At 61.6% G+C, this 56,080-nt stretch carries 53 protein-coding genes, 1 tRNA gene and 1 pseudogene; 34 read left to right on the top strand and 21 right to left on the bottom strand.

Annotated elements, in window-relative coordinates; all coding sequences use genetic code 11:
- Positions 1-29: 29 nt before the first annotated feature.
- On the bottom strand, positions 30-920 hold the full coding sequence (locus MHY24_RS09760) for a metallophosphoesterase (RefSeq protein WP_204610443.1): 891 nt from the start codon (positions 918-920) through the stop codon (positions 30-32).
- 33 nt (positions 921-953) lie between these two features.
- Between MHY24_RS09760 and MHY24_RS09755 the strand changes: the two genes are divergently transcribed.
- A complete protein-coding gene (locus MHY24_RS09755; RefSeq protein ID WP_204610441.1) occupies positions 954-1,418 on the top strand; it encodes a GatB/YqeY domain-containing protein in 465 nt (154 codons plus the stop codon).
- A gap of 27 nt (positions 1,419-1,445) precedes the next feature.
- On the opposite strand, the gene MHY24_RS09750 is transcribed toward MHY24_RS09755, so the two are convergent.
- Positions 1,446-3,959 carry a transglycosylase domain-containing protein gene (locus MHY24_RS09750; RefSeq protein WP_239230272.1) on the bottom strand — a complete coding sequence of 838 codons (2,514 nt, stop codon included), beginning with the start codon at positions 3,957-3,959 and terminating at the stop codon, positions 1,446-1,448.
- A gap of 144 nt (positions 3,960-4,103) precedes the next feature.
- Between MHY24_RS09750 and MHY24_RS09745 the strand changes: the two genes are divergently transcribed.
- The 4 genes from MHY24_RS09745 to MHY24_RS09730 are packed head-to-tail and all read left to right on the top strand — an operon-like array spanning position 4,104 to position 5,924.
- Positions 4,104-4,427, top strand: a complete 324-nt coding sequence (locus MHY24_RS09745; RefSeq protein ID WP_005323132.1) for a WhiB family transcriptional regulator — start codon at positions 4,104-4,106, stop codon at positions 4,425-4,427.
- A 45-nt stretch (positions 4,428-4,472) separates the two neighbouring features.
- Entirely contained in the window at positions 4,473-4,631 is a 159-nt protein-coding gene (locus tag MHY24_RS09740; RefSeq protein ID WP_005323131.1) for a DUF4177 domain-containing protein, read from the top strand.
- Positions 4,632-5,090 carry a RidA family protein gene (locus MHY24_RS09735; protein WP_198492395.1) on the top strand — a complete coding sequence of 153 codons (459 nt, stop codon included), beginning with the start codon at positions 4,632-4,634 and terminating at the stop codon, positions 5,088-5,090.
- An 18-nt stretch (positions 5,091-5,108) separates the two neighbouring features.
- Complete coding sequence (locus MHY24_RS09730; protein ID WP_204610435.1) at positions 5,109-5,924, top strand: MBL fold metallo-hydrolase; 816 nt, start codon at positions 5,109-5,111, stop codon at positions 5,922-5,924.
- Between the two features lie 221 nt (positions 5,925-6,145).
- On the opposite strand, the gene glxR is transcribed toward MHY24_RS09730, so the two are convergent.
- Positions 6,146-6,829, bottom strand: coding sequence for a CRP-like cAMP-activated global transcriptional regulator GlxR (gene glxR, locus MHY24_RS09725; protein WP_005323128.1), 684 nt, complete (start codon positions 6,827-6,829; stop codon positions 6,146-6,148).
- Between the two features lie 340 nt (positions 6,830-7,169).
- Between glxR and nth the strand changes: the two genes are divergently transcribed.
- Genes nth through MHY24_RS09705 form a run of 4 tightly spaced genes read left to right on the top strand, consistent with a single transcriptional unit; the run spans position 7,170 to position 10,351 of the window.
- Entirely contained in the window at positions 7,170-7,826 is a 657-nt protein-coding gene (gene nth / locus MHY24_RS09720) for an endonuclease III (RefSeq protein WP_239230271.1), read from the top strand.
- 9 nt (positions 7,827-7,835) lie between these two features.
- Positions 7,836-8,399, top strand: a complete 564-nt coding sequence (locus MHY24_RS09715; protein ID WP_204610432.1) for a TlpA disulfide reductase family protein — start codon at positions 7,836-7,838, stop codon at positions 8,397-8,399.
- Positions 8,396-9,097 carry a CoA pyrophosphatase gene (locus tag MHY24_RS09710; protein ID WP_239230270.1) on the top strand — a complete coding sequence of 234 codons (702 nt, stop codon included), beginning with the start codon at positions 8,396-8,398 and terminating at the stop codon, positions 9,095-9,097. The genes MHY24_RS09715 and MHY24_RS09710 overlap by 4 nt, the downstream gene beginning before the upstream one ends.
- A 57-nt stretch (positions 9,098-9,154) precedes the next feature.
- Positions 9,155-10,351 (top strand): MarP family serine protease, encoded by a 1,197-nt coding sequence (locus MHY24_RS09705; RefSeq protein ID WP_204610430.1) that lies wholly within the window; start codon positions 9,155-9,157, stop codon positions 10,349-10,351.
- Here the strand turns inward: MHY24_RS09705 and MHY24_RS09700 are convergent.
- Both MHY24_RS09700 and MHY24_RS09695 read right to left on the bottom strand, forming a co-directional pair.
- Complete coding sequence (locus tag MHY24_RS09700) at positions 10,348-11,262, bottom strand: alpha/beta fold hydrolase (protein WP_239230269.1); 915 nt, start codon at positions 11,260-11,262, stop codon at positions 10,348-10,350. The two genes, MHY24_RS09705 and MHY24_RS09700, sit on opposite strands and share 4 nt — an antisense overlap.
- 121 nt (positions 11,263-11,383) lie before the next feature.
- Positions 11,384-11,890, bottom strand: a complete 507-nt coding sequence (locus MHY24_RS09695; protein WP_204611380.1) for a phage holin family protein — start codon at positions 11,888-11,890, stop codon at positions 11,384-11,386.
- Between the two features lie 105 nt (positions 11,891-11,995).
- On the opposite strand from MHY24_RS09695, the gene MHY24_RS09690 reads away from it, so the two are divergent.
- Positions 11,996-12,712 carry an oxidoreductase gene (locus tag MHY24_RS09690; RefSeq protein WP_204610428.1) on the top strand — a complete coding sequence of 239 codons (717 nt, stop codon included), beginning with the start codon at positions 11,996-11,998 and terminating at the stop codon, positions 12,710-12,712.
- Here the strand turns inward: MHY24_RS09690 and MHY24_RS09685 are convergent.
- Positions 12,709-13,590, bottom strand: a complete 882-nt coding sequence (locus tag MHY24_RS09685; protein WP_239230267.1) for an HAD family phosphatase — start codon at positions 13,588-13,590, stop codon at positions 12,709-12,711. The two genes, MHY24_RS09690 and MHY24_RS09685, sit on opposite strands and share 4 nt — an antisense overlap.
- Positions 13,591-14,050: 460 nt before the next feature.
- On the opposite strand from MHY24_RS09685, the gene ssd reads away from it, so the two are divergent.
- Genes ssd through MHY24_RS09645 form a run of 8 tightly spaced genes read left to right on the top strand, consistent with a single transcriptional unit; the run spans position 14,051 to position 18,919 of the window.
- Positions 14,051-15,118, top strand: a complete 1,068-nt coding sequence (ssd, locus tag MHY24_RS09680; protein WP_239230256.1) for a septum site-determining protein Ssd — start codon at positions 14,051-14,053, stop codon at positions 15,116-15,118.
- Positions 15,115-16,293, top strand: a complete 1,179-nt coding sequence (locus MHY24_RS09675) for a TadA family conjugal transfer-associated ATPase (protein WP_239230254.1) — start codon at positions 15,115-15,117, stop codon at positions 16,291-16,293. Before ssd ends, MHY24_RS09675 begins: the two co-directional genes overlap by 4 nt.
- A complete protein-coding gene (locus tag MHY24_RS09670; RefSeq protein WP_239230242.1) occupies positions 16,286-17,074 on the top strand; it encodes a type II secretion system F family protein in 789 nt (262 codons plus the stop codon). The genes MHY24_RS09675 and MHY24_RS09670 overlap by 8 nt, the downstream gene beginning before the upstream one ends.
- Entirely contained in the window at positions 17,071-17,667 is a 597-nt protein-coding gene (locus MHY24_RS09665; protein ID WP_204610422.1) for a type II secretion system F family protein, read from the top strand. The genes MHY24_RS09670 and MHY24_RS09665 overlap by 4 nt, the downstream gene beginning before the upstream one ends.
- A 24-nt stretch (positions 17,668-17,691) precedes the next feature.
- On the top strand, positions 17,692-17,880 hold the full coding sequence (locus MHY24_RS09660) for a DUF4244 domain-containing protein (RefSeq protein WP_005327144.1): 189 nt from the start codon (positions 17,692-17,694) through the stop codon (positions 17,878-17,880).
- 55 nt (positions 17,881-17,935) lie between these two features.
- Positions 17,936-18,250, top strand: coding sequence for a hypothetical protein (locus MHY24_RS09655; protein ID WP_239230276.1), 315 nt, complete (start codon positions 17,936-17,938; stop codon positions 18,248-18,250).
- On the top strand, positions 18,243-18,569 hold the full coding sequence (locus tag MHY24_RS09650) for an Rv3654c family TadE-like protein (RefSeq protein WP_005323100.1): 327 nt from the start codon (positions 18,243-18,245) through the stop codon (positions 18,567-18,569). Before MHY24_RS09655 ends, MHY24_RS09650 begins: the two co-directional genes overlap by 8 nt.
- A complete protein-coding gene (locus MHY24_RS09645) occupies positions 18,566-18,919 on the top strand; it encodes a hypothetical protein (RefSeq protein WP_239230240.1) in 354 nt (117 codons plus the stop codon). The genes MHY24_RS09650 and MHY24_RS09645 overlap by 4 nt, the downstream gene beginning before the upstream one ends.
- 201 nt (positions 18,920-19,120) lie before the next feature.
- Here MHY24_RS09645 and MHY24_RS09640 read toward each other — a convergent pair whose 3' ends face one another.
- Positions 19,121-21,484, bottom strand: coding sequence for a DEAD/DEAH box helicase (locus MHY24_RS09640; RefSeq protein ID WP_239230238.1), 2,364 nt, complete (start codon positions 21,482-21,484; stop codon positions 19,121-19,123).
- A 175-nt stretch (positions 21,485-21,659) separates the two neighbouring features.
- Here MHY24_RS09640 and MHY24_RS09635 point away from each other — a divergent pair, with 175 nt between their 5' ends.
- Entirely contained in the window at positions 21,660-21,863 is a 204-nt protein-coding gene (locus MHY24_RS09635; RefSeq protein WP_204610420.1) for a cold-shock protein, read from the top strand.
- Between the two features lie 30 nt (positions 21,864-21,893).
- Here MHY24_RS09635 and MHY24_RS09630 read toward each other — a convergent pair whose 3' ends face one another.
- Positions 21,894-22,523: a DedA family protein gene (locus tag MHY24_RS09630; RefSeq protein WP_239230236.1), complete on the bottom strand. Its 630-nt coding sequence runs from the start codon at positions 22,521-22,523 to the stop codon at positions 21,894-21,896.
- Positions 22,524-22,771: 248 nt separating this feature from the next.
- On the opposite strand from MHY24_RS09630, the gene topA reads away from it, so the two are divergent.
- Entirely contained in the window at positions 22,772-25,747 is a 2,976-nt protein-coding gene (topA, locus tag MHY24_RS09625; protein WP_239230234.1) for a type I DNA topoisomerase, read from the top strand.
- 18 nt (positions 25,748-25,765) lie between these two features.
- Positions 25,766-26,353 carry a hypothetical protein gene (locus MHY24_RS09620; protein ID WP_239230232.1) on the top strand — a complete coding sequence of 196 codons (588 nt, stop codon included), beginning with the start codon at positions 25,766-25,768 and terminating at the stop codon, positions 26,351-26,353.
- On the opposite strand, the gene MHY24_RS09615 is transcribed toward MHY24_RS09620, so the two are convergent.
- Positions 26,297-27,541, bottom strand: coding sequence for a DUF418 domain-containing protein (locus tag MHY24_RS09615; RefSeq protein ID WP_239230220.1), 1,245 nt, complete (start codon positions 27,539-27,541; stop codon positions 26,297-26,299). The genes MHY24_RS09620 and MHY24_RS09615 overlap by 57 nt on opposite strands.
- A 12-nt stretch (positions 27,542-27,553) precedes the next feature.
- Positions 27,554-29,086, bottom strand: a complete 1,533-nt coding sequence (locus MHY24_RS09610; protein WP_239230209.1) for an adenylate/guanylate cyclase domain-containing protein — start codon at positions 29,084-29,086, stop codon at positions 27,554-27,556.
- On the opposite strand from MHY24_RS09610, the gene MHY24_RS09605 reads away from it, so the two are divergent.
- Entirely contained in the window at positions 29,085-30,323 is a 1,239-nt protein-coding gene (locus MHY24_RS09605; RefSeq protein ID WP_239230207.1) for a DNA polymerase III subunit delta', read from the top strand. The genes MHY24_RS09610 and MHY24_RS09605 overlap by 2 nt on opposite strands.
- Before the next feature lie 76 nt (positions 30,324-30,399).
- Positions 30,400-30,475 (top strand) — tRNA-Thr (locus MHY24_RS09600).
- A 69-nt stretch (positions 30,476-30,544) separates the two neighbouring features.
- Here MHY24_RS09600 and MHY24_RS09595 read toward each other — a convergent pair.
- Positions 30,545-32,167 (bottom strand): AMP-binding protein, encoded by a 1,623-nt coding sequence (locus MHY24_RS09595; protein ID WP_239230205.1) that lies wholly within the window; start codon positions 32,165-32,167, stop codon positions 30,545-30,547.
- Positions 32,168-32,318: 151 nt separating this feature from the next.
- On the opposite strand from MHY24_RS09595, the gene MHY24_RS09590 reads away from it, so the two are divergent.
- The 3 genes from MHY24_RS09590 to MHY24_RS09580 are packed head-to-tail and all read left to right on the top strand — an operon-like array spanning position 32,319 to position 34,886.
- On the top strand, positions 32,319-33,134 hold the full coding sequence (locus MHY24_RS09590; protein WP_239230203.1) for a GDSL-type esterase/lipase family protein: 816 nt from the start codon (positions 32,319-32,321) through the stop codon (positions 33,132-33,134).
- Positions 33,135-33,186: 52 nt separating this feature from the next.
- Positions 33,187-34,272, top strand: a complete 1,086-nt coding sequence (locus MHY24_RS09585) for an S-(hydroxymethyl)mycothiol dehydrogenase (RefSeq protein WP_200435940.1) — start codon at positions 33,187-33,189, stop codon at positions 34,270-34,272.
- The gene (locus tag MHY24_RS09580) at positions 34,272-34,886 is read left to right on the top strand and encodes an MBL fold metallo-hydrolase (protein WP_239230201.1); all 615 of its coding nucleotides are present in this window, start codon (positions 34,272-34,274) and stop codon (positions 34,884-34,886) included. Before MHY24_RS09585 ends, MHY24_RS09580 begins: the two co-directional genes overlap by 1 nt.
- Before the next feature lie 21 nt (positions 34,887-34,907).
- On the opposite strand, the gene rfbA is transcribed toward MHY24_RS09580, so the two are convergent.
- The 7 genes from rfbA to MHY24_RS09545 all read right to left on the bottom strand — a co-directional run bounded on the left by rfbA (position 34,908) and on the right by MHY24_RS09545 (position 43,691).
- A complete protein-coding gene (gene rfbA / locus MHY24_RS09575; RefSeq protein ID WP_239230199.1) occupies positions 34,908-35,756 on the bottom strand; it encodes a glucose-1-phosphate thymidylyltransferase RfbA in 849 nt (282 codons plus the stop codon).
- The gene (gene rfbD, locus MHY24_RS09570; protein ID WP_239230197.1) at positions 35,757-37,112 is read right to left on the bottom strand and encodes a dTDP-4-dehydrorhamnose reductase; all 1,356 of its coding nucleotides are present in this window, start codon (positions 37,110-37,112) and stop codon (positions 35,757-35,759) included.
- Positions 37,113-37,114: 2 nt separating this feature from the next.
- On the bottom strand, positions 37,115-38,119 hold the full coding sequence (gene rfbB, locus MHY24_RS09565; RefSeq protein ID WP_239230195.1) for a dTDP-glucose 4,6-dehydratase: 1,005 nt from the start codon (positions 38,117-38,119) through the stop codon (positions 37,115-37,117).
- 55 nt (positions 38,120-38,174) lie between these two features.
- Positions 38,175-39,653 carry an HNH endonuclease signature motif containing protein gene (locus MHY24_RS09560; protein WP_239230193.1) on the bottom strand — a complete coding sequence of 493 codons (1,479 nt, stop codon included), beginning with the start codon at positions 39,651-39,653 and terminating at the stop codon, positions 38,175-38,177.
- Positions 39,654-39,794: 141 nt separating this feature from the next.
- Positions 39,795-41,120: a M1 family metallopeptidase gene (locus MHY24_RS09555; protein WP_239230191.1), complete on the bottom strand. Its 1,326-nt coding sequence runs from the start codon at positions 41,118-41,120 to the stop codon at positions 39,795-39,797.
- Between the two features lie 45 nt (positions 41,121-41,165).
- Positions 41,166-42,245 carry an alpha/beta hydrolase family protein gene (locus MHY24_RS09550; protein ID WP_239193781.1) on the bottom strand — a complete coding sequence of 360 codons (1,080 nt, stop codon included), beginning with the start codon at positions 42,243-42,245 and terminating at the stop codon, positions 41,166-41,168.
- A 33-nt stretch (positions 42,246-42,278) separates the two neighbouring features.
- The gene (locus MHY24_RS09545) at positions 42,279-43,691 is read right to left on the bottom strand and encodes an alpha/beta hydrolase family protein (RefSeq protein ID WP_239230189.1); all 1,413 of its coding nucleotides are present in this window, start codon (positions 43,689-43,691) and stop codon (positions 42,279-42,281) included.
- Positions 43,692-44,224: 533 nt separating this feature from the next.
- Between MHY24_RS09545 and lpdA the strand changes: the two genes are divergently transcribed.
- On the top strand, positions 44,225-45,637 hold the full coding sequence (lpdA, locus tag MHY24_RS09540) for a dihydrolipoyl dehydrogenase (RefSeq protein ID WP_005327177.1): 1,413 nt from the start codon (positions 44,225-44,227) through the stop codon (positions 45,635-45,637).
- A 128-nt stretch (positions 45,638-45,765) separates the two neighbouring features.
- On the opposite strand, the gene ramB is transcribed toward lpdA, so the two are convergent.
- Positions 45,766-47,175, bottom strand: coding sequence for an acetate metabolism transcriptional regulator RamB (gene ramB / locus MHY24_RS09535; protein ID WP_239230187.1), 1,410 nt, complete (start codon positions 47,173-47,175; stop codon positions 45,766-45,768).
- A 369-nt stretch (positions 47,176-47,544) separates the two neighbouring features.
- On the opposite strand from ramB, the gene MHY24_RS09530 reads away from it, so the two are divergent.
- The 4 genes from MHY24_RS09530 to MHY24_RS09515 are packed head-to-tail and all read left to right on the top strand — an operon-like array spanning position 47,545 to position 51,511.
- On the top strand, positions 47,545-48,300 hold the full coding sequence (locus tag MHY24_RS09530) for a succinate dehydrogenase cytochrome b subunit (RefSeq protein WP_179387314.1): 756 nt from the start codon (positions 47,545-47,547) through the stop codon (positions 48,298-48,300).
- 15 nt (positions 48,301-48,315) lie between these two features.
- Positions 48,316-50,331, top strand: a complete 2,016-nt coding sequence (locus MHY24_RS09525; protein WP_239230185.1) for a fumarate reductase/succinate dehydrogenase flavoprotein subunit — start codon at positions 48,316-48,318, stop codon at positions 50,329-50,331.
- Entirely contained in the window at positions 50,331-51,080 is a 750-nt protein-coding gene (locus MHY24_RS09520) for a succinate dehydrogenase/fumarate reductase iron-sulfur subunit (protein ID WP_239230183.1), read from the top strand. Before MHY24_RS09525 ends, MHY24_RS09520 begins: the two co-directional genes overlap by 1 nt.
- A gap of 56 nt (positions 51,081-51,136) precedes the next feature.
- Positions 51,137-51,511, top strand: a complete 375-nt coding sequence (locus MHY24_RS09515; protein ID WP_239230181.1) for a hypothetical protein — start codon at positions 51,137-51,139, stop codon at positions 51,509-51,511.
- A gap of 1,156 nt (positions 51,512-52,667) precedes the next feature.
- Here MHY24_RS09515 and MHY24_RS09510 read toward each other — a convergent pair.
- Positions 52,668-53,582 (bottom strand): hypothetical protein, encoded by a 915-nt coding sequence (locus tag MHY24_RS09510; RefSeq protein ID WP_239230179.1) that lies wholly within the window; start codon positions 53,580-53,582, stop codon positions 52,668-52,670.
- A gap of 265 nt (positions 53,583-53,847) precedes the next feature.
- Here MHY24_RS09510 and MHY24_RS09505 point away from each other — a divergent pair, with 265 nt between their 5' ends.
- The 3 genes and pseudogenes from MHY24_RS09505 to MHY24_RS09495 form a co-directional block, all read left to right on the top strand.
- On the top strand, positions 53,848-54,291 hold the full coding sequence (locus tag MHY24_RS09505) for a hypothetical protein (RefSeq protein ID WP_204610393.1): 444 nt from the start codon (positions 53,848-53,850) through the stop codon (positions 54,289-54,291).
- A gap of 107 nt (positions 54,292-54,398) precedes the next feature.
- Entirely contained in the window at positions 54,399-54,695 is a 297-nt protein-coding gene (locus tag MHY24_RS09500) for a hypothetical protein (RefSeq protein WP_005531125.1), read from the top strand.
- 526 nt (positions 54,696-55,221) lie between these two features.
- Positions 55,222-55,305, top strand: a pseudogene (locus tag MHY24_RS09495) (IS6 family transposase); the annotation flags it as partial.
- Positions 55,306-55,598: 293 nt separating this feature from the next.
- On the opposite strand, the gene MHY24_RS09490 reads toward MHY24_RS09495, so the two are convergent.
- Complete coding sequence (locus MHY24_RS09490) at positions 55,599-56,003, bottom strand: MerR family transcriptional regulator (protein ID WP_005531126.1); 405 nt, start codon at positions 56,001-56,003, stop codon at positions 55,599-55,601.
- Positions 56,004-56,080: the final 77 nt, after the last annotated feature.

Genomic DNA, 56,080 nt, shown 5'->3' with positions numbered 1-56,080 from the left:
GCAATCAACAAAACGGCAGGTGGCCGGGTTTAGTCCACCTCGGTGATTTTCAGCAGAGTGGCGGAAGGGCGGCAGAAAAGGCGTACCGGGGCGAATTTGGAGGTGCCCAGACCATTGGAAACATGCATCTTCATCGGGCCGAAGTCGTGGAGGCCCTGCACGCGGTCGCGGTCGATGCCGCAATTGGTTACCAGTGCGCGGGAGCCGGGCAGGCAGATTTGGCCGCCGTGAGTGTGTCCAGACAGCGAGAGTTGGTAGCCGTCGGCCGCGAACTTTTCCAGCACGCGGGGCTCGGGGGCATGGAGGAGCGCCAGGGACAAGTCGGCGTCCTCGTTGGGCGGGCCGGCGATTTCGGAGTAGTCATCTAGATCATGGTGGGGATCGTCCACGCCGGCGACGGCAAGGCGGACATTGCCCACCTTGAATTCATGGCGGGCCTGGTTGGCATCGCGCCAGCCGTGCTCCAAGAAGGCGGCGCGCATACCGCGCCACGGCAAGTCCACATAGGAGGGCTCGCGCTTTTTGCCCAGCAGGTACTTGAAGGGATTGACCGGCTGCGGTGCCCAGTAATCATTGGTGCCGAAGACGAAGAGGCCGGGGCGAGCCAGCAAAGGACCGAGAGCGCGCAACGTATCGGGAACGGCCTGCTGGTCGGAGAGATTATCGCCAGTGTTGACCACGAGGTCCGGCTCTAGGGCGTCGAGGGCAGAAACCCAGGCAATCTTGGTCTCCTGGCCGGGGATCATATGCAGATCGGACAGATGCAGCAGCCGAAATTCCGACTTACCGCGCAGCGTGCCCTTGGGCAGGAGGGGGAGCGTATATTCCTTGAGCTCGAATTTGGTCAGTTCGCTATAGCCCCATGCCGCGGCGCCCAGGCCGGCAGCGGTGAGGCCGCCAAGAATACGTAAAAGTTTCACGGCTACCACACTACCTGGCGTACATTGATAGGCATGAGCGAGCTAAAGCAAACCATCCGTGCAGATCTGAAAACCGCAATGAAGGCCAAGGAGAAGCAGCGCACCAGCGCCATCCGCGCCTTGCTGGCCGCCATCCAGGCCGAGGAGACCAATGGCTCCCGGCATGAGCTGGAGGACGCCGATATCCTCAAGGTGATTGCGCGCGAGATTAAAAAGCGCCGCGAGTCCGCCGAGGTCTATGAGGAAAACGGCCGTCCGGAGCTGGCGGAAGCCGAGCTTGCCGACGTCCCCTTCTTCGAGGCCTACCAACCCCGCCAGCTGGACGAGTCCGAGCTTAAGGCCCTAGTGAAGGACTCTATCGCGGAGGTAGAGGCCGAAAACGGCGAAGCACCCACCATGAAGCAGATGGGTGCAGTAATGAAGGTGGCCAATGCCAAGGCCGCCGGCCAGGCAGATGGCAAGCGCCTGTCCGCTGAGGTCAAGTCCCAGCTGAGCTAAAGCGGACGAGACCGCAACGGGCGAGGCTTAGCGGCCAAGGAGGCTGCGGACATCGTTAGCAAAGCTATCGATGTCCTCTTGGCGGATGCCAAAGTCTTCCGGCGAGAACCCGCCGCCGGTATCGGTACCGCCACCGTCGTTGCCCGTTCCGCCGCCTGTGTCGCCAGTCGAGCGGCCCGGGCTCGTAGCACCGTCGGCATTACCGCCGCCGGTGCTATTTTGTGCGCCGGTGGAGTTGGCGTCGGCCACGCCGGAGGAGGGGGATTGGGATGCCCCGGCGCCGTCGGAAAGCTGCAGCGTAATCTCCGCGCCCTTCTTCTTGCCATCCTTGCCGGTAATCGCGCGAACCACGCGGCCATAAGGAACATTGCCGCCGATAACCCGGGAGGTCTTGACCACGTAGCCCTTGGACTCCAAGGTCTGGCGGGCCTCGGCCTCGGACTTGCCGCGCAGGCTATCAAGGGTCTTATCGGCCGTGGTGCCGTTGTCGTACTTCTTGTTGTAGTTTGGCAGGCCGGCCTTGGTAGCTATCGGCAGCTGCGTAGCCATGCTGAAGAAGGTCTGCGCCGGCTCCAAGCCGCCGTAGAGGTTGCCCCAACCCGCGCACTGGCGCACCGGGCCGGTACACAGCGGGACGGTGGAGGTGCCATCGTTATAGATATACGGCGCGGCGGAAATGCCCTCGTTGAATCCCAAAAATGCGGAGGACTGGTTGGACTCGGTGGTACCGGTCTTGGCCGCGATAGGGCTGGAGTAACCGGCCGCCTGGGCGGCATTCTTGGCCGTGCCTTGCTTGGCGTCCTCGGACAGGGCGTTGCTCATCGCGCGGGCTACGTCCTTATCAACGGCCTGCTCACACGGGGTTTCCTTGAGATAGACCTCGTTGCCTTCCTTATCCGTGACTTGGGAGATGGGGTTGGGCTCGCACCACTTGCCATCCGCGGCCAGTGTGGCGCCGACATTGGAAAGCTCCAGCGGGTTGACCTGGTCCGGGCCCAAGGTGAAGGAGCCGGAGTTGGCCTCCTTGGTGTGCTGGGCAATCGAGGTGTCTTTATCAAAGCTGCCCTTGTCATCGTAGGAGCGCAGGCCCAAACGCACGGCCATATCGACGATGGGTGCCACGCCTACCTGCTCCGTGAGCTTGATAAACGGCGTATTGGGGGAGTGCGCCAGCGCTTCCTGTAGCGTCATCGTGGCCTTATAGGCACCAGCGTTTTCCACGCAGTAGCGGTCCGCTGGGCAGCCGGCGGCGCCACCATGGCCTAGGCCCTCCGCTTCGTAGCGGGTCGGCACATCCACGGTGTTTTTGATGCCATAGCCCGCTTCGAGCGCGGCCGCGGCGGTAAAGACCTTGAAGACGGAACCTGCACCGTTGCCCACCAAGGAGTAGGGCTGCGGCAGGATGGTCTCATTTTTATCCAGGTCCAGGCCGTAATCGCGCGAGGAGACCATGGCTAGCACCTTGCGGTCCGACCTGCCGGGCTTGATGACGTTCATGACTTCAGCCACGCCTTGGGCATCCGGGTTGGTATGGTTTTGGACGGACTCGAGGGCCTTATCCTGCACCGTTGGGTCCAGCGTGGTTTTGATGGTGTAGCCGCCGCGCGCTAGCTGCTCCTCGCTAATGCCCTTCTTATCCAGGTATTTCAGTACATAATCACAGAAGAAACCGCGGTCGCCGGCGCCGATGCAGCCATTGGCCAGCGTTTTGGGCTTCTTGCCGACGCCCAGCTTCTCCCCCTTATATTTATCCGCTTCCTGTTGCTTGATATGGCCGTTATCCGCCATGGATTGCAGGACTAGGTTGCGCCGCTCGGTTACTTCCTCGGCGTTGGTATAGGGATTGAGGCGCTCAGAGGATTGGACCATGCCAGCCAGCATCGCTGCCTGCGGCACCGTGAGGTCAGAAGCGTGCGTGCCGAAGTAAGTGCGGGCCGCCGCCTCGACGCCATAGGCATGGTTACCAAAAGATACCAGGTTGAGGTAGTTGGTGAGGATGTCATCCTTATCCAATTCCGCATCCATCTTGGTGGCCATGCGCATCTCGCGCAGCTTGCGGGCCACGGATTGCTCGGTGGCCGCGGCGCGCTCTTCATCGGTGGTGGCAGAGACCAGCAACAGGTAGTTCTTGACGTACTGCTGATCGATGGTGGAAGCGCCCTGGGAGACGCCGCCCGAGGTTAGGTTGGTCCACAGTGCGCGGAAGTTTCCCTGGAAGTCCACGCCTTCGTGATCATAAAAGCGCTCGTCCTCAATGGAGACGATGGCGTTTTTCATGGCCTTAGAAATCTTCTTGCTCTCCACCGGGTGGCGGCGCTGGCTGAAAACATAAGCCATGTCCTTGCCCTTGGCGTCTTTGATCGTGGTGACGCCTGGGATATTGCCGGCAGTCAGATCTTGCAGGTCAGATTGCATGGTTTCGTTAGTGCGGGCAATCGCCACACCGGAAATGCCCGCGAAGGGGGCAAGAGCCAGGGCGATGAGCGCGCCTACCAAGACCGTAGACAGGGCTATCTTGGCCAAAGATTTGATGACAGTCACGTCCCATACCCTACGTGGTCGCCCTTGGTAGGTGGAAGATCACTCGCACCCCCTAAAGTGTGACGTGTTAGACAATCTTCTACCTGGATGAATAGACTTAGATGCGTTACATAGTATTCCGTCTGGGAAGGAGCACACTCACCCATGACCGTTCGTGTGAAGACTGCTGGAATGTCTAATACAGCCCGAAATCCCGAGCGTGGTGAGTGGGTCACCCAGGCCAAATGCCGCAAGGGCGACCCAGATGCCCTCTTCGTTCGCGGTGCGGAACAGCGCAAGGCGGCCGTCATTTGCCGCCACTGCCCGGTACTGACCGAATGCCGCGCTGACGCCCTGGATAATCGCGTCGAGTTCGGTGTGTGGGGCGGGCTGACCGAGCGCCAGCGCCGAGCTCTGCTGCGCAAGAACCCCCACATCACGGATTGGGCCCACTACTTGGCTCAGGGTGGCGAGCTCGTCGGGATTTAAGAATTTAGACGGCGTGGGGCGTATTTAATAGTTAGAATGGGCCCCATGACTAAATGGGAATACGCAACCGCACCTGTCCTTACCCACGCCACCAAGCAGATCCTCGATTCTTGGGGTGAAGATGGCTGGGAACTGGTCACCGTCACCCCGGGTCCTAACCCGGAAAACGTCGTGGCCTACTTCAAGCGCGAGGTGGCAGAGTAAATGGGCTTTCATGCTCGCTTGCGGGAGCTGGGGTATGAGCTACCGGGCGTCGCCAAGCCGCTAGCGTCCTATGTGCCGGCCGTACGCGTGGGTGATCAGGTCTGGACTTCTGGCCAGCTTCCCCTCGTGGAGGGCGCCTTGCCGCTAACCGGCAAGGTTGGCGCCGAAGTCACCACGGAACAGGCCCAGGAACAGGCACGCATCGCGGCGCTCAATGCGCTCGCTGCTATCGATGCCGAAGTTGGTCTGGACAATGTCTCCCGCGTGGTAAAAATCGTGGGGTTTGTGGCCTCCGATCCGGCCTATGCCGACCAACCGGTAGTTATCAATGGTGCCTCCGATTTCATCGGTGAGGTCTTTGGGGATGCTGGAAAGCATGCTCGCTCTGCCGTGGGCGTAGCTGCGTTGCCTAAAAACGCCCCGGTAGAGATCGAACTAATCGTAGAAATTGCTGCTTGATCGGATAGGCTAGTAACTATGGAGCACCCCGCATATAGTCAATTGCGTCCCGTCAGCCAATCCGTTGGCGTAGTCCTTTGTGATAACCCCAGCTACACCGCCCTTGAGGGCACGAATACCTGGATTATTCGCGCCGCCGAAGACTCTCGGGCGATTGTCGTGGATCCCGGTCCCGAGGATGAAGGCCATCTCAACGTTGTGCACCGCAACGCAGGTGAGGTGGCTTTGATTTTGATTACCCACCGCCACGATGACCACGCTTCGGGCGCACAACGCTTGCGGCAGATGACCGGCGCCCCCATCCGCGCCTTCGATCCGAGCTACTGCAATGGTGCCGAGGCCCTTCAGGACGGCGAGCACATCTCCCTCGATGGCATCACCCCAAGTCTCGAGGTCGTGCACACCCCAGGCCATACCGCGGATTCCACCTGCTTTTTTGTGTGGAGCGGTGAGGTAGGAAATTCCCGCCTCGAAGGCATTATCTCCGGTGACACCATCGCCGGCCGCCACACCGTTCTGCTTTCGGAGACGGACGGTAACTTGGCTGATTACCTGCAGACCCTCGACACCTTGGAAGAGCGCGGCAAGGATATTGCGCTGTTCCCAGGACACGGTCCGGACTTGGATGACACCTCGCAGGTGGCCCGCAAGTACATTGACCGCCGCCACTACCGCCTTGACCAGATTAAGGAGATCCGCTCCCGCCTAGGCGATGATGTGGATTTGAATACCCTGGTCAACGAGATGTATGACGACGTGGACCCGGTGCTGCGCCACGCTGCGGAGCAGTCCACGCGCACCGCGCTGAAGTACTTGGACGGCGAGGCTAAATAAGCCTGTCTCCGTTCGCCCCTCTTCCTCTTTGGTGGGGAGAGGGGCTTAACTGTGTTTGTGGGCTGAGGCAGGAGGAGCGCAGGGCCGACGTATGGCCGCGGTGGGGCCCGCAGGCGGTGCGGAGTGGAGCGTACCGTGGCCACAAGTGCGGTGCGGAACTGGTTAAAAGGGGGTAAAACCAGCGAAACCCCGCCGGAGCGGGGTAGCGAACTGGCGCGGTCTTAGCGAGCGCGGCGGGCGAGGTGCTCGGTATCGACGATGAGCACGGACTTGCCTTCGAGGCGGATCCAACCGCGGTGCGCGAAGGTGGCCAGCGCCTTGTTGACGGTCTCACGGGAAGCGCCCACCAGCTGGGCAATCTCTTCCTGGGTGAGGTCGTGGTTCACGCGCAGGGCGCTGCCTTCCTGAACACCGAAACGGTTAGCCAGCTGCAGCAAGGTCTTTGCCACGCGGCCCGGAACGTCGGTGAAGATGAGGTCAGCCAAGTTGGCGTTGGTGCGGCGCAGGCGGCGAGCCAGCACGCGCAGCAGCTGCTGGGCGATTTCGGGGTGGTCACCAACCCACTTCTTGAGCAGCTCGGAGTTCATGGTGGCGGCCTGAACCTCGGTCACACACACTGCGGAGGAGGTGCGCGGGCCCGGATCGAAGATGGACAGCTCGCCAAACATATCGGATGGGCCCATGACCGTCAGCAGGTTTTCGCGGCCGTCCGGGGCGTGGCGGGCGAGCTTAATCTTGCCCGAGGTGATGATGTACAAGCGGTCACCGGGCTCGCCTTCGTCGAAGATGGTGGTTCCGCGCGGGTAGCGCACGGTCTCCATCTGCTCGATAAGGTGCTGCACTGCAACGGGATCAACGCCTTGGAAGATTCCGGCGCGGGAGAGGATGTCCTGTACGCCTTCCACGTTTTACTCCTTGGATGTCGACTACGAAAGTCCATAGATGAGCCTGTGCCACATCTGGGTGCGGTCTTTCATGCACTCGACAATGCGGAACAAGCGGGGTCACTGTGTAACGCGTTTCATCTTACAGTGTAATTGGTCACTTTTGGTACTTCACAGAAATTTTGTCACACTATAGAAACTCTACTCGTGCTAGTGCACGGTTCAGGCCAGCAGTTTTGCGGCCTAGTCAGCAAAAACGACTGCCTCGAGCTTTTCCATCAGGAGGGCGAAAAGGGCGATGGCAAGTGGTACCAGAATCACGAGTGAAATCATGTTTTCCTAGTCTACTAAGCTAAACCCCATGAATTCAGCACTGTCAGCGGCCAGCGCGCCGGAGCTACGCGCACCGGAAGTAAATCGGCGTTTGGCGCAGGAATATCCGGATGCACGGTGTGCCTTGGATTATGACTCCCCGCTGCAGCTGCTCATTGCCACCGTTCTTTCCGCACAATGCACGGATGAACGCGTGAATTCGGTGACCCCTGAACTCTTTGCCCGCTACCCCGAGGCGGCAGATTATGCGGCTGCGCAGCGTTCGGACTTGGAGAGCATCCTGCGGCCGTTGGGCTTTCAGCGCGCCAAGGCGGGTCACCTTTTGGGCATCGGGGAGAAGCTGGTGGCAGATTTTCAAGGCGAGGTCCCGCGCACGGTCAAGGAACTGACCAGCTTGCCCGGTGTTGGTCGCAAGACCGCACTGGTGGTGCTCGGAAATGCCTTCGGGATTCCTGGGCTGACCGTGGATACGCACTTTAGCCGCCTCATGCAGCGGCTCGGGCTGACGGGGGAGAAGACCCCGGTCAAGATTGAGCGGGACATCGCTAAGCTCGTGTCGGAGGAAGAGTGGACGATGTTTTCGCACCGCGTCATCTTCCACGGGCGTCAGGTCTGCCATGCGCGCACGCCGGAGTGCGAAGCATGTGTTCTGCGGGATATGTGTCCAGCCGCTCGTGGGCGCTAGGCTAACGGTATGAAGAACTACGTCCTTGGCACGGTGATTGCCGCGATCCTCATCACCGTCATTGCGGTAGCTGGGGTCTCGCAGTTGCGGGGTGGGGACGGATCCGAGGAGGCGTCGCCAAGCGAGGCTTCCCCGCAAGAAGTCCCGCAGCGCCCAGACTGCCCGGCCGGCACTGTGGCTGGGGTAGAGCTGGAGTGCCTAGGCGGTGCGGCCGCCGGAAAGCCGGCCGATGAGGGCGTATCCGTGGTTAACGTGTGGGCGTGGTGGTGCGAGCCGTGCCGCGCGGAGCTTCCCTATCTGCAGGATGTGGCGGAAGCGCACCCGGACTGGCAGGTCGTAGGCGTGCACGCGGATAAGAACGCGGGAAATGGTGCGGCCTTCTTGAATGACCTGGGCGTGGAGCTGCCGAGCTTCCAGGATTCGGATAATAAGTTCGCCGGTGAGCTGGGCCTGCCGGGCGTGGTGCCGGTGACGGTGGTGCTCAAGGACGGTGAGGTGCGCAAGCAATTTGCGCAGCCGTTTAGCTCCGTAGCGGAGATTGAAAAGGCCGTGGAGGAGGCGATTGCGGCATGAGCCAACTCCTTCCCGAGCGCACGCCAGAATGGCTCAAGCCGGCGCTGGGGGTAGACCCCAGCCAGGTGCAAGAGCTCATTGGCAACCGCCAGGCTTCGTCCCTCAATGGCACCAATGTGCAGGTGCCGGTCAAGCGGGAAGCGGCCGTGCTCATGCTGCTGAGCGGTGAGAGCGCGGAGGAGGCCAGCATCTTGCTCACCCATCGATCGCCGTCCATGCGCTCGCACTCGGGCCAGATTGCCTTTCCCGGGGGCCGCCGAGATCCCGCCGATACCTCCCTGGTGGATACCGCGCTGCGGGAAGCCTGGGAGGAAACGGACCTGCAGCGCAACTCCGTGACCCCGCTGGAGCAGTGGGAGCAGCTGCATATCCGCGCCACCGGCAATCCGGTGAGCCCCATTTTGGCGCATTGGACCCAGCCGGGGGAGGTCTATCCCGCCAGCCCCGATGAAACCGATGACGTGTTTCTCGTGCCTATCCGGGAGTTGGCCGATCCGCGCAACCGCTTCATGGTGGGCTTTAGAAAGTGGCAAGGACCAGCATTTCACGCCAATGGTTACGTCATTTGGGGTTTTACCGCCGGCGTGCTCTCGGCACTATTGCAGCACGCTGGGTGGAGCGTTCCATGGGATAACAATTCAGTCATGGACCTGCGTGACTCCCTCACAAACTCCCGCAATAATGAGAAGATGTCCTAACCGCTGGTGCCGCGGTACGCATACGTCTTAAACCCCAGATAGAAAGAACCCATAGCCATGACTCCTGCGCTCATCGTTGACGGCCTGATTGTGGTCGCCGTCCTCATTGCGCTCCTGAGTGGGTGGCGCAATGGCGCCCTCGCGGCGGTATTGGCCTCCATTGGTGTGGGCGCTGGGGTAGTGCTAGGCATTGCCGTGGCCCCGGCCGCCCTGCGCTTGGTGGATCAGCCCTCGCTGCGCTTGCTGCTGTTAGTGGGAATCCTGGTGCTTTTTGTGGGCGTCGGGCAGCTTATCGGATCCTCGTTGGGTGGCAGCGTGCGCGATCGCATGAAGGCGCGCAAGACGCAGCGTCTTGATTCCGCCGTGGGTGCGGTTTTTCAAGCCTTTGCCGCCTTGGTGGTTATTTGGCTCATTTCTATCCCCGTGGCCACCAACTTAGGTGGGGTGGCCGGCCAGGGCCTGCGCGATTCCCGCATCTTGGGCAAGCTCAACTCGGCCGCACCGGCGCAGGTAGCGTCGCTGCCCAATGGGGTGGCGGCGATGCTCAACGAGTCCGGCCTGCCGCCGCTAGTCTCGCCGTGGCAAAACTCGATTAGCACCGAGGAAGTAGAAGAGCCGGACCCAGACGTGCAGGATCCGGAGATGGTGCGGCGCATGCGGCCGTCTATCATTCACGTGCTTGGCGACGCCGAAGAGTGCTCCCGCCGCCTCATGGGTTCCGGCTTCGTGGCGGCCGATGACTACGTGATCACCAATGCTCACGTAGTGGCCGGCACGCAGACCGTGCGCTTGGATACCAAGGTGGGCCTCAAGGACGCGACCGTGGTCTACTACAACCCGGATGTGGATGTGGCGGTGCTGCACTCGCGCGACCTGGGCATCGATCCACTGCCATGGGCCCAGGCCCCGGCCCAGACGGGCGATGATGCCATGGTTATGGGCTTCCCGCACTCCGGGCCTTTCGACGCCGAGATGGCGCGCGTGCGCGATCGCATCACCATTTCCGGCCCGGATATCTACTCGCATGGTCGCGTGGAACGCGATTCCTACACCGTGCGCGGCAAGATCCAACAGGGAAATTCCGGCGGGCCGCTGGTCAACACGGCCGGCGAGGTCCTCGGCGTGGTCTTCGGCGCCTCGGTGGATGATTCCGAGACGGGCTATGCCTTAACCGCCGATGAGGTCAACGCCCAGATCGGGGAGATCACGCGGCTTACCCACCCGGTAGATACCGGCGAGTGCGTGGCGCACTAGCTATGTTCTTGTAGCCACGCCGCCAACCTGGCAACGAAATCCGCTGGTACTTCCAGGTGCGGAAGGTTCTTCGCGCCGGGGACGGTCGTGGCGGTAAATCCGCGGCGGGCGCGCAGGGCGGCGCGGCGGACCACGGGGTTCCACAGTCGCTGCTGGGCGTGGATGAAAAGTACGGGACGCTCTACTGCCAGTTCCACCCAGGTCAAGGGAACCACGGCGGTGCGCATGCGGTGGTTCCACAGGATTCCACGGCGGACGCTGCCGATGCGGGAGGCGCGCAGGCGGAGATCGAGGATGCGGTCTAGGGTGGCGTCGGCAAGCAAAGGCCCCGTATCCAGCTCCAGCTCTTTGCGGTAGGCGCGCGGGCTAAGCAGTAGGTTCTGGGCGCGGGTAACGCGCGGCAGGCGGCACAGCAGCGAGCGCAGGTTAATCCAGCCAAAATCCCACGGCCGGGCGGCAATCGCGCGGCGCAGATCTACCGGGTGGGCGGCGGAAATGGAGGCCAGGCCGCGCACCCGCTCAGGGCGTTCTGCGGCCAAACACCATGCCACCGCGCCACCCGTATCGGCGCCCACCACAAAGGCATCGTCATGGCCCAAGGCCTGAATGAGCCCGCTAATATCGCCCACCAAGGTGCGGATATCCTGCCCCGCATCAATGGGCGGCTTATCGGACATACCAAAGCCTCGCATATCCACGGCCGCGACGTGGAAGCCGCGTTGGGCAAGCGGCGCTATGACGTCCTGATAATCGAACCACCCGCCAAAAGCGCCGTGGATGAGCACCACGAGTGGCTGCGTGCTATCGCCTGCCGTGGCGACGTGGAGGCGGATGCCGCGGGTGTGGACGAACTCATGCGCATAAGGTCCATCCAGCTCCACCGTTGAGGGAGGCAGGGGTGCGAAGGCCATGGTGCCGCCTTTCTATAGTTGGGGCAGAAACGGTAGAGAAAAGGGGGAGGAAGTACACAAAATCCGCCCCAGGCTAGCTAGGGCGGATAGAGGGGTGCACGTACGCGTGGCGCCTGCCGGTTTAGGTGTAGAGGCCGTGGGTGTTCTTACGGTCCAGGGACTTCTGCGCCTTGCCCGGAACCAGGTTCTTGAGCTCCTTGGTGGAGTCAATGGTCTTTTGCGGGGCCTTGACCTGCTTGACATTTTTCAGACCAACGAAGGCCAGGATGCCGGCGAGGACGATCATGATCAGGAAGACGATCAGGAACGCTGCCCAGCGGTCCAGCCAGATGGCGAGGAGCTCAGCCAGGAAGAAGAAAAAGAAGAAGGAGCTATACAGTGCGATGGTGCCTGCGCCGCCGAAGAGGCCTGCACCGATGCCGCCCTTCTTAGCAGACTCTGCCAGCTCGGTCTTGGCTAGCTCCACCTCGGAGCGTACGAGCTGGGACATCTGCTCGGTGGCGTTGGAGACCAGCTGGCCTACCGAGGTCTCGGACGAGGACGTATCCACGTCACTCAAAGGGATCGAGTTCACCTTCGGTGCAAATTGATCAGTACCGTCGGTAAAAAGTCCGTCGTTGCTCACGATTAATTCTCCTCGCGTTTATCTAAACCTTGTAATGTCCCCAATAATAATGGAATCACTATTATCCCATGGTGCCACGCATACTTAGGGACTTCCACGGCTATCCTAATGGATATGTCAGAAAATGACGCGTTATCCCCGCTGTTTCGCCTGCCGGGGGTGAAAGAAAGTGCAGAAAAGGCCGCCGCTGCCATTGCTCGTGCACACCGCCGACCTGCAGGATTGCGCAAGTTTGAGGTTATCTCTGCGGAGTCCCTTATGCGCGGCGCCCGTGCCAGCGTGGCGCTGGACGGCCACGCCATCCCCCCACATCCGGGACCAGAAGATATGGAAGAAGGGCCGCTGGCCAGCGCAGTCAGCGCCTATTCCGTGGCCGCCCCGGAACTCTTAGAAGCCACGGTGCGCTCCTTTGCTAGGGCACCGCTGCAGGTACTGGCGCGCATTGACGTCGCGGCCGGCGGTACCGGCATTCCGGCCGGCGAGAGTGCGCGCTTGCAAGGGCTGGGCCGGCTCATCGCGCAGGGTGGCGGCCCTGCCTTCGATCTCTTGCTGCCGAGCGTGGTCCATGCCGAGATTGCCGCCGGCGAGTTCTTCGGCCCTCGCAGTGGCCTCGTCGCCCGCGTTGCCTCCCGCCTAGCCGCGGTGCATACGGGCTTTGACCCGCGCGGTTTCGCCGTGCCCGAGGTCTACTACACCCGCCACCGCGCCGAGTATGCCGCCGCGGTGGGCAATTACCGCACCGCGCTTGCCGACGCCCTCTTAACCCACCTCGCCGCCTGGACCGCCGGCGGCAAAGAAGCCGACGCGATTGCCCGCGCGGCCTAGGAGGCGCGCCGTGGGCCCCGCTTGGGCGGGCCGGGGCGGCCCGGGTGCTGGGCGAGCCACAGGCCAGCGCCGATAACTGCCGCGGTACCCGCCAGAACGGAGGCGCCGATTCCAATTTCTTTGGCGGTCGGTGCAGGCAGGAGCGGCTCTGGGTCCTTAAAGGAGCGGATCTCCCATTGGTGGGTGAGAGCGTGGCGCTTTAGTTGCTTGTCTGGGTTGACGGCGACGGGGTGGCCTACCTTTTCCAGCATCGGGATATCGGTAGCGGAATCCGAGTAGGCGTAGCTGGCATTAAGGTCGAGGTTTTCTGCCGCTGCGGTCCGCTCCAGGGCCTCTGCCTTATTAGGGCCCTTGCAGTAAAAGAGCACCTCCCCGGTAAAACGGCCGTTTTCTTCTGCCAATTCGGTGGCGATGACGTGCTCGACGCCGAGTTCCTCTGCGATGATGTCCACCAGTACGGCCGCGGAGGCAGAGACGATGACCACGTGGTGGCCAGCGGCGCGGTGGGCGCGGATGAGTTCGCGGGCCTCGGCATAAATGGAGGGTGTGACCACGTGATGCATGGTGTCGCGGGCGATGGCGCGCACCTCGTCCACGGACCACCCGGTGACCAGTGCGGTGAGTTGGTCGCGGGTGGAATCCATGCCTTCGCTGGTCAGGCCGGAAAACATATAGCTGGCCTTAGCAAGTGAGAGCTGCAGCGCTTCGGCCGGCGAGATGAGCCCGTTGTGGAGGAACTCACGGCCAAACGCATAGGCCGAGGAGGTGGCGATGATGGTCTTATCCAGATCAAAAAACGCCGCGGTGCGTGCGGGGTCGCCGCCAGCGCGGGTAGTGGCTGCGCGGCGGGGATGACGGGGCTCGCGGGAAGTAGTCATGATGTGCTGCCGAGTGTAGCCGCCCTAAGCGCTTGGTGGTGTAGAAGTGGCTGACGTTATCGGTGATTTGTATGTCACAAATGTGGGATTGGGAACCCGCGTGGGGGTGGCGCTGAGTGAACATGCATTCGGTGCAGGTCAGCGCCGTGACCGTGGAAATCTGCTGTTAGCTGTTGTGATTGGGTGGCGAACATGTCATAATAATGCGTGCAAGGCCCCGATATACTGTGCGGCCTGCCCCGGCTCACCCCCCGAGGCCGGGTTACTGACGGCCCGCGCGCACACCCCCCCCGATGCGCGGGCCGTCACCTATATCTACCGCCGTGTGGTGCGGGTTATCCACAGATTTTTGGTTGAAACGACAACCAAATCGCGCCTACATGGTGACGTCTGGCGGGTTATCCACAGCGTTGCTGCCAGAGCCTCGCTGCGGTGGCGCGACTGCTTCAGGCTATGAGGCATGAACGCACTACACCCTGATTCCGCCGTCATCGTCGTCGCCATTGGTGACGAAGCGCTGCGCGCCGAGGCCGTTCACGCCGCGGCTGCGACCAGCCACGATGTGCTGACCGTAACCGATCCCCGCGATATCCCTCGCAGCCTGCCCGGCGCCTATGCGGTGCTGGTTGATTCCCTTATGGCCCGCGTGGTGGCAGCAGCGCGGCGCACCCACACTGCGTCTGCGCCCGTGCTTTTCCTGGCCGCGGACCCCGGACCGATTGATTACGAGGCGGCGCTCGCCTGCCACGCGGAGAGCGCCTTTATCATCCCCGCCCAGGTGAAGGAGTTGCTGGCGAGCATTGCCGCGGCGGGCGCGCCGCAGGAAGCGCGGCCGGGCAGTGCGACCATCGCAGTGGTGGGCGCGAGCGGTGGGGTGGGTGCTTCTACCTTCGCGGCCGCGCTGGCCCGCACCCAGTGCGCAGCCGACGGTCGCGCATTGCTTATCGACGCCCACCCATACTCCGGCGGCCTCGACCTCCTGCTCGGCGTAGAAGCGGAACCGGGGGCGCGCTGGCCGGAGCTTACCGTGGGCGATGGCAGCATCGATGCCGCCGATCTCTACCGCGCGCTGCCATCCACGCCCGATGGGGTAGCGGTGCTCTCGGCCGCGCGCAGCACCGTCGCGGATCCCTTCCGCTTGGACAAGGACCTGCTTGCCCGGGTGGTAGGGGCGGCCCATGCGGGCGAAGGGGTATGCGTGGTGGATTGCACCCCGGAGACCATCCCGGATGCCTGTACCCACGTGGTCATCGTGGTGGCCGCGGAAGTGCGCTCGGCCGCGTCGGCCGCGCAACTTTTGGCGCGTCTCGATGCCGCGCGGCGCAGGTGCGTGGTGGTGCTGCGGCAACGCCAGTGGGCGTCGTTAAGCGCGGCGGAAGTAGAACGCATCGTCCACAGCACGGTGCTGGCAGAATTGCCGACGCTCCGGGGCCTCACCCGCGCGGTAGAAATCGGCGGCCTGCCGCAGCGCCTCCCCGCACCCTTGCGCAAGGCCGCCCGCGCGGTCCTCGAGGAGGTCGGCGCATGAGCGAGCATAAAGCAGCACAAGAAACGCTGGAAAAGATGCAGCGCATCATTGCCGCCGAGCCCGAATTGGTGCATGATGCGGCAGCCCTGGCCCGGCGCATTCGCGCAGAAGCCGGCGTGATTAGTGACGTCGCGGTGCTTGACCTGCTGCGCCGCCTGCGCCAAGACGCCACCGGGATGGGCCCGCTCGATGCGGTGCTGGGGCGCGAGGGTGTCACAGACGTCGTAGTCAACGGGCCACACGCGGTATTCATGGACCGCGGCGAAGGCCTCGAGCGCACCGATATCACCTTCCGCGATGATGCCGAGGTCCGCCAGCTGGCCAGCCGGCTTGCGGCAGCTTCAGGCACGCGCCTCGATGATGCGCAGCCCTTTGCCGATGGCCGCGTCACTCGCCCCGATGGTGTCGTATTGCGCGTCCACGCACTGCTGAGCCCGCCCGCAGTGGCCGGGACTTGCCTGAGCCTGCGCGTATTGCGCCAAGCGCAGACCACCCTGCCCCAGCTTGTAGACAATGGCACGCTGCCAAAAGACATCGCGGCGCTGCTGCGCGCCGTGGTGGACAAACGCATCTCCTTTCTAGTCATCGGCGGCACTGGTTCCGGCAAAACCACCCTGCTCTCCGCGCTGTTGGGAACCGTCTCCGAGCGCGAACGCATCCTCGTTATCGAGGACACCGCCGAGCTCTCCCCACACCACCCGCATTGCGTCAGCGTGGTCTCGCGCCGGGCCAACGCGGAAGGAAGCGGCGAGGTCACGATGTCACAACTGCTGCGCCAAGCGCTGCGCATGCGGCCGGACCGCATCGTGGTGGGAGAGATCCGCGGCCGCGAGGTGGTGGATCTCCTCGCCGCGCTCAACACCGGCCACGACGGCGGCGCCGGCACGCTGCACGCCAATTCCCTGTTTGAAGTCCCAGCCCGCATGGAGGCTCTCGCCGCCCTCGGCGGCGTGGACCGCGCGGCGCTGCATTCGCAATTGGCGGCGGCTGTGCACATGGTGCTGACCATGGAGCGCACCCCGCAGGGCCGCCGCCTCGCCCATATCGGCCTGCTCGAGGGAAACCCAGTGATCCCGCGCATCATCTGGAGCGCCGAAGATGGCCCGGCAGACGGCTTCGCGGAATTCTCCGCGCAGCTGCTGGGAGAGCATGCCGGGGAGGCCAGCCGTGCTTAGTTACCTCATCCTTGCCGCTGCGCTGCTTATACCCGCGCCCTCGAGTGCCGGCCGCCTGGCCTCGGCCACGCGCCGGGCACAGACCAGCTCCGTGGTGATCCTAGGCGCGGTCTTTTGCGGCAGCCTGGTCTTCTACTCGGTGGGCCGCATCAGTATCGCCATCGCCGCCGCCATTATCGCCTGGTGCGTGTCCTGGTACGTCAAAGACTTAGTGGCCGCGCGGGCGGAGCGGCGCGGCCGCGAGGGGCTGGCCGCTTACCTGGGCGTGGTCACCGCGGACCTGCGTGCGGGGGCGACCTTGGCCGGTGCGCTCGCCCGCGGCGTGGAGTCCCTGCCAGCTACCACCCCGCGCGAGGTATCCGCCGCACTAGAGTCCACGGCCGCCCTTGCCGCGAGCGGTGCGCCGCCGCACATGGCGCTGATAGATCCGCAGGGCGGCAAGGCTCTGCCAGAGTTTCACCGCTTGGGTCACTTATTAGAGCTTTCCACCTACCACGGCATAGCGGTGGCCAGGTTGCTCGACCAAGCCCAAAGCCGCCTCGACGCTTCCCGACGCCACCAGCAATCCACCGCCGCTAGCCTGCAAGGCCCCCAAGCCACCGCCACGGTGCTCGCATGCCTGCCCATAGCCGGCATCGCCATGGGAGGGGCCATGGGTGCTAACTCGCTCGGATTCCTTTTAGGCGGCGGATTAGGCGGCATGCTCCTCGTGGTTGGCGTGGCGCTGGCCTGCGGCGGATTCGCCTGGTCGCGCGTCATCATCCGGAAGGCGGCCGCATGACCCCGCTCATCTTTATCGCCCTCGCCGCCCTTATTGGCCTGCCGCCGCACACCGCCCGCCTGGCACCTGCCAGCGCAACCGAGACCACCGCCAAGACCCCGCGCGATGGCCCGACCGCACGCGGGGGACTGATAAGCAAGCTCAAGCCCGCCGCACCGCTGGATCCACTGGCAGTAGCTGGCGACGTCGAGCTCTTCGCAGCGTGCCTGGCCGCAGGGCTTTCCGTACATGGCGCCACCACCGCGGTGGCCCGCACCGCGGATGCCCAGACTAAGGAACTGTGGGAGACCGTCGCCGCGCTGCTCGGCGTGGGCGTTCCCGCGCACTCCGCGTGGGGCCACATGAAGGGCCATGCGGGGCTGGAGGACTTAGCGCAGCTTGTCATCATGTCGGGCCAATCCGGCGCCACCATCGCGGCCGGGTGCCATCGAATCTGTACTTCTTTGCGCGCGGAAGCATCCGCTCATGCCACGGCGCAGGCGGAGCGCGCAGGAGTATTTATCGCCCTCCCGCTGGCGGTGTGCTTCCTGCCAGCATTCATCGTTCTAGGACTTGCGCCCGTAGTTATCAGTTTGGGCGCACAACTTCTCTAAACCTCACATGAAAGGACACTAATCATGCACGCACTAAATAAGTATTCCCAGCTCATCCGCAATGACGAGGGGATGAGCACCATCGAATATGCCATGGGATCTTTGGCGGCCGCTGCGCTTGCCGGGGTGCTCTACATGGTCATCAACGGCGGCGGGGTGGTCGATGCCATCGAGGGCATCATTACCGACGCCCTCTCGAATACCCCGAGCTAGCGCCGCTCTCTAACCACGGCCGGCGGGCCCAACCCGCCGGCAGAAAGGAGGAATGATGCACAGGGTATTTGATGACGATGGCTCCGTGACCATCGAGGCCGCCTTGGCTTTAAGCTCCCTGGTCTTGGTCGCGGCGGGAATCGTGGGTGCCATTGCCACGCTGGCATCCTATATCGCCGCGGTGGACATGGCGGGCGCGGCCGCGCGTTCGCACGCCATCGGCGTCGAATACTATCCCCCGCGCGAGGATGCCCAGGTCAGCGTGGAAGAAAGTGGTGGTTTGGTGAGGGCGTCGGTAAGCGTCGATGCCCCCGTCGGCACCATGCGCTCCGAGGCGGTATTTCCGGCCGAGGTAGGCGGAAATGAGTAGGCCGAGGCGCTGCGGCGAGGAAGGCTATGCCACCATTGCCGCGGCCGGTATCATCGTCGCCATAGTGAGCCTGCTGCTTATCGTGGCGGCAGTGGGCTCGCGCGTGGCCGCGCGCCACGAGGCCCAAGTGGCGGCCGACCTCGCGGCGGTTGCCGGTGCCTGGGCCCTCGCTACGGGTGAAGATGCTTGTACCGCCGCGCGCGATACCGCCGAGCTTAACGACGCCACCTTAGAAACCTGCACCGAATCCGGCCGCGACGTCATCGTCACCGCTGCGGTCCGTGGCCGGTCCACTCAAGCGAAGGCGGGGCCGGTATGAGCTGGCAGGAAGCAGTAGTGCGCCTTATCCCCACCGCAGTGGCAGCCGTAGCAGGCTTCATTGCTTGGCGGGAATATCGCCGAAAGGTACGCGAAGAAATCAAATCGGATCATAGGCGGGAACAAGATAGATGGTGGGGAATTGTGCAGTGGTGTATCGATAAGACTGACTCGGCGGAAAGAGCCGAAAAAATTACTGGATGGTATTTTCTCCCCACAATTCTGGGATTATTATCGGACGTTGAAGGAGATTCCCCTTTTATCAACACACTGTGGGATTTTGCCCAAGAGTTTAAAGAGGGTGAGCTCGACAAATCTGCCCCGAAAAAAGAAAGAGGCGATGCTCCATGAGACATCCGCAAGGCTCGCCTTTTTATGAGCCGGATCCGGAAGTGCGGCGCACTCGCGCACGTGCAGCGGCGGAAATTCAGCGCATAATTTTGGAGCGGTTCCCTCATCGGCGTGAGGAGCTGTTGCAGCGCAGCGCGGACTATGAACACGCGCGGGCGCAGCGAGTAAATGAAGAAAAAGGCAAAACCGCTTAAGTTGAGGCTAGCCCTGCGTCATGGTGACCAGCGCACCCAGTAGCTTGATGGCGCCGTCCTTGCTCAGCGGATTGTTTCCGTTTCCGCACTTGGGCGACTGGACGCACGACGGGCACCCGGCTTCGCACGGACAAGAGCGCACCGCCTCGAAGGTAGCCGCGATCCATTCGGGGAAGCGGCGGAAGCCTTCCTCCGCAAAACCGGCGCCGCCGGGGTGGCCGTCGTAGACAAAGACGGTGGGCAGCTGCGTATCGGGGTGCAACGCGGTGGAGACGCCGCCAATGTCCCAGCGGTCGCAGGTGGCGATAAGCGGTAGCAGGCCGATGGCGGCGTGCTCGGCCGCGTGCAGCGTGCCAGGAGTATCGGAGGCCGTCACACCCATGGCGGAAAGCGCCACCGGATCGATGGTGTAGGCCACCGCCCGGGTGACCAGGCGCTGTTCGGGGAGATCGAGGGGGATATCGTCGCCAATGGTGCCGTCGGCAAGCCGCACCTGGTAGCCGGTGACGCGGTCGGTCACCTCCACCTCCACGTCCGCCACCCACAGTCCTGGGGAGTAATTGACCAAGTTATCGGCCTCGCGCAGGATGCGGATATCCGTGGTGGAGCGCGGAGTCGTGGAATAGTCCGGGGCCTCGGGCCGGGCCAGCGCCAGGTAATCGCTGAGGATGAGCTCCTCGATGACAAAACTTTCGCCCTGGTGCAGGTACACCGCGCCGGGGTGGACTTGGCTGGTAGCGCGGGCAGCATCGATGGTGCCGAGCAGGCGGCCGTCGGAGGAATCTACGATCATGACTTCCTCGCCCGCCCCGCCGCGCAGCGAAACCGCAGTATGTGCCGTCTCCGGGGAGAGCTCCTCCGGCGCATGGGCAGGGATGGGCACGGCGAACCAGCCGCGCTCGCGGCGGCGCAGCAGGCCGGATTCGGCCAGCTGGTGGACCACGTCTTGGGCGCCCCAGGCGGCAATCGTGGCATCATCCAGCGGCTTCTCCACCGCGGCGCAATAGACGTGGCCGAAGAGGATATACGGATTGGCCGGGTTGAATACGCTGGCCTCCACGGGCCGACCCAGCAGGGCCTCGGGGTGGTGGACCAGGTAGGTATCCATCGGCTCATCGCGGGCGATGAGCACTACGAGCGAGCCCTGCCCGCGGCGGCCGGCGCGCCCGGCCTGCTGCCAAAAGCTTGCGACGGTCCCCGGGAAACCGGCCGTGACCACAGCATCGAGCCCACCGACGTCGATACCCAGCTCGAGGGCGGAGGTGGTGGCGACGCCGAGCAAGGAGGCGTCGTCAAGCGCGCGCTCCAACTTGCGGCGGTCCTCGGCCAGGTAACCGGCGCGGTAGGCGGCGATGCGCTGGGCAAAATCGGGCCGGCCGAGGCTACCGGAGAGCACCTCGGCCGCGCGCATGGCTACTACCTCGGCCGAGCGGCGCGAACGCACAAAGGTCATGGTGCGCGCGCCCTCGGCGATGAAGGAGGCCATCATCTCGGCCGCCTCGGTGGTGGCGGCGCGGCGCACCGGCGCCCCGTGCTCGCCCTCGGCGCCCTCGATAAAGCCCGGCTCCCATAGCGCCACGGTGCGCGCGCCGGTGGGCGCGGTGTCCTCCGTAATCGCGCGGGCGGGCCGGCCGGTAAGGCGCTGCGCATGCCGGCCCGGGTCCTTCATAGTGGCCGAGGCATAAATTACCGTCGGCCGCGAGCCATAGTGCGCGCACAGGCGCAGCAGGCGCCGCAGCACCAGCGCCACGTTCGCGCCAAAAACGCCTCGGTAGGAATGGCATTCATCGATGACGATGAACTCCAGGTGCCGCAGCAGCCGCGCCCACCGCGCGTGCGCCGCCAGCAGCGACATATGCACCATATCCGGGTTGGAGAAAATGAACCGCGAATGATCGCGCACGCCCGCGCGGGATTCCTGCGGCGTATCGCCGTCATAAGGCGAGGGCACCACGCCCTTGAGCGCCGGAATGCCCCGGCACAGCTCGAGCACCGCCTGCAGCTGGTCAGATCCCAGCGCCTTGGTGGGGGTGAGATACAGCGCGCAGGCGGTCGGCTCCTGCGCCAGCCGGCTCACAATGGGCAGCTGGTAGCCCAGGGACTTACCCGAGGACGTACCGGTAGAAATCACCGCATCCTCGCCGGCCCAGGCCGCCTGCGCCAGCTCGGCTTGGTGGCTATACAGCTTGCCGACGCCCCCATCTACCAGCTTTTCCTTCAATTCCGGCAGCACCCATTCGGGCCACTCGGCATACTGTGCGCGCTGCGGCGGCAGGGTGGTGTGAAATGTGAGAGTGGACTCATCGAGGCGGCGCTGGATGAACTCGAGGAGCTCTTCTCCCAGAGGATTATCCGTTTCCGGGTGAGCCATTTTTACCCCCTCGTGGGTTAGGCCTATCGCTTTGGCGTGGAACGTGTCACACTGATATGAGGCCAATGATGTCTTGGTGCGGTGTTTACACTTTAAGGTACTGCTAAAGGACGCATTTACCGAACCCCTCGGCGCGGAATCGCCGCACCGCCAATCAAGAAAAGGACTGCACACCATGGCACAAGGAACCGTTAAGTGGTTTAACTCTGAAAAGGGCTACGGCTTCATCGAACGCGCGGACGGCGAAGGCGATATCTTCGTCCACTACTCCGAGATCCAGGGCAGCGGCTTTCGCACCCTAGAAGAAAACCAGCAGGTCACCTTCGAGGTAGGCTCCGGCCCGAAGGGCGAGCAGGCCCAGTCCGTGTCCGTAGTTTAGGCGGCCGGTTGCCTCGCTCAGGTCTTCCCGCTACGGCGTTTCGGCGTAGCCGCGCCGGGTATCCCACCACTCGGTGAACTTATTCTGCAGTTTCTGCAGGCCCACGCCGATGACCACGGCGGCGATGATGCTGACCACCACCGCCAGCACCGGCGAATTGGAAAAGGCCATGCCGCCCAGGTAGCCAATGGCGAGCGCTTCGGCCGCCCAGAGCGCGACGCCGATGGTGTCGAAGAAGACAAAGACGAGCCACGGGAAGCGCATCGACCCCAGCAGGATGGTCATAAACAGGCGCGCTGAAGGAATGAAGCGGGCAATAATAATGGCCGCACCGCCGCCGCGGCGCATATTGCGCTTGACCCACTTGAGCCCCTCGTAGGCCTTCGATCCCTTAGGTACGCGCTGGAGCAGAGGCATGAAGCGCGTGCCCAGCAGGAAACAGAGATTATCGCCCATCATGGCGGCAATGAGCGCCACGAAAAACATGGTGGGCAGGTGCGGAAAGCCCTGGGAGCCGGACCAGGCGCCGGCCATATTGAGCGGGATTTCAGAAGGCAGCACGGGGAAGAAGCAGTCACCAAAGATCAGTACGCCCACCAGCGGGTAGATCCACTCTGTGGACATGACGGATTCGATCCACATAGTGATGGTGTCAACCATGAATACTCCCCGGGCGTCGTCTTGGGTGTGCTATTGTGCCCCACAATGCTTTCACAGCTACTGGGCGTTCTAAGTAGGCCAGTATAGACCCGTTCCGTGGGGGTACATAGTGCCCCTGAAAACGGCCTTTTGGCAGAACCGCGTATATGGTGCGAGAAAGGAAACGCAGATCAACTGTGTACGCTAGGGGCGATTGCTGAAAGCGTGCATACCTTATTGTTCGCATCATCGAAAGGGATGAAGTCGAAGTGGCAGAAGCAGCCGGGCCGGGAAAGACCTTGGTGATCGTCGAGTCGGCGACGAAGGCGAAGAAGATTCAGCCTTACCTCGGAGATAACTACATCGTGGAGGCCTCCGTGGGTCATATCCGCGATCTTCCCCGTGGCGCTGCGGACGTGCCGGCTAAGTATAAGAAGGAATCCTGGGCGCGCCTCGGCGTGAATCCGGAAGATGACTTCGCTCCGCTGTATGTGGTGAGCCCCGATAAAAAGAAGAAGGTCGCGGACCTCAAGTCCAAGCTGAAGCAGTGCGACCAGCTCTACCTCGCAACAGACCCCGACCGCGAGGGCGAGGCCATCGCCTGGCACCTACTCGAGGTCCTCAAGCCCAAGGTGCCGGTGCGCCGCATGGTCTTTAACGAGATCACCAAGTCCGCGATCCTGGAGGCCGCGGACAATACTCGCGACCTGGATTACAACCTTATCGACGCCCAGGAAACCCGCCGCATCCTCGACCGCCTCTACGGCTATGAGGTCTCCCCGGTGCTGTGGAAGAAGGTCATGCCGCGGCTTTCTGCCGGCCGCGTGCAGTCGGTGGCCACCCGCGTCATCGTCGAGCGCGAGCGCGAGCGCATGGCGTTCATCCCGGCCGACTACTGGGACCTGGCCGCCACGCTAGATATCGGCGCTGCGGATGCGGACAACCCTGCTACTTTCGACGCCCGCCTCACGGCCGTCAATAGCAAGCGCGTGGCCTTGGGCCGCGACTTTGATGACCGCGGAAACGTCAAGAGCAAAGACGTCATCGTCATCACCGAGCCACAGGCTAAGGCGCTGGAAACCGCGCTGCGCGGTGCGGATATGCAGGTCGCTGGGGTCGAACACAAGCCCTATACGCGCAAGCCCTATGCGCCGTTTATGACCTCCACGCTGCAGCAGGAGGCCGGCCGCCGCCTGCACTTTACTTCTGAGCGCACCATGCGCATTGCGCAGCGACTGTACGAAAACGGCCACATTACTTATATGCGTACGGACTCCACTTCGCTGTCCAAGCAGGGCCTGTCCGCTGCGCGCAATTCCGCTACCAGTATCTATGGCGCAGAGTACGTCTCTGATTCCCCGCGCGTATATGACCGCAAGGTGAAAAACTCCCAGGAGGCTCACGAGGCCATCCGCCCGGCCGGCGAGTCCTTCGCTACCCCGGGCCAGCTCTCCGGCCAATTGGATGCGGAGGAGTTTAAGCTCTATGACCTGATTTGGAAGCGCACCGTCGCCTCCCAGATGGCCGATGCCAAGGGAACCTCGATGAAGGTCACCGTAGCCGGTACCGCCGCCACCGAAAAGGGCAGCTACGACGTGGAATTTTCCGCCACCGGCCGCACCATTACCTTCCCCGGCTTCCTGAAGGCCTACGGCGCGGACGACGCCAAGGGTGACAAGAAGGGCGAGACCCGCCTACCGCACTTGGAGGAGGGTCGCGCCCTGACCGCCAAGGAGGTCTCCGCCGAGGGCCACTCCACCAATCCGCCGGCGCGCTATACCGAAGCCAGCCTGGTAAAGAAGATGGAGGACCTGGGCATCGGCCGCCCGTCTACCTACGCGTCCATCATCAAGACCATCCAGGACCGCGGCTATGTGGTCTCGCGCGGCAATGCGCTGGTGCCTTCGTGGGTTGCCTTCGCCGTCGTAGGTCTGTTGGAGGAAAACTTCACCGAGTTGGTGGACTATGACTTCACCTCTTCCATGGAAGACGAGCTAGACCAGATTGCCACCGGTATCGAGGACGGCACTGCTTGGCTTAATGGCTTTTACTTTGGCAACGCCGAGGCCAACGAGCAGAAGGCGGCTTCCATTGCCCGTCACGGCGGCTTGAAGTCGCTTATCGACGTCAACCTGGAAGCCATCGACGCCCGCAAGGTCAACTCCCTGCGCCTCTACACCGACACCGAGGGCCGCGACGTCTTTGTCCGCGTAGGCCGCTACGGCCCGTATATTGAGCGCGCCGTTGGCACTAACGACGACGGCAGCATCGAGTATCAGCGCGCTAACCTGTCCGAAACCGTCACCCCAGATGGACTGAACGAGGAGCTGGCGGAAAAGCTTTTCGCCACCCCGCAAGGCGGCCGCGAGCTGGGTGAGAACCCAGAAAACGGCCGCATGATCGTGGCCAAGGAAGGTCGCTTCGGCCCGTATGTCACCGAGGTTGTCCGCGAGGATGAGCGGGAGAAGGCCGAGGGTGAGGCCGAGGAGATCGTCGCCAAGGAGCGCGCCGAGGAGGACAAGCAACGCGCCGAGGAAGGCAAGCGCGCCAAGAATTGGGAAACCAAGACGGCCGCGAAGCAGAAGGAAAAGCGCGTCAAGGAGTACATCGAGAACAAGCTCAAGCCGGGTACGGCTTCACTGTTTAGCTCCATGGAACCCTCCACCGTGACTTTGGAGGAGGCCCTCAAGCTGCTTTCCCTGCCGCGCGAGGTGGGCGAGGACGACGGCGTGATGATTACCGCGCAGAACGGCCGCTATGGCCCGTACCTGAAGAAGGGTACCGATTCGCGCTCGCTGGCTAAGGAAGAGCAGATCTTCACCGTCACCTTGGACGAGGCCCGCCGCATCTACGCCGAGCCGAAGCGTCGCGGCCGCGCAGCGGCTCAGCCGCCGATTAAGCAGCTGGGCGATAACGACGTCTCTGGCAAGCCCATGACCGTCAAGGACGGCCGCTTCGGCCCGTATGTCACCGATGGCACCACCAATGCCTCCCTGCGCCGCGGCGATGACCCGGAGCAGCTTACCGACGCCCGCGCGAACGAACTCCTTTCCGAGCGCCGCGCCAAGGAAGCTTCCGGCGAGACCAAGAAGAAGTCCACCAAGAAGTCCTCTAAGAAGACGACGAAGAAGAAGGCAACCAAGAAGGCCACCAAAAAGTCCACGAAGAAGGCTGGAAAGAAGGCGACTAAGAAGCCTTCGCCCGGCACGAAGAACGTGGTAAAGGCCGGCTCGCGCAAGAAGTAACCGCGTAAGGTGGCGGGCATGAACGATTTTCTTGTCCGCACCCGAGAAGGCGCCGCGGCTCTGTGGCGCGCCGTCACCGATATCAGTGCGCGGCCGCAGGTTCTGGCCTCGGTTCGCGAAGAGCCCGCCGTAGGCGCCGGAGTTGTAGCCGGAGCGATTGGCCAGGTGGAAAAAGTCCGCCGGCTGACCCGTCCTTCGGCGCTCGGCGTGGCGGCCGTAACAGCGAACCACGCCGCCTATGCGTGGAGCCTATATCGCCGCGGCGCGCGCAATGATGCCCTGGGCTGGGGCCTGCGCGCGGCCGCATGGGGCGCGGGCGTTGCCAGTACCCGTAGCCAGCCGACGTCCGCCGCAGTGGCAGTGGGTGGCGCGGCCGTGCTGGCCACCTCGGCACTGGCGGGCGACCCAGCGCTGCGCACCGACGCCGGCAAGGGCATGAGCCACGGCGCCAACCTGCTCGTCGCGGCCGAGGGGCTAACGGCCTTGCGTGCGGCGCTGCAGCAGCGAAAGCGCAAGGTGCGGCTAGTGCGCGCGGCCGAAGCCGGCACCTTAATTCTCGGCCACCTGCTGCTGATTGACGGCCTTAGCCGCACCCGAGCGCGGTAGCTGCGGCTGCATCGTCGGGCCATAAGACAAGCGGCGATGCACGGCCTCGAAGGGACCGCGGCGGCCGCCGGCCTCCAGCACGCAGGCAAAAATGAGCGTGGCCAGCCATACCGCGAAGGCTAGCGCGGCCTGGCCGAAGGCTCCCAGCTCGTGACCAAAGTTCAGCATGAATGGGTGCACGAGGCAGAAAAAGAGGATGGACTGGCCCACATAGCCGCTCATGGAGCGCTTGCCCAGCGCCGCGAAGGGCCACAGTACCGCGGGCAGCGGTGCACCGGCCGAGAGTCGCTCTTGTACTGGCTGCAGCACCAACGCGAGCCCGGCCAGGATGCCGGGGCCAGTGAAGACGCCGAGGAAGGAGTTGGCATTATTGGCCGCATTCGCCCAGCGCTGCTCGATGACCCCAAGCGTGCTCAAAGACCACAGGGCGCCGATTACCACGGTAATGACCACCGCGATGGCAACCCAGCGGAGGAGGGTGGGGCGGTGAGAGGGGACGTCGGCAAGCACGCCTCGGCGCGCCCACACAAAACCCACCAGCATGACGGGCAAGTACATCAGCACAATGATCGGCGTGGCCAAGGCCTGGCTGCCTAGGGTGACAAGCTGGCTGAGCAGCAAATCGGGGTAGGACTCGATGGTGCCGATGCCTTCCGTAGCCACCACGCCGAGGGGATCCAAGGCACCGGAAATAAAGGCCACAACCCCGCCCAGCGCGCACAGCGCAAACAGAATATAGGCAACGAGCATGAGGGTAGAATCCCGTTTGCGCAGCAGGAATGCGATGATAATTCCGGCCACGCCATAGAAGAACATAATGTCGCCCCAAAACAGCAGCACCAAGTGCACCGCGCCCATCACCGCCAAGAAGGCATAGCGCTTAGCGATGACCCCGCGCGCCGCCTGCACCGGAAACCCGCGCCGCCACAGACTCATCGCAATGAGCCCCACGCCAAAGCCGAGCAGGGTAGAAAACATGGGCAGGCCGCGGTTGTGGACAAAGAAGGCGCCAAAGACGACGGCCGCCTTATCCCACGCGCTGCCATCGATGATGCCGCCGAAATAGCTGCCCTGCCGGTCGGTGGTGATGATCCATGCCGTGGTCATATTGGCCATGGCGATGCCTAGAAGGGCCATGCCGCGTGCCACATCGGGCACGATCATGCGGGGCCGGGAAGCTGAGCTCACTGAAAAACCTCGTTATACCTCGGAACGTTCTGCCAGGGTAGCGCGGATAGGGCGAGCCAGCTGGGTCATGCGGTGACGCCCGCGCAGCTCAATGGATTTCATCATAGTCCAGCGGGCCTGCTCGGCCTCGTTAGCGGTCTTGAGTGTGGCGGCATTGGTGAGCACTTGGCCCGGGGTGTCCTTGGCCAGCTCGGTCAGGCGCGCGGCTTCATTCACAGCATCTCCAATGACGGTGTATTCGAAGCGGTCCGCACCACCGATATGCCCGGCGACGACGTGTCCTGCGGCCACCCCGATGCCGGCTTGCAGTTCCAGCCCACGCAATTCACTGCGCAGCTCCCGGGCGGCCTGTAGCGCCACAGAGGTGGAATCATAAACGTTGAGCGGGGCGCCAAAGACAGCCAGGGCGGCATCACCCTGGAATTTATTAATAATTCCTTTATTGCGGTGCACCACCTCGATGACGTGCTCGAAGAACTTATTGAGTTCCTCCACCACCTCCTCGGGGGAGTGGTTGACGGCGAAGGTGGTGGAACCGATGACGTCAATAAAAAGCACCGCCACCTTGCGATCCTCTCCGCCTAATTCTGGGCGTTCCTCCAGCGCACGTTGGGCCACCTCGCTGCCGACGTAGCGGCCGAAAATATCGCGCACGCGGTTGCGCTCCCGCAGGCCACGCATCATTTCGTTGAAGCCGGCCTGCAGCACGCCTAGCTCGGAACCATCATAGATATCGACCTCTGCATTAGTATCGCCGCGGCGCACCCGGTTAATGGCGTCTTGGAGCTCCACGATCGGGTCCACTACGCTCATCACCGCGAAGCTAGTACCGATAAAACCGGTGGCCAGGGCGGTAAGTGCCAGGGCTGTGATGGCGGGAACCAGGTCTCCTGCGGTGCCGGAGAAGAGCCCGGTGCGCTGGGCGATGAGCACGAGCAAGATGCCCACCAGCGGCACGCCGGAGGTCATCAGCCAGGTCGAAATGAGGCGGTACTTGATGGGCGGCTCCAGGGTGGCATCCTCGAAGCGGCGCGCCACCGCCTGGGCGGCCACTGGGCGCACGAGGCGCTCGGCCTGCAGGTAAGTCAAGATGACCACCACGAGGCCGGCCAGGGTGGCGGACACGCCCACGACGAGCCCGAGGCGGCCGGATTCCCGGCCGGAAATCACCACGGCCAGGATGATGCCGATGAGCCACACCGCGGCCGCCACCACGGATTGGTAGACGGGGATGCGCAGCACCAGGTTGCGCACCATATTCGGATCATGCTCGTTCGGGTTGCGCTGCCAGTCCAGCACCGGGCGGAAAAGCAGCAGGGTGACGGCGATGCCGATGACCACCGCAAAGATGAGGTACACCGCGGCGACGCCCATCAGGCTGGGCAGCTCGGCGGCAAAGTCCTTAATCTCCGGCATCGGCAAGAAATAGAGGACAAAGGTCATAATCGCGATGGCGCCGATGAGGTTCGCGCCAAGGACTAAGGCGGCGTAGACCGGCCATTGGGTACCCATGAGCCATCGTGCGCCGCGCAGTAGTCTGTTCATGCTTTCATACTTTAGTAAGACCAGTAGGCTAGGGCGAGTGAATACCGGAAGCGTTGCGCAAAGATTGGCAGATACCCCAGGTGTGGCCCGCACTATCCTGGGCGCCGCCCGGGCAGCTCGGGGGATGCCGGGGGCAGACCCGCGGGCGATGAGCCATTCCTGGCTATTTACCGGCCCGCCGGGCTCCGGCCGTTCCTTGGCCGCGATCGATTTTGCGGCCGCGCTCATGTGTACGGACCCAGAGGAACCGGGCTGCGGCCGGTGCGAGGCCTGCCGCGCGGTGCTGGAGACCAAACAGCACACCGATCTGGTCCTCGTGGATCCGCAGGAGGTCATCATTCCCGTGGATACGGTGCGCGAGGTTATCGGCCGCGCGGCGAGCCTGCCCACGGTGGCGCCCTGGCGCGTGGTGATCTTTAATAACGCTGACCGCCTCAACAATAACGGTGCGAATGCCCTGCTCAAGACGGTGGAGGAGCCGCCGGCGCGCACCGTGATCATCATGTGCGCTCCTTCCGACGCCCCCGAGGACTTCTCCCAGACCCTCCGCTCACGCTGCCGGCACCTCTACATTCCCTCCCCGTCGGTGGAGAGCATTACCGCCCAGTTGGTTAGCGAGGGCGCCTCGGATCACGACGCCCACTTGGCCGCCCTTACCTCCCTCCGCCACGTCGGCCGGGCGCGGCGCCTGGTCAACGATCCGGCGGTGCAAAAACGCCGCGCGGTGGCCATCAACTTGGCAGAGGAAGTCTTCCACGGCTCCCAGGGCTTCCAGGCGGTGACCTCGCTGCTGAAGCTGGTGGACGCGGAGGCGAAGGACTCGCACAAGGAACAAGAAGAGGCCGAGCTGGCGAAGTTGGAACAAGCCCTCGGCGTGGGTGCGAAGGGCAAAGGTGCGGCCAAGGCGCAGCGCGACGCCCGCTCCGCCATCAAGGATCTGCAGGACCAGCACAAGAAGCGGGCGAAGCGCCGCGTGATCGACAACCTGGACCTCGTGCTTGTTGATCTCTCCGGCGTCTACCGCGATGCACTCATGCAGAAGGTGGGCGCGCAGGTGGAACTCACCCACCCGGATTTTGCTGGACTTTCTGGTGAGATCGCGCAGCGCGTGAGCGAGGAAGGCCTGCTGGACTGCCAGGCGGCCATTACGCTGTGCCGCGAGCAGCTGACCCAAAACGTCGGCACGCAGATTGCCTTCGACGGGTTGGTGGGCCGCCTGCGCCGCGCGTGCCTGTAGGTGGGGCCCGATTTCTATTCCGCGGCGCCCCTAGGTTAAACTCTCTCTTGCTGCACTGGCGCATGCCGAGCAGCGCGCCGCCTTAGCTCAGTCGGTAGAGCATTTCACTCGTAATGAAAAGGTCGCGAGTTCGATTCTCGCAGGCGGCTCCACAGAGGCCGCAGGTGTATAGCCTGCGGCCTTTCGCAGTTTTGGGGAAAGCGCGTTGTGGGGGCGGCGCGCTAAGCCTCGCTGTCGTTATTAAGCAGGCGCGGGACCACCTTGCCGGTGGCGTTGCGCGGGAGCTTGGCCAGGAAGTGCACGTCGCGCGGCACGGAGTGATCGGCAAGCTTGGTGCGGACCCAGTCGCGGATAGCGTCGGCGGTGAGGGCCTTTCCGGCGGCGTCGGCAGTAGGCACCGCCCACACAGCGATGCGCTGGAAGGTCTCGCTATCCTCTACGCCGCCGGCATGCACCTCGTGGATTCCCGGCATTGCCTCAAGGACCTCGGTGACGGACTGCGGGTGGACGTTTTCGCCGCCGACGATGATCATGTCATCGGCGCGGCCCACCACGTGCAGGAAGTCGTGCTCGTCGATGTAGCCCAAGTCTCCAATAGAGATGAGCCCGTCTACCTTATTGAGCCGCAGGTTTGGGTTGGTGTAACCGGTCATTGCGGTGGAGTTGGTGAGGTAGATCTCTCCCACCTCGCCGCGCGGAACCGGGTGGCCCTCCTTATCGAGGATGCGCAACTTCGTGCCGGAGGCCACGCGCCCGGCGATGGTGGGGTTGGCGGCCACCTGATCCATGGTGGCGGTCGTCGCGAGCGCGAGCTCGGTGGATCCGTAGACGTTGCACAGGATGGCGCCGAAGCGCTCATTGGTCTCCTTGACCACCTCCGGGGTCAGCGCATTGCCGGCCGAGGCGATAAATTTCAGGCTCGAGGTATCGAACTCGCCGGCTGGATCCCGCTCTACCAAGCGCTTGAAAAAGATGGGGGAGGAAATCATGCCATCGAGGCGGTAGCGCTGGACGTCGTCAAGCACCTGCTCCGCGTCGAATACGCGGCGGGTGACGATGGTATTGCGCAGGCCCAGTGCAATATTGATGCAGGCCCAGCCCCAGGTGTGAAAAATGGAGGCGGTGAGCTGTAGGCGCTGGTCGGCGCGCCACGGAATCGTATCCACGATGGATGCCAGCACCACCGGCAGGGTCGGCTCCGGCCGCACAATGCCCTTCGGAATGCCGGTGGTGCCGGAGGACATGAGCACAATCGGGCCGTGCTTGGGGAAGCGCGGCAGCTGCACGGCCGGTGGGTTCTTCACAATTTTATCCAGCTTCGGTAGATCGCTTGCGCCCGTATCGTGCGCGATGATGACCGGGATATCGGTGTCCACGCGGTCGATGAATTCATCATCCACCACGAGCACGTTGATGCCGTTTTCCTCGATACAGCCGGCCAGCTGCTCCGGGGAGGAGCCCACGTTGAGCAGATAAATAGAAGCGCCCACATAGCCCTTGGCGCCGAGCGGAATGATGATGCCGCGGCCATTGCGCGCCATGACGCCGAGGCGGATCTCGGGCAGGTCCAGCGAGCGGAGGTAGCGGGCGAAGCCCTGCGTGTGGGTGCGCAGCTGGCGGTAGGTGAGGGTGCCGTCGTCGTCGATAAGCGCCAAGCGCTCCGGGCAGGCGAGGCAGCCCTGTTCGATCTCGCGCGCGGTGGTGAAGCGGTAGCGGGCCAGGTTCGGCAGGAGATTGAGCTGGGCCTTCGCGCCGCCTTGGTGGCTGACGAGTCCAGCGTTAAGAAGCGCCGGAACGAACCGGCCGAGGGCTGCGGCGTGGAATTTGAAATCAGAGAAATTCACGGTTGGGATAGCTCCAAATAGGCGAAGATAACAAAAAGGTAACCATGGACGATATCGTGAGAGAGGCGCGCGGTGTTGCCGCCAACTCGAATTATGTTACAGAAGTGACTACAGTTATCTGAAGTTACTGGTGTTTCTAGAAAAGGATCTCATGAAATCTCTGCAGCTGAAAGTTCTCTCCGTGGTGGCTTCTGCGCTGACCGTGCTGAGTGCGGTGGCCGCGCCGCAGGCCACCGCCGCGGAGCGCAACCTAGTAGCCTTCGGTGATTCCGTCCTCGCGGATCCAGATGCTGGCTCCTATTTTGCCCACCGCTACGACCGCTCCAAGGGCGTTGGCGTAGACTGCCCGACCTCCAATAACTACGCCAAGCGCGCGGGTGCGAAGCTGCGCCTTACCGTACGGGACTTCTCCTGCTCTGGCGCAGTGTCCATGTCCCATGGTCCGCAGATTTTCCAGCAGGTGGATGCGGCCCTGCGCACTGGCGCGCTAACCCCGGCCACTAACCGCGTGGTCATCACCACTGGTTTTAATGACACCTACAACCACCGCGATATGAGCCTGCCGCAGATTCGCAAGCAGTTCGCGGACCGCACCGCCCCGCAGATCGAGCGCATTAAGCGCGCTGCCCCGAACGCTCGCGTCCAGATCGTGGGATACCCCACCATCGGCACCGGCCCTTATTACTGCCTCTTCCACTTCGGTCCGCGCCCGGCCGATTCCACCTTCCTGCCGGGCATCCAAGACTTTGAGAATAAGGCGCAGTGGATGCAGGTGGACTTGGCGGCGCGTACCGGCGTGCAGTTCTTGGATATGAAGCCTTCCACCCGCAATAACGGCATGTGCGCCGATGCAAACCAGCGCATGTGGGCTGGTCTGGTGGACTTTACTGCTGGTGACGGCAACCTGCCCATCCATATGAACCAGCGTGGCCACGAGCATGCGGCCAACGTCATCGCCCGCTCTTAAAAAGAGTTTTCAATAATGCGCCGGTTTTGAAAATATCGGTACGCTCGGGCGCATGACTGTAAAAGCTGTTATCGCCCGTTCCAAGGGTGCGGAAGTCGAAACCGTCAACATTGTCGTTCCTGACCCCGGCCCTAACGATGTCATCGTGCGCGTCCAGGCCTGCGGTGTGTGCCACACCGACCTTGCTTACCGCGATGGCGATATTGAAGACGCCTTCCCTTTCCTGCTCGGCCACGAGGCCGCAGGCGTAGTAGAGACCGTAGGTTCTGCGGTCACCCACGTGGAGGAAGGCGACTTCGTCATTTTGAACTGGCGCGCCGTGTGCGGCGAGTGCCGCGCCTGCAAGAAGGGCGAGCCAAAGTACTGCTTCAATACCCACAACGCCTCCAAGAAGATGACCCTCGAGGACGGCACCGAGCTCACCCCTGCGCTGGGCATCGGTTCCTTCGCTGAGAAGACCCTGGTCCACGAGGGCCAGTGCACCAAGGTAGAAGACACCGACCCGGCTGCCGCTGGCCTGCTGGGCTGCGGCATCATGGCGGGCCTCGGCGCGGCCGTGAACACCGGCGATATCCAGCTCGGCGAGTCCGTCGCTGTCTTTGGTTGCGGCGGCGTTGGCATGGCTGCCATTGCGGGTGCCAAGCTGGCGAGCGCGGCCAAGATCATCGCCGTGGACATCGACGAGTCCAAGCTGGAAACCGCTCGCGAGTTCGGCGCGACCGACACCATCTGCTCCAAGGATCTCTCGGAGCAGGAGGTTATTGACGCGGTCCGCGAGCTCACCGGCGGCTTCGGTACCGACGTGTCCATCGACGCCGTGGGCATCCAGCCCACCTGGCGCCAGGCCTTCTACTCCCGCGACCACGCCGGCCGCATGGTCATGGTGGGCGTGCCGAACCTCACCGACCACGTGGACATTCCGGCCATCGACCTCTACGGCCGCGGCGGTTCCATTAAGCCTGCGTGGTACGGCGATTGCCTCCCAGAGCGCGATTTCCCCGCCTACGTAGCGCTGTCCAAGGCCGGCAACTTCCCGCTGGACAAGTTCGTCTCCGAGCGCATTGCGCTTGACGACGTCGAGCAGGCCTTTACCACCATGAAGTCCGGCAAGGTTCTGCGTTCGGTGGTGGAGTTCTAATGCGTATCGATAGCACGGTTACTTCTGGCAAGTTCCGCCTCGATGGCGGCGAGTGGGACGTGGACAATAACGTCTACGTCGTGGGCGATAACTCCAGCGTGTACGTGGTGGACCCCTCCCACGATCTGGATGCGGTAGCAGAGCTCGTTGGCGACCGCCGCGTGGAAGGCATCTTGCTCACCCACGCGCACAATGACCACTGCGAGCTCGCCCCCGAGGCCGCCAAGCGCTTCGATACCGAGGTCTACCTGCACCCGGACGATGACATGCTGTGGCAGGAGTCCAATGGCGATGCTCCATACACGCCATTGGCGGACCGCGGTCAGTTCGATATTGGCGGCGAGAAGATCACGGTCTACCACACCCCGGGCCACTCGCCGGGCTGCGTGGTGCTGCACGTGGGCGAGACGCTGCTGTCGGGCGATACGCTCTTCAACGGCGGCCCCGGCGCCACCGGCCGCAAGTACTCCGACTTCGATGTGATCATCGAGTCGCTGAAGAACGTCGTCTTCACCCTGCCGGAGGACACCAAGGTCCTGCCAGGGCATGGCGACGCCACCACGGTGGGCGCGGAGGCCGCGCGCATCGACGAATACATCGAGCGCGGTTACTAACCGCTGCGTGCTAGTACGCCTCTAGTACGCCCGCAGGTACTCGCCGTAGCCGGACTTAAGCAACGGCTCGGCGAGTTTTTCTAGCTGGGTGCGGTCGATGAAGCCGGCGTCGAAGGCGGCCACTTCTGGTGAGCCAATAACGATGCCGGTGCGTTTTTGCATCACTTCGACGTAGGCGGAGGCCTCGCTCATCGAGTCCACCGTTCCCGTGTCGAGCCACACGCTGCCGCGGTGCAGGCGCTGGACACTGAGCTCGCCGCGGCGCAGGTACTCCTCGTTTACCGCCGTGATCTCCAGTTCACCGCGGCCGCTGGGTTCGATGCCCTTGGCTATCTCCACGACGGAGTTGTCATAAAAGTACAAGCCCACCACCGCGTGGTTCGACCGCGGCACTTCCGGCTTTTCCTCGATGCTGAGCGCATGGCCGGCGGCGTCGAATTCCACGACACCATAGCGCTGCGGATCCGAGACCTCGTAGGCGAAGATGATGCCGCCCTCCGGATCTTGGCAGTGGGCGAGCTCGCCGCCGAAGCCGTGGAAGATATTATCGCCGAGCACCAGCGCGACGCTGTCGTCTCCAATAAACTTCTCGCCGATCAAAAAGGCCTGCGCGAGCCCCTCTGGTCGCGGTTGGACCGCGTAATCGATCATCACCCCAAGCTGCGATCCATCGCCAAACAGTCGCTGGAAGGCCCCCGCATCCTCCGGGGTGGTGATGATGAGGATTTCCCGAATACCCGCCTGAATGAGCGTGGTGAGCGGGTAATAAATCATCGGCTTGTCATAAATGGGCATGAGCTGCTTCGAGATGCCCTTGGTAATCGGGTAGAGCCGCGTGCCGGAACCGCCGGCCAGGATGATGCCTTTCATTTAATCCTCCGGGTACAGCGCCAAGTACAGGGCAAGGGCCGCGCGCCAATTCTGCGGCTTGAAGCCCGTAGCCTCGATTTTATCTAGCGCAAGCGTCGACTCCTTAGGGCGCGGCGCCTCTGGGCCCGCGATCTCGCGGTACTGCTCGGTGCTTACCGGAGTGACCTCGGCCGGGTCGTGGCCGAGCCCGATGAACACGGCCATGGCAATCTCATCGCGGCCCACGGTATCGCCCGAGTTAGAGAGGTTATACACGCCGTAGTCCGCGCCAGAGTCGAGTAGGTGGACGATGCCCTTGGCCAAGTCCTCAGCAAACGTGGGCCGCCCGCGCTGGTCATGGATGACCTTCGGCTCCACTCCCTTATTGGCCAGCCGGCGCATGGTGGACATGAAATTCTCGCCCTCGCCGAACACCCACGAGGTGCGGATGACGTAGTGCTGCGGCGCGGTCTGCGCGGCGGTATCGCCCGCGGCTTTCGACGACCCGTATGCACTCAGCGGCGACGGTAGCTCCTCCTCGGAGTGGACCTCGCTCGCCCCATCGAAGATATAGTCGCTCGACACATGCACCAGCGTGAGTTGGTTCTCCGCGGCGATGCGCGCCAGCCGTGCGGGCGCTTCCGCATTGACGGCCCAGGCGGCGGCGCGGTCGTTTTCGGCACCGTTGACGTCGTTATACGCCGCGCAATTGATGATGGCGGAGTACTGCTTCCAATTCCGTTCTGGTGGGTCGGTGATATCGAAGTCGGCGTGGGTACACAATTCAGCATCGGCAAGCAGGCGCTTCAACGCCCGCCCCAACTGCCCGTTCGCGCCTGTGACGAGGATGCGCCGGGCGGGCATCGGGCTCACGTCTTTAAGAGCGGGGTGCTGCTTGTCCTTCTCCGAAATCTCGGTGGGCTCTAGCGGCCAGTCGACGATGTTGAGGTTCACCGCGGCGTAGCGAGCTTCGGCCGACCAGTGCTCATTCACCAGGTAGCAGTAGGAGGTTTCCTCCAGAGCTTGAAAGCCATTGGCGACGCCCCGTGGGACAAACACCGCAGTCTCCGGCCCTACCTCGTGGGTGACGACCTCGCCAAAGCTATCTGACCCCTCGCGCAAGTCGCACCATGCGCCGAAAATCTTGCCCTGCGCCACCGAGACGAGCTTGTCCCACGGCTCAGCGTGCAGGCCGCGCGTCGCACCGGCGTGGTTGAAAGAGATATTGTTCTGCACCGGCTGGAAGCTCGCGAGCTCGGGCGCGAGGCCGGTGAATTTTTCGCGTTGCCAATTCTCCTTGAACCAGCCGCGGTTATCGCCGTGCACGTCGAGGTCGATGATGAGCAGCCCCGGGATGGCGGTTTCGGTAATACGCATATCTACTGTCCTTGCTGCTTGTAGCGGGCTTCCACGTTTTCTTTCTCGGGCTTCCACCAGCCTTCGTTATCGCGATACCACGCGATGGTGTCTTCGAGACCGGCGCGGATATCCGTGAACCGCGGGGTCCATCCCAGCTCGCGACGCAGCTTGGCGGCGTCCATGGCATAACGCTGGTCGTGGCCGGGGCGGTCCGCCACGTGCTCATAAAGTGCGCGCCCATTGCGGGTGTGGCCCATGATTTCGCAGATCAGCTCAATGACCTGCTTATTATTAATATCTTCCTGGTCCGCGCCGATATTGTAGGTCTCGCCGATGCGGCCCCGCTCGAGGATGGCGAGCACCGCTTCGTTGTGGTCATCGACGTGGATCCAATCGCGCACCTGCTCGCCCGTGCCATAGAGCTTGGGCGTGTGTCCAGAGAGGATATTGGTGATTTGGCGGGGAATGAACTTCTCGATGTGCTGGTAAGGCCCGTAATTATTGGAGCAGTTTGAGATGGTGGCTCGCAGTCCGAAGGAACGCACCCATGCCCGCACGAGGTGGTCAGACCCCGCCTTGGTGGCTGAGTAGGGGCTGGAGGGAGCGTAGGCGGTGTCCTCAGTAAACTTGGTGTCTGCCCCGATTTCCAGATCTCCGAAAACCTCGTCAGTGGAGACATGGTGGAGGCGGGTATCGTGCTTCCGGCAGGCTTCCAGAAGGGTGAATGTGCCTACGAGGTTCGTGTGGATGAAGGGCGAGGGGTCGCGCAAAGAATTGTCGTTATGGGACTCGGCGGCAAAATGAACCACTACATCGGCAGCGGCGACGAGCGGTTCTACGGTGGCGGGATCGGCGATATCCCCCTCCACGAGGTCAATATCGAGACCGGCGAGGTTGGCGCGGTTTCCGGCGTAGGTCAGTTTATCGAGCACCGTAACGCGGGTATCGGGGCGCGCCTGGCATATTAGGCGCACGAAATTGGCGCCGATAAAACCGGCGCCGCCAGTGACGAGCATCGTTTGCATGGTTATCCAGTGTAGGGCAGTCGGGCGCGCGGCTGTGGCAGGCCGCGGGCCCCGGTCAGGCCGCGCCCGGAGGTGAGGGCGGTGGCGAAGGCGGATCGGTGAGCCTGCGGGCCGGGGCTTGTTCCGCGGCGGGGTGGTCGTTGACCTCCACGGTCGGCGATAAGCCGTTGGTGTGGGCGGCTCGGTATCCTACCCGGCCCGTGTCGGGGTCTCGTTCGGCGTGTCCCATTCCGTTGCGGCCATCGCGGTAGTCGTTATTGTCCACGTGGTGCCGGCGACACAACAGAGTGAGGTTCTTGAGGTCGGTGGCGCCACCGTGAGACCAGGCTTGGAGATGGTGGACGTCGCAGTCCTGCCACGGGCGGTTGCATTCTGGGTGTGTGCAGACGAGCTCGGAGGCTGCGAGGGCGAGCTTCTGCCAGAGGGACGCGGTGCGCTTGGTGCGGCCAAGCTCGAGGGGGAAGCCCTTGTCGTCCACAGCGCAGAAGAAATCGTGCCGCGCGCCGCCGAGGCGAAGGAGGTCGAGCGGGGTGAGCTCGATGCCGGTGCTGGTAGCGAAACGGGTATCTCCGCCCATCGCTTCTAGCTCCTCCAAGGTAGTGGCGACGAAGAAGGAGCCGAGACCGTCGGAGTTCTTTTGGGTGGCGGAAAGATAGCTGGATAGCGCAGCGGTTAATTGGTCCGCCATGCGCTGGGCATAGGTGCGGGTATCGTCCTCGGCACTGAGATCCGCGCTGCCCTTATTCTTGGCGGGCGCGAAGGCGCTGGCGAGGATGGCAGCTGCGGAGGCATCGAGATAGCCGGAGATGTGCACGCCGCCATCAGCATCTTGGCGGGAGATACTAAAGCGGCGTTTGCGGGTAGCGGCGTGCGGATCGGGCTCGCCGGCTGGGTTGAGAGCGTGCTTATTCGCTTTGCGGATGGCCTTGCGCAGCCACTCGCGCAGGGAATCGAAGGAACGACGCTTGGCCTGCTCGAGAGCCTGGTTGCGCAGTTCGCTCGGGCCGGGGATGGCGTACTTGCTGAGGCTGCGCAGCTCGTTTTCGATGAGGTTGAGGATGCGCTCGGGGATAGGATCTTCCTCAAAGAGCTTCTTGCGGCGCTTCTCCTCCTCGCGGCGCTCGCGGTCAGCGCGGCGGCGGGATTCCTCTTCGGCTCGGGCGCGTGCGGCATCGTCCGCATCGGGGTCCGCAGGGGGAGTGGGCTCCGGATCGGGGATGGGTGCGAAGAGGTTGCGTCCATTGCGGAGGCGGGCGGCGGCCTCGGCATCGGTAAGGCCTAGGCGCGTGGTCAGGTAGTCCTTGGCCTTGGAAGAACCAACGCGGCGGCCGGCGTCATCCCGCTCCGCGATGAAAGCGAAGGCGGCGTCGATGGTGGACTTATTGCCTAGCGCCCGCTCCAAGTGTTCGAAATGCGAATGAAGAAGCTCGAAGGACAGATCGGAGGGATCCTGCATGAGGCTGCGCAGCTGGGTGAGCCCAGTGGCAACCTGTGCGATGGCGGAGTCTATCTCCGCGTGCTTGGTGGTCTGCATGTTCCCTCCCTTCCTTTTCGTTTACATGTTCTATATTACCCAGATAAAACACCCCGTCAACAGGATAGAAGGGATTGGTCAATAGATTAGACATTCCCCAAACAAACGCAGGCAAAACCCCACAAAACGGGGCCAAAGCCACTAACTCGGGAAGGGAGGAAGGGCCTTCTGGTTAAGCCAGGTGTCTACGGTGGCGTCGAAAAGCGCGGCGTCAGGAGCGGCGGCGCGGAAGGCATCCAGCAGCATGGAGGGCTCTACCACCGAGTGTTGGTGCTCGGTGAGGTAGCTGCGGAGGGTGGTAAAGAAGGCGTCGCCAAGCAAGCGATGGATGGCATGCACGGTCAAGGCGCCGCGCTTATACACGCGGTCATCGAACATATCGTGCGCACCCGGATCGGAAACGGTGAGGTTCTGCGCCTTGCGTCCCAGGACGTTGTAGTGGGAACGTGCCGCCTCGCGCGCGGTGGTCTCGCCCTTGTGCTCGCCCCATAGCCACTCGCTGTAGCAGGCAAAGCCCTCGTTGAGCCAGATATCCTTCCACTCGCCTAGGCCCACGGAATTGCCAAACCACTGGTGGGAAAGCTCATGGGCAATGAGGCGCTCGAAGGCGTGGTCGCCCTTGATGTGGTTGGAGCCAAAGATGGAGAGGCCCTGCGCCTCCAGCGGAATCTCCAGCTCATCTTCCGTGATGACCACCTGATAATCCGCAAATGGATACGGGCCATAGAGGGAAGAGAAGAAGTCCACCATTTCCTGCTGCTGGGCAAACTCATTCAGCACGCGCTCGCGCAGCGCGGCCGGTGCCCAAGCGCGCGTGGAAGGTCCCAAATCAAAAGTAGAGAACTCTCCTACCTGCACCGTCGCCAGATAGGTGGCCATGGGCTCGCGGGTGCGGTAGTGCCAGCGCGTGGTGGAGCCGCCCGCCCGGCGGGAGACAAGGTCTCCATTGGATACCACGATAAAGGGGTCATCGGCCGTAATGATGATGTCATAAAGCGCCTTGGCAGAAGGCGTATCGTCGCAGGGGAACCAGCTCGGCGCGCCATTGGGCTGGCTGGCCACCAGCGAACCGGACTCGGTTTCTTCCCAGCCAATCTCGCCCCAGGTGGTGCGGATCGGCCGCGGGCTGCCGCCATAGCGAATCACCAGCTCAAACTCAGTGCCGGCCGCAATCTCCTCAGCAAAGCGCAGGCGCAGCTTCCCGGAGGACTGGCGGAATTTAGCCACCCGCGGCGCACCCTGTGCGGTCACGCGCCGAGCCACCATCGCCCCGCCCAGATCTAGGGTCAGGGACGCCAAATCTTCATCGGCCCGGATGGCCAAAATAGCCTCGCCGTGGAGCAGGTTGGGCTCCACGCGGTAGGTCAGATCCAGCGTGTAGTGGGAAACCTCGAAACCGAGATTAAAATCCACGCCGGTATAAGGATCAGTGTGGGCACGCGAAAGGGCGGTAGGAAGCAACTTCATAATGCTGCAAGCCTACCGCCCTTTTAGCCGTGGAAAGAAACGAGCTTATTTATTGAAAGCGCGCTCGAAGACCGGCCAAGAATCCTTGAGGTCCGCAATCCAGTGCGGCCAGGAGTGGGTGCCGGTATTGCGGAAGTTGTAGGTCGCCGGGATGCCAGCCTGGTCCAGCTTGGCCTTGAAGTTGTGGGTGCAGTAGTTCACGCCAGCCTCGATGGCGCCACCTTCGACCTGCAGCCGAGCGGAGCCCACAGCAGCGATAGCAGGGTTAGCTCCCTGATTCGTATAGTAAGAATACGTATCGGTTTCTCCGGCCAACCCAGAACCGGAAGAGATGTACAGATCCGTGCCGCGCAGCTTCTCGTGGTTCATCATCGCGTCGTTATAGCGGTTGGTGGGGGAGCCGAACGGGCCCCACATCTGCTCCGCGGTCGCACCACCGCGGTTGACGGTAAGCTCAACGGCCTTGTGCTCTACCGGGTAAGCGGTGGCTGCGCAGCCGGCGTAGGAACCGACGGCGTCGTAGAAGCCCTGGTTGTGCTCCGCCAGCAGCAGGGAGGAGGTGGCGGACATGGACATGCCCGCGACAGCGCGGTGATTATCGGCCTTGATGTGGCCCTCGATGGCGCCCGGCAGTTCCTTGGTGAGGAAGGTTTCCCACTTCTGTGGGCCCTTGAGGTACTTGGAGTTCGGCTCGGATACCCAGTCGGTGTAGTAGGAGAAAGCACCGGCCTGCGGGATGACCACGTTGACGTTCTTGGAGTGGTAGAAATCGACGGCGTCAGAAAGCTTCAGCCAGTCCATGTCCTGCTCCGCGCCGCCTGCACCGTTGAGCAGGTAGATGGTCGGGCGGTTCTCATCCGTTGCGCGAATGACGGCCAGCGGAATCTGGCGGCCGTTCATGGCTGGGGAGGTGGCCTGCAGCTTTTCGACGCGCGGATCGTCCTTGTACTTCTGGTACCAGGTCTGCTGCTCCAGCTCTGGGGTGACCTCCAGTGGGGCCAGGGTGGACTGGGCGGCGTTGCCCGCTACCTGCTGCGGGGTGAGCTGTGCGGCCCCCGCCATTGGGGCGCAAGCCAAGCCTGCGCACACTGCGGTGCCGGCAAGGATGGAGCTTAGGCGCTTCATAGTGCTTCTTTCCTGTAGTTATTGAATTCCTGATTATTCGGCAGCGACAGCAGCCTCGGCGGCCGCTGCAGCCTCCGCAGCGTCCGGAGCCTCTGCGCCCTCTGCGTCCTTGCCCTCGACAAAGTCCTTGTCCGGGGACTGGTCAGCGGCGCTCGGGGCGTCCTTAACCTGCGCATCTTCCTCGGCCTGCGGTGCCTCGATGGAAAGCTCGTTGGGCTTTACCTCCGGCTCGGCCGGTGCCTCTGCAGCGTCCTTGGCAAAGCCACGCTCGAAGGTTGCCCAGGAGGTGAAGAGGTCATTGCGCCAGCCCGGCCAGGAGTGGGTGCCGGTATTGCGGAAGTTCCAGTCCGCCTTCATGCCCTGGGAATCCATCTTGGCCTTGAGGTCATGAGTGCAGGAGTTCATCGCGGCTTCGATGACGCCGCCCTCAACGATGAGGGTGGAAGACCCCGGAACACCCCAGTCATTGGCGCCGCCCAGGCCGGAGTTGACCGAAACATAAGTCTCGGACTTGCCCAGGTTATTCGGATTAGCGTTCACCAAGGCATCGTTGTATACGTTGTACTCGCTGCCCATAGCGCCCCACATCTGATCGGCCGAGCCACCGCCGCGGTTGACGGTCAGCTGGGTGTACAGGCGTGGCAGCGGGCGAGAGGTGGAAGCGCAGCCAGAGAAGGAGCCCACGGCGTTGTAGAAGCCCGGGTTGTGCTCCGCCAGCAGCAGGGAAGAGGTAGCGGACATGGACATGCCGGCAATCGCGCGCTTGCCATTGCCGCCGATGTGCTCTTCCAGTGCGCCCGGTAGCTCCTTGGCGAGGAAGGTTTCCCACTTCTGCGGGCCCTTGAGGTAGCCGCTATTCGGGGAAGATACCCAGTCGGTGTAGTAGGAGAAGGCGCCGGCCTGCGGGATGACCACGTTGACGTCCTTGGACGTGTAGAAGTCCACCATGTCCTGTACGCCCTCGGCCTCAGGGTCGATGTCGTGGTTAGCAGTGGCGGTCAGCCAGTCCATGCCCTGCTCGGCGCCGCCGGCGCCGTTGAGCAGGTACAGGGTGGGGCGCTGCTTATCAAAGTTGCCGTCCGGGGTGATGACCGCCAGCGGAACCTCGCGGCCGCCCATCGCGGCGGAGGTGGCGGTCAGGGCCTTAACGTGGTTGCCGTAGTGCTTGTCCTGGCCACTCTTGTGGCCGAAGGCATAGCCTTTCCACTTGTCCTTATCTTTCAGCTTGGCAATATCTACCACGCGGTTTTCGCCTTCGGTGGTGATGGCGTAGTTGATGTTTTCCGCATCCGCCGAGTCGGTGAGGTTTACCTCGCGGATGGTGGACGGGGTGGCGTCACCCTGGATCTCGGCCGGCTCGACGGCGGAGGCGAGAGGGGCGGAGAGGACTCCTGCCGCGATGGCGATGCCTGCGACGCTGGAGCCGATAGAGCGCAAAGTATGCATATTTTTAGCTTCCTCGAGTTAAGAGAATCTTCTCAGTAGGTATCGTTCCGCATAGCGGGAGTGTTAGCAAGACTCTATGCCTTAATAGCCCTTTTAATGTAGCAAAACCTGTGACGTATGTGGTTTGTGTGTCATAATTCTGAACGCGGCGCGTATGTAACGGTGGCGCTACAATCTCCGCTAGTACTAAACGTGTGAATAATGCGGTCCCCATCCGCGGGCCCATCCCTCGCTCTAGGCAAGTAAAAACACAGAAAGAAGCATAATGAACGTTTTCGATTCCATCCTCGTGGCCATCAACGAAGTTCTGGGCCAGTTCCTGCACACCGGTTCCTCCATGTCCTCCACCGCTGCGCTGGCTCTCGGCCTGTTCTAAAACACCGAGCCCATAGCCCTGCCTGGGGGCGTCGCGCGCTTGCCGACGCCACCGTGCAGGGCCTTTGTGCGTTTTACCCCCGAAGCGTGGGGTACTCGGGCACAAGAGTGTGACCCAATGCGCGACATGGAGGGGAAAGTTACGTATCCTAAAGGGCGTGACTAATGAACATTATGACGTAGTAGTACTCGGCGCGGGCCCTGGCGGCTACGTGGCCGCCATCCGTGCAGCTCAGCTTGGTAAGAAAGTTGCCGTAATCGAGAAGCAGTACTGGGGCGGTGTCTGCCTCAACGTAGGCTGCATCCCTTCCAAGGCGCTGCTGAAGAACGCTGAGGTTGCCCACACCTTCAACCATGAGGCCAAGGACTTCGGCATTTCCGGCGATGTCTCCTTCGACTTCGGTGTTGCCCACAAGCGTTCCCGCAAGGTTTCCGCGGGCATCGTCAAGGGTGTCCATTACCTGATGAAGAAGAACAAGATCACCGAGATCAACGGCCTTGGCTCCTTCAAGGACGATAAGACCATCGAAATCACCGATGGTGATGACAAGGGTAAGACCGTCACCTTCGATGACTGCATCATCGCTACCGGCTCCGTGGTCAAGTCCCTGCCGGGCGTAGAACTCGGCGGCAACATCGTCTCCTACGAGGAGCAGATCCTCAACGATGAGGCCCCGAAGTCCATGGTCATCGTCGGCGCCGGCGCCATCGGCATGGAATTTGCTTATGTTCTGTCCAACTACGGCGTGGACGTCACCATCGTGGAGTTCATGGACCGCGTCCTGCCGAACGAGGACAAGGACGTCTCCAAGGCCATTGCCAAGGAGTACAAGAAGCTCGGCGTTAAGCTGCTGACCGGCTACAAGACCACCTCCGTGAAGGACAACGGCGATAATGTCACCGTTGAGGTCGAGTCTAAGGACGGCTCCAAGCAGGACACCCTGACCGTGGACCGCGCCATGATCTCCATCGGCTTCGCCCCGCGCACCGAGGGCTTCGGCCTGGAGAACACCGGCGTTGAGCTCACCGAGCGCGGCGCTATTGCCATCGACGACACCATGCGCACCAACGTTGACCACATCTACGCCATTGGTGACGTCACCGCGAAGCTGCAGCTCGCCCACGTTGCTGAGGCACAGGGCGTTGTGGCCGCAGAGACCATCGCCGGCGTGGAGACCCAGCTCTTGGGTGACTACATGAATATGCCGCGCGCTACCTTCTGCAACCCGCAGGTCGCTTCCTTCGGCTACACCGAAGAAGCTGCCAAGGAGAAGTTCGCGGACCGCGACATCAAGGTCGCTACCTTCCCGTTCTCCGCTAACGGCAAGGCTGCCGGACTCAATGAGACCGCGGGCTTTGTCAAGCTCATCGCGGACGGCGAGTACGGCGAGCTCATCGGCGGTCACATGGTGGGCTCCAACGTATCCGAGCTGCTGCCGGAGCTGACCCTGGCGCAGCGCTTCGACCTCACCGCTGAGGAAATCGGACGCAACGTTCACACTCACCCGACCCTCTCTGAGGCCATGAAGGAAGCTGCCGAGGGCATCGGCGGCCACATGATTAACCTCTAAGCAGGGCTACTTGCCGACGTCGCCTTTGTGTGCGACGCCAGCGGCACCGCACCGTTCGCCCCCCTCGTCGGAGGGAGGCGGACCGCGGTGCCGCTTTTTTATGTGCGTTCCACCTGGGCGGCAGCGCGTTAGTACGGTGCCACGGCGGAGCGGTGGGCGTCGACGTTGATGACCTCGTTGATGGGTGGAAAGGCGCGTTGCGCGCAGTTTTCGCGCGGGCACGTGCGGCAGCCGGAGCCGATGGGGGTGGCGGTAGAGAGATCGGTGAGATCGAGCCCCTCGGCGTAGACGGTGCGGTCGGCGTGGCGGGCTTCGCAGCCTAGGCCGATGGCGAAGAGCTTATTGGTATCTCCAAAGCGACCCTGGTGGTGTTGCACGGCGCGGGAGATCCACAGATAATTGCGGCCGTCGGGCATCTGCGCCAGCTGGCGGGAGATAATGCCGGGCTGGGTGAAGGTCTCGTAGACATTCCACAGCGGGCAGGTGCCGCCGTTATTGGAAAAGTGCACGCCGGTGGCGGATTGGCGCTTGGACATATTGCCTGCGCGGTCGACGCGGACAAAAGTAAAAGGAATGCCGCGGAGGTTATCGCGCTGCAGGGTGGACAGGCGGGAGGCCACGGATTCATAGCCCACGCCGAAGACCTGGCAGAGGTATTCCACGTCGTAGCCGGAGCGCTCGGCTTCGGAATGCATCAGTGCATAGGGCATCACGGTGGCGGCGGCGAAGTAGCTGGCCAAGCCGCGCTGTGCGAGGTTGCGCGAAGCATCCGAGGTAAACGGCTCCTCCTCCACTAAGGCGGCGATGTCCTCCCCGGCCTCGAGGAAGCTCAGCTCCGCGGCCATGCGGAAGGCGCGCTGGCCTTCGCTCAGGCGCGACGCGAGCCGGAACTCGCCGGTCTCGCGGTTAAAGCTGTGTAGCGTGCCATCCATCTGAGAAGTGATGCGGATATCTACGTTGTGGCGATCGCGCAGGCGCTGGGCCAGGGCATGTTCGGTGTCGCGAATGCCGAAGTGGGTGACCGAGAGGGCGTCGGCAAGCTGTTCTGCATGGTGGTCCAAGCCGTCCAGGTAGTTCTGGCGGGCGTAGAAGAAGTCGCGCACCTCGTCGTGCGGCATGGATAGGGCCTGGGTGGCCTCGGTGGTGCGGCGGGCATCGGTGGCCAGCGAGAGCTTATCGCGCACATTGCGGTAGCGGCGGTGGACATCCACCAGCGTGCGAGCCACGGTGGGGTGGTTATAGACCAGCTCGGAGAGCTCCTGCAGCTCGACGGGGGAGGGGCAGAGCTCCTTGTCTTGGATGACGTCCTGGATCTCGGCAAGAAGGCGGGAGTCATCGTCGCGGGAGAAGAAGGTGGCGTCGACGCCGAAGACCTCGGTGATGCGAAGGAGCACCGGGACGGTGAGCGGCCGGACGTCGTGTTCGATCTGGTTGACGTAGCTGGCGGAGAGACCCAGCGTCGCAGCGAGGGAAGCCTGACTGAGATCGCGCTCACGGCGAAGCTGGCGAAGGCGGGATCCCACATACGTCTTACTCATGCCGGCAAGGTTACTGGCTGGCCTGCGGGTGTGAACCCTAATTGCAAAGATCTTGCGAAGAATGTTCACCCGCCTGTGGGCTACATGTGGGTTTCATGCGAAAGTTTGACACATAAAGGGGTAAGGCGGTCACTCTAGTAACACTGGGTGAGCAAGTTCACAACTGCGGAGGGAATTACGCAACGTCAATATTGCGGAATTCCGAGCAGCCAAGGTAGTGACGTTTTGCCCCAAGGCTTCTAAGGAAACCCTTACCTAAAAGAATTATGACTTTAACCGTACCGCCGTACCGTTAGGTGAAACGCCGCAGGAATTGACTAGTAACCAGCGGTTAAGCCCAGTTAAAGTGAGGGCGACAATGGAGGTGTCATGACTTTAAGAAATCCGGACCGTGAGGCAGTAACTCACGGCCACATTACTAACGAACCAATCCGCCAGAAGCCGGGAGTGCCCTCCTGGGTTCTGAAGCTCATCATGGCCGTCACTGGCCTGCTCTTCGCCCTCTTCGTTGTTGGCCACATGGCCGGCAACCTGAAGTTGTACTTGCCGGCGCACGGCGGCGAAGAAGCACTAGATGAATACGGTGCATTCCTGCGCTCCATGGGCGAGCCGTTGTTCCCGCATGAGGGCGCATTGTGGATCATTCGCGCCGTCCTGCTGGTCGCCATCATCGCCCACATCTACGGCGCGATCGCCTTGACTGCCCGCTCCAAGGCATCCCGCGGCAAGTTCAGCCGCAGCAACCTCATGGGTGGCCTGGATTCCTTCGCCACCAAGACCATGCTGGTCTCCGGCTTGGTTCTGCTGCTGTTCATTATCTTCCACCTGCTGGACCTGACCATGGGCGTACAGCCCATCGCCCCAGGTGACTTTGCAGAGGGCGCGGTGAAGGCCAACATGATTGCAACCTTCAGCCGCTGGCCGGTCACCATCGTGTACGTGATCGCCATGTGCTTCCTGTTCCTGCACCTCACCCACGGCATTCGCCTTGCCGCCTCTGACCTGGGTATCACCGGTGCGAAGTGGCGTCAGACCTTCCTGATCTTGGCGTACGTCATCCCGGCCGTTGTCTGCATCGGCAACATCGTTATGCCTTTGTCCGTTGCCCTGGGCTTGGTCAGCTAAAGGAGTTAGAAACCCATGACTAATACTGAACTCAAGCGCGAGCACCCTAAGTTCTCGCACCCACAGTCCATCGTTCCGGGCGTATCCGCCGGCAACATCCTGGAATCCCACGAGCCGCACGGCGTGCCGATGAAGGATATGTGGTCCCACCAGAAGGACCACATGCAGCTGGTCTCCCCACTGAACCGCCGCAAGTTTGAGGTTCTCGTGGTTGGTACCGGCCTGTCCGCTGGTTCCGCTGCGGCCGCACTGGGCGAGCTGGGCTACAAGGTAAAGGTATTCACCTACCACGATTCCCCGCGCCGCGCGCACTCCATTGCCGCGCAGGGTGGCGTCAACGCCTCCCGTGCCAAGAAGGTGGACAATGACTCCGCCTACCGCCACACCAAGGACACCGTGAAGGGCGGCGACTACCGCTGCCGCGAGTCCGACTGCTGGCGCCTGGCAAACGAGTCCGTTCGCGTCATCGACCACATGAACGCCATCGGCGCCCCATTCGCTCGCGAGTACGGCGGCACCCTGGCTACCCGTTCCTTCGGTGGTGTGCAGGTCTCCCGTACCTACTACACCCGTGGCCAAACAGGTCAGCAGCTGCAGCTGTCCACCACCTCGGCGCTCTACCGCCAGATTGGCCTGGGCAACGTGGAGCTCTTCGCTCACAACGACCTGCAGGACATCATCGTCTACAACGACAACGGTAAGAAGCGTGCCGGCGGCATCGTTACCCGCAACCTGATTACCGGTGAGCTCAAGGCCTTCACCGGCCACGCAGTTGTGCTGGGTACCGGCGGCTACGGCAACGTCTACCACATGTCCACCCTGGCAAAGAACTCCAATGCCAGCGCCATGATGCGTGCGTACGACAGCGGTGCTTACCTGGCTTCCCCGGCCTTCGTGCAGTTCCACCCGACGGGCCTGCCGGTCAACTCCGATTGGCAGTCCAAGACCATCCTGATGTCGGAGTCCCTGCGTAACGACGGCCGCATTTGGTCCCCGAAGAAGGAGGGTGACGACCGCGACCCGAATACCATTCCGGAAGAAGAGCGCGACTACTTCTTGGAGCGCCGCTACCCGGCATTCGGCAACCTGGTCCCGCGCGACGTTGCTTCCCGTGCCATTTCCCAGCAGATCAACGCCGGCCTAGGCGTTGGCCCGCTGCACAACTCGGTGTACTTGGACTTCCGCGATGCCATCGAGCGCCTGGGCAAGGACAAGATCCGCGAGCGTTACTCCAACCTCATCGAGATGTACGAGGAGGCTATCGGCGAGTCTGCTTATGAGACCCCGATGCGCATCGCCCCGACCTGCCACTTCACCATGGGCGGCCTGTGGACGGACTTCAACGAGATGACCTCTATCGACGGCCTCTTTGCCGCCGGTGAGTGCTCCTGGACCTACCACGGTGCTAACCGCCTGGGTGCTAACTCCCTGCTTTCGGCTTCCGTTGACGGCTGGTTCACCCTGCCATTCACCATCCCGAACTACTTGGCTGACCACCTCAACGAGGAGAAGCTGGCCGAGGATTCCCCAGAGGCACAGGCAACCCTGGCACAGTCCCAGGAGCGCATCGACCGCCTCATGGGCGTGCGCGGTGAGAACCCGCACGGTCCGTCCTACTACCACCGCCAGCTGGGCGATATCCTCTACCATGGCTGCGGTGTGTCCCGTAACGTCGAGGACCTCAAGACCGCGATCACCAAGATCCGCGAGCTGCGCGAGGACTTCTGGGCTAATGTCCGCATTCCGGGTGAGTCCAACGACATGAACCAGGTGCTGGAGTACGGCCTGCGCGTTGCCGACTACCTGGACTTGGGTGAGCTCATGTGTGTTGACGCCCTGGACCGCGATGAGTCCTGTGGCGCTCACTTCCGCGAGGACCACCTCACCGAGGACGGCGAGGCAGAACGCGACGATGAGAACTGGTGCTTTGTTTCCGCCTGGGAGCCGGGCGCAAATAAGAACGAGTTCATCCGCCACGCCGAGCCACTGTACTTTGATTCGATCCCGCTGATGACAAGGAACTACAAGTAATGAAACTGACACTTGAGATCTGGCGTCAAGCCGGACCGACCCAAGAAGGCCACTTCGAGACCGTCCAGGTGGACGATGCTTCTGAGCAGATGTCCATCCTGGAGCTGTTGGACCACGTCAACGAAGGCTACATTGAGCGCGGCGAAGAGCCCTTCGCCTTCGCCTCTGACTGCCGTGAGGGCATCTGCGGTACCTGTGGTTTGACCGTCAATGGTCGCCCGCACGGCCCTGGCCAGAACACCCCTGCCTGCCAGCAGCGCCTGTTCAACTTCACCGATGGCCAGACCGTCAAGCTGGAGCCATTCCGTTCCGCTGCCTACCCCGTCATCAAGGACGTGGTCGTAGACCGCGCGGCACTGGATCACGTCATGGAGCAGGGCGGCTACGTCTCCATGGATGCTGGTACCGCTCCGGATGCGGATACCATGCACCTCAACCACGAGACCGCCGAGTACTCGCTGGACCACGCTGCCTGCATTGGCTGCGGTGCCTGCGTTGCTGCCTGCCCGAACGGTGCGGCTCACCTGTTTACCGGCGCAAAGTTGGTGCACCTCTCCCTCATGCCGCTGGGCAAGGAAGAGCGTGGCCGCCGTGCCCGCAACATGGTCGACGACTTGGAAGCCAACTTTGGCCACTGCTCCCTCTACGGTGAGTGCGCTGATGTCTGCCCGGCCGGCGTTCCGCTGACCGCGGTTTCCGCGGTTACCCGCGAACGTGCACGTGCTGCTTTCCGTGGCAAGGACGACTAAGCTAAGGTTATTCCGTAGGAATACTAGGAACGAGAGAAAGACAGAAAGACTCCGCCATGAGCGATAACACCCACGCAGTCGCTGACTACACCAGCGAGACCTACCCGGAGTTCTCCGGCAAGATTCAGGACACCTACATTGAGGGCTACGATCCAGTATCCTTCGGTGCTCCTCACTCTTCCCTTCTGCGCACCTCCACCTGGGTGGGCATGGGTCTGATTCTGTCTTGCCTCCCAGCCGCTGGCATCCTCATCTGGGGCCTGGGCGTGTGGGACAACCCCATCGGCACTGCCGGCGAGGGTGACTACACCCTTACCACCATCATCGGCATTATCGCCCTGGTGGTTGTGGCCATCGCGGCCTTCAGCACCGTCCACTATGGCCGCCGCTACTACCGCAAATACCGCAAGGAAACCGGCCGAGCCAACTAAATCGTTTCTTTAGCACGCAACCCCCGCTTCTATCAGCATGCATGACATGCAGGGAGGCGGGGGTTGTTGCATATCTTCCCCTTCCAGCGACTCTTTGAGGCTGGTGGCTAAGTTTAGAAGTTCGTCAGGATTATCTGCGGGCCGTTGTTGAGACAGATTCCGTTGTGCTGCGCGCACAAACTTAGCGAGTATGCCGGCGTCGCGGGCCAGTGGGGAAGTAGCAGACAACTCCGCTTGTATTACCTGCAGGTGCTTGGCGGCACTGTTGGCGGTGTCTAGTGCGTACTCGTAGTCTCCAGTATCCCCGTGCGCCCCAATAAACAAGGCACACAGGTGCGTGTCCTGGGCTTCATGCACAATGCCAGCCATTCCTTCCCCCCCTCCCCTTAGCCTCCGACCAACGACAACGCGTGCTTAACCCCAACATTAGAAATATTCTTTATGAATGGGCTACGGCAAAAATACACCTAGCAAGAAAACGCACTAAGAGACCTTTCCCAAAAAGAACAAACAGCACCTCTCCAGAGCATTTCGACGTGGCTCCGCTTAAAAGGGAAAACTCTCGTCAAAATTTCGACGATGGTGCGTCGACCCTGGGACGACGCTCCTTGCGCCCATAATCGCGGGTCTTATCTTTATGCTGGTGCAGACTTGGGCCTCTGACAAACAGGCAGACACAGCACTTCGTGGGTTGATCCGCATCAGACGGACAATCTGGCTCGGTGGGCCGTCCGTGAGGGGTTTGAGTGCACGATGCATAGGCTTACGCATTCGGATGTGGCGATTCGGCGCAAGAATGTGAATGTGGGTTTGGAGGCGACGAGTCTATGTCCGGTGTCACCGGAAGCGCTGGAGGAGATGGTGACTAGGGCAGTGCGGTTAAGGCCGTAAACAATACACAGCTCTCTTGCCTGTTTTGGCAGTAAGGTGTTCTAGGAGTACTCCTTCCTTTGAATCCACTGGTTGCAAATGTTGCTGTCTGTGGGGTGAATTGAACTGTTCGCTTGTTTAAGGTATTGTTTAGATCAAAGGAAGCTAGAGATAGAGACTCCAGCCGGTTCATGTCCGGGAGCTTTCACGGAAAAAGGAGATCTGGGTTCGATTCCCAGCCCCCTTACGGGGTGTAGCTTAACGGTAAAGCGCCCTTTTTTCATATCTACCACTGGGCTCTAGTCCAGTGGCCTTCTTCGCGAGCAACTGTTTCCAGTTGATTTAATCCTTTGGGGAAAAGTCTTTTCGTTAGCCGCTCGAGGCTTCTCTTCCATCCGTCGCTGTTCTTTTGTTTGCTTGTGGAGCGAACAAAGTGTTCTATAGATACTTTTGCGAAGTACTCTTCGGGCATGACTTCAATAAAGGATCTTTGAGCTAATCTTCCTAACTGTTTAATGACGCTGAATTCAGTGAATATATGTTCCGCAGTGAGGGAGATTTTTCCGTCATTCCCTTGGATATCCTGAGGGGTTTTCCCTTGGTTTATTTTTTTCCAATGAGAAAGGGCGTCCTCACTGAGCGAATCCATATCATTTTGGATTGATGAGCTGACTCGTCCGCCACTGTGGGTGTTTGCGTTTCTTATTCTCCTGAGAAGATGGAAAATTTCTAGCATTGAAGATCGTGAGTCTACATCGCTGGTAGCTCTCCCTACGTGCACATCACAGGTGTGGAAAAAAATCTCATGGAGGTTGGAAGCGTTGAGCCTGTTAGTTGGCGCGCCTTCAGGATGAGAAAGGTCCAGTCCGTGATCCTGTAGAACCTTAATGGTTCTTTGGAGATGATCTTCTTGTAGAGATTGTGCATAAGGAATCGCTAGATTAGCTAGATGCCTTTCTGCATCTAAAAGGATGTTTCGTGCATCCTCTACGACAAGATTGAACCGCTCGACATGCGTTACTGCTGGAAACATTTCAGATAAGGGAACCTGTGACCCTTGGGAAAGCTGGAGGGCATTTGTTGCGAGCCGTGATCCTGCCAGAAGTCCGACTATCGCGTTATTGGCTTCAATTCGACGTTGATCAAACTCTGAGTATTCAGGGTAATGATATTTACCTATGGAAGGCTCACTTGAGTGCATAACTTTACACTACCCGTAAGGAATAGGGTTTCGTACGGCTATGATAAATGTAAATATGCGTACACTTCTCCGCTACAGTGGAGTTACATTCTCGACCTCCTGCCAACAGCGATGGCGGGAAGATTGGCGGTAGTAAATTGCGCACTTCCATCAAAGGCGGAGAAAGATGCGGATTTGTACACGAACTTATTCGGAGACAATGTGCATAAAAGACACTGCTACCCTCAGCCTAGGTATACAAATTCTGGAGCTTTCACTGTAAACGGTGATCCGATTTAATATGTTGGGCGAAACTCTTCTTTTTACAACTTACTTCCTCGCTCGAGAGTCTGACCTTGAACAATTCCATAAGCAGTATTTAAAAAGGGTGGATAAGGCTCGAGATATCACAGAGATACTCTATGTAACTGACGAAATTACACATGGGGGAGACGAAGTAATTCGCGAAGTCATGATGCAAGATTTCCGTAGGGATATGCGAGACTTTGGAACTTACCCATTTGATGAATCTGAATGGGGTTTGTATAGCCTTTCATGTGTGGCTAAAGACGTTGACGAACCCGCGATGGAAGGGGCTGGTGTCTCTCGGTTATGGCGTGATTTGGCATTAGGTGAAGAGACAGTACCTAGGGAATTTACCAGTCATGTAAAAGCCGTTAATGTGTCGAGCGATGGCAGAGGGTTCCCTCTGGGATCTATTTGTGCTTGATTGTGATCCAGAAATTCAACGGAATATCCATATGATAAATGCCGTCACCTCTTGATTAAGGCAGAGGGTGTACCAGTGTGGTACACCCCACTTTTACAATAAGGTACATGTTTGAATTTCGCGTATATTCGCCGACTTTAAAGACAACGTTCTTCTACGGTAGGGAGCCAAGCTTTGAGCAGGCCTGGGACAAGGCCGTGGTCTACATTTTGAATGATGCCCGTTGGAAAGACCAAAGCAATATCATTGATGCCATAGCTGCAACGGAGACAAAGTCAGAACATGCCACAAATGGGTGGATAGACGTCAGCCTTGGCCGGAATATGCAAAATGTTTACGAGCAACACGAAGTTGCGGTCATGATTGATAAAACTGCACGTGTCATGAACAATTTAGGACACTGAGTTAAGTCGGTTAGGGTACACCACGTTACGAGATAATCTTCCAACTCTTGCTCAAGCAGTCAGTCCGGTAGAAGTGATAACTCACGTCCCCTCTACCAACCGCAGTCCCGGACGCGACCGTGGGGCACTTGCTAGTGCCCTCAATTCTGCTCTCGGTCATATATCCGAAATCGTCTCACACCAGCGGCTTTAGAATCTTCAGGTGATAACACCGGCGCGTCCCACACAATAAGCCCAGATCGTTTTTCAGTGATAGATCCTGCTGCAGTCGCCGGTCGGCACGTGCTGCTAGTGGAGGACACTTGGGTCAGCGGAGCCAGTGCGCAATCAGAAGCGGTATCTCTGCACCGAGCAGGCGATCACCATGTCACTGTCATGTGTATCGCCAGGATGCTGAAAGCCAAGTGGGAAGACGGGACTTACTTGGCATCTCAATACGCCACCTTGCTGCCTCCACAGCAAGACACTACAGTTTTCAATCCTTAAACAAGGAGATCTGAACATACTTTTAGACGGCGCTGTTGCAAAGTTGGGCCAGGGCACGATGTTTACCTACGGGCACCCGAACCCAGACGCGGTGATCGTCAGCCGGATATTCGAGACAGCTTAAGCACCCCGGAGCAAGGACAACTAATGTCTTGAGGGTAGGCTTTTCGACCCTGGCCCAACTTTGCAACAGCACCGCGTAGGTAAAATAACGGGTTAAGTGACAATTTTCGATTATGTGACCTTGGATGACTGTGTCGTTTTGAGGAGTCGTCTGCACGGATTTCAGAAGTCCTCTGCACTATCGCCATCCACTCCGGAGAGGCCGCGGGCGTTCGTCCACTTCATCTGGAACGCGACTCGACAGAGCGCATTCAATCGGATGGTCTCTTTCTCCCTGCGAAGGATGGGGGCACTTTAGGGTGCCAGGGTGTTGACCAGATCGAGGAATTCCTCAGCGTAGGCAATTTGCTTGCGTAGCTTTTCGTAGCGGGTGCGCGTCTCCTCACGAATGTCGGCAAGGGTGGCCTTGGCATTACTCCGTGCCTGCTGTGCGGGATCACTGTCCTGCCCGCCATCTGAACTATGAAGAATCTCCGCAGCTTCCAGGAATTCTCGCATCTGATCCAGAGTAAACCCCAGCGGTTTCATCCGTCGCACCAGCAAAACACGACGTACATCAGCCTCACTATAAAGCCTGAACCCACCAGGGCTACGCCCCGATGGGGTAATCAGGCCGACGTTGTCATAATAACGCAAGGTGGGAATCGACAACCCAGTCTGGTCAACGACCTCGCCGATCTTGAAATTACTGTTTTGCATTGCCTGTTCTCCTTCACGGTGATGTTGCCCACGGGTTCCTGTGCCTGGGTTGGCGGTTGAGTAAAACTCCCGCTACC

It is taken from the genome of Corynebacterium sp. ACRPQ (assembly GCF_022347225.1).
Lineage (GTDB): Bacteria > Actinomycetota > Actinomycetes > Mycobacteriales > Mycobacteriaceae > Corynebacterium > Corynebacterium tuberculostearicum_D.
The sequence above is the reverse complement of the archived record's forward strand: the minus strand, read 5'-3'. Positions and strand labels throughout refer to the sequence as shown.

Excerpts from the sequence above, each read along its gene's own strand:
- MHY24_RS09755 (WP_204610441.1), top strand. The coding sequence starts at position 954 with ATGAGCGAGCTAAAGCAAACCATCCGTGCAGATCTGAAAACCGCAATG.
- MHY24_RS09745 (WP_005323132.1), top strand. The coding sequence starts at position 4,104 with ATGACCGTTCGTGTGAAGACTGCTGGAATGTCTAATACAGCCCGAAAT.
- MHY24_RS09740 (WP_005323131.1), top strand. The coding sequence starts at position 4,473 with ATGACTAAATGGGAATACGCAACCGCACCTGTCCTTACCCACGCCACC.
- MHY24_RS09735 (WP_198492395.1), top strand. The coding sequence starts at position 4,632 with ATGGGCTTTCATGCTCGCTTGCGGGAGCTGGGGTATGAGCTACCGGGC.
- MHY24_RS09730 (WP_204610435.1), top strand. The coding sequence starts at position 5,109 with ATGGAGCACCCCGCATATAGTCAATTGCGTCCCGTCAGCCAATCCGTT.
- nth (WP_239230271.1), top strand. The coding sequence starts at position 7,170 with ATGAATTCAGCACTGTCAGCGGCCAGCGCGCCGGAGCTACGCGCACCG.
- MHY24_RS09715 (WP_204610432.1), top strand. The coding sequence starts at position 7,836 with ATGAAGAACTACGTCCTTGGCACGGTGATTGCCGCGATCCTCATCACC.
- MHY24_RS09710 (WP_239230270.1), top strand. The coding sequence starts at position 8,396 with ATGAGCCAACTCCTTCCCGAGCGCACGCCAGAATGGCTCAAGCCGGCG.
- MHY24_RS09705 (WP_204610430.1), top strand. The coding sequence starts at position 9,155 with ATGACTCCTGCGCTCATCGTTGACGGCCTGATTGTGGTCGCCGTCCTC.
- MHY24_RS09700 (WP_239230269.1), bottom strand. The coding sequence starts at position 11,262 with ATGGCCTTCGCACCCCTGCCTCCCTCAACGGTGGAGCTGGATGGACCT.
- MHY24_RS09690 (WP_204610428.1), top strand. The coding sequence starts at position 11,996 with ATGGATATGTCAGAAAATGACGCGTTATCCCCGCTGTTTCGCCTGCCG.
- MHY24_RS09685 (WP_239230267.1), bottom strand. The coding sequence starts at position 13,590 with ATGACTACTTCCCGCGAGCCCCGTCATCCCCGCCGCGCAGCCACTACC.
- ssd (WP_239230256.1), top strand. The coding sequence starts at position 14,051 with ATGAACGCACTACACCCTGATTCCGCCGTCATCGTCGTCGCCATTGGT.
- MHY24_RS09675 (WP_239230254.1), top strand. The coding sequence starts at position 15,115 with ATGAGCGAGCATAAAGCAGCACAAGAAACGCTGGAAAAGATGCAGCGC.
- MHY24_RS09665 (WP_204610422.1), top strand. The coding sequence starts at position 17,071 with ATGACCCCGCTCATCTTTATCGCCCTCGCCGCCCTTATTGGCCTGCCG.
- MHY24_RS09660 (WP_005327144.1), top strand. The coding sequence starts at position 17,692 with ATGCACGCACTAAATAAGTATTCCCAGCTCATCCGCAATGACGAGGGG.
- MHY24_RS09655 (WP_239230276.1), top strand. The coding sequence starts at position 17,936 with ATGCACAGGGTATTTGATGACGATGGCTCCGTGACCATCGAGGCCGCC.
- MHY24_RS09650 (WP_005323100.1), top strand. The coding sequence starts at position 18,243 with ATGAGTAGGCCGAGGCGCTGCGGCGAGGAAGGCTATGCCACCATTGCC.
- MHY24_RS09645 (WP_239230240.1), top strand. The coding sequence starts at position 18,566 with ATGAGCTGGCAGGAAGCAGTAGTGCGCCTTATCCCCACCGCAGTGGCA.
- MHY24_RS09640 (WP_239230238.1), bottom strand. The coding sequence starts at position 21,484 with ATGGCTCACCCGGAAACGGATAATCCTCTGGGAGAAGAGCTCCTCGAG.
- MHY24_RS09635 (WP_204610420.1), top strand. The coding sequence starts at position 21,660 with ATGGCACAAGGAACCGTTAAGTGGTTTAACTCTGAAAAGGGCTACGGC.
- MHY24_RS09630 (WP_239230236.1), bottom strand. The coding sequence starts at position 22,523 with ATGGTTGACACCATCACTATGTGGATCGAATCCGTCATGTCCACAGAG.
- MHY24_RS09620 (WP_239230232.1), top strand. The coding sequence starts at position 25,766 with ATGAACGATTTTCTTGTCCGCACCCGAGAAGGCGCCGCGGCTCTGTGG.
- MHY24_RS09605 (WP_239230207.1), top strand. The coding sequence starts at position 29,085 with ATGCTTTCATACTTTAGTAAGACCAGTAGGCTAGGGCGAGTGAATACC.
- MHY24_RS09610 (WP_239230209.1), bottom strand. The coding sequence starts at position 29,086 with ATGAACAGACTACTGCGCGGCGCACGATGGCTCATGGGTACCCAATGG.
- MHY24_RS09590 (WP_239230203.1), top strand. The coding sequence starts at position 32,319 with ATGAAATCTCTGCAGCTGAAAGTTCTCTCCGTGGTGGCTTCTGCGCTG.
- MHY24_RS09585 (WP_200435940.1), top strand. The coding sequence starts at position 33,187 with ATGACTGTAAAAGCTGTTATCGCCCGTTCCAAGGGTGCGGAAGTCGAA.
- MHY24_RS09580 (WP_239230201.1), top strand. The coding sequence starts at position 34,272 with ATGCGTATCGATAGCACGGTTACTTCTGGCAAGTTCCGCCTCGATGGC.
- rfbA (WP_239230199.1), bottom strand. The coding sequence starts at position 35,756 with ATGAAAGGCATCATCCTGGCCGGCGGTTCCGGCACGCGGCTCTACCCG.
- rfbD (WP_239230197.1), bottom strand. The coding sequence starts at position 37,112 with ATGCGTATTACCGAAACCGCCATCCCGGGGCTGCTCATCATCGACCTC.
- rfbB (WP_239230195.1), bottom strand. The coding sequence starts at position 38,119 with ATGCAAACGATGCTCGTCACTGGCGGCGCCGGTTTTATCGGCGCCAAT.
- MHY24_RS09560 (WP_239230193.1), bottom strand. The coding sequence starts at position 39,653 with ATGCAGACCACCAAGCACGCGGAGATAGACTCCGCCATCGCACAGGTT.
- MHY24_RS09555 (WP_239230191.1), bottom strand. The coding sequence starts at position 41,120 with ATGAAGTTGCTTCCTACCGCCCTTTCGCGTGCCCACACTGATCCTTAT.
- MHY24_RS09550 (WP_239193781.1), bottom strand. The coding sequence starts at position 42,245 with ATGAAGCGCCTAAGCTCCATCCTTGCCGGCACCGCAGTGTGCGCAGGC.
- MHY24_RS09545 (WP_239230189.1), bottom strand. The coding sequence starts at position 43,691 with ATGCATACTTTGCGCTCTATCGGCTCCAGCGTCGCAGGCATCGCCATC.
- ramB (WP_239230187.1), bottom strand. The coding sequence starts at position 47,175 with ATGAGTAAGACGTATGTGGGATCCCGCCTTCGCCAGCTTCGCCGTGAG.
- MHY24_RS09530 (WP_179387314.1), top strand. The coding sequence starts at position 47,545 with ATGACTTTAAGAAATCCGGACCGTGAGGCAGTAACTCACGGCCACATT.
- MHY24_RS09525 (WP_239230185.1), top strand. The coding sequence starts at position 48,316 with ATGACTAATACTGAACTCAAGCGCGAGCACCCTAAGTTCTCGCACCCA.
- MHY24_RS09520 (WP_239230183.1), top strand. The coding sequence starts at position 50,331 with ATGAAACTGACACTTGAGATCTGGCGTCAAGCCGGACCGACCCAAGAA.
- MHY24_RS09515 (WP_239230181.1), top strand. The coding sequence starts at position 51,137 with ATGAGCGATAACACCCACGCAGTCGCTGACTACACCAGCGAGACCTAC.
- MHY24_RS09510 (WP_239230179.1), bottom strand. The coding sequence starts at position 53,582 with ATGCACTCAAGTGAGCCTTCCATAGGTAAATATCATTACCCTGAATAC.
- MHY24_RS09500 (WP_005531125.1), top strand. The coding sequence starts at position 54,399 with ATGTTTGAATTTCGCGTATATTCGCCGACTTTAAAGACAACGTTCTTC.
- MHY24_RS09490 (WP_005531126.1), bottom strand. The coding sequence starts at position 56,003 with ATGCAAAACAGTAATTTCAAGATCGGCGAGGTCGTTGACCAGACTGGG.